Genomic DNA, 40,561 nt, shown 5'->3' on the forward strand with positions numbered 1-40,561 from the left:
ATTGAAACTTAGAATACTTTCCTCAATTAGTTTTGAGAAGTCGCTTGTTTTTAGCCTACCTATAAGGGATTGAAACATATAATATTCTCGGGTTTCAGCGTAAGTTGCGTAATTTCAAGTTTTTAGCCTACCTATAAGGGATTGAAACCCTCTCTCAGCCCGAATAACTAACTCATTAGAAATCCAGTTTTTAGCCTACCTATAAGGGATTGAAAAGGGTTTTTCAATTGGTTTATAAAAATTAAAATATAAAAGATGGAAAAAAACCAAATTTTAAAAGAGGGAATCTAATATAATAAATGGTTAATCTATTAATGTGGAATTTGGTAGTTAAACTTTTGAGGGATTTTTTGAAAATGCCAAATTATGTTTGCCTAACCTTGAAAATTAATAAGAAAATTAGGAAATAATAAGAAGAGGATTTCTTCAAGGAGGGGTAGGATACGGGGTAGGTCCTCAATGCCAGAACATTGGAATGATTATTAACAGTAATAATAATGTTTTTATTAGCGGTAATAACAAGGTTTTTATTAATGTTAATGTCTATGCTTTTATTAATATCTTTAATAATAAATTTATTTTTTATAACCTCGCAGGACTTAAATCACAATAGATGGTATTGCTCCCCTACTTATATCCCCACCAAAAATAAAAGTAATGATATTTTAAAATAACCTTTGGCAAGTTTCGCAAAAGTAGGTTCTTCTTTTGGTCTTTCCTAAATATTTGATGTTGATTCTTGTTTGACAATTTGGACAAAATTTCTTTCCGTAGATAACTAATTTCTCTTTCAATCTTAAATTTTTCTTTCTAACAAGGTAAAAATCATAGGAGAAGGATAAACTTTCTTGAATTAGTTTGTCAATATCTTCGCTGGGAATATTTTTCCCAATACTTAAAGGATGGATTTTCGCTCTAAAAAGGGCTTCGTTTTTTATGATATTACCAATGCCAGCAAAAATATTTTGGTTTAAAAGAAGGTCACAGATAAAGTCGTCAGAATTTTTAACCATCTCCTTGGTTTTCAACTTGTCAAACTCTTTGCTCATAATATCAATGGTTGGGTCATACCGAAAATTATCTTTTTCTATAATCTTTACTGAGGTGTTGTAAAAGTTTAATACCGTATCTTTAAATTTGAGTGATAGCCTTTCTTTTTTTCCTTTTCTCTTCTGGTTTATTCTAAAAGAACCGTACATTAGGAAATGGATTACGAGATAAAAGGAATCAAATTCTAAAATTAAATATTTTCCCATAGATTTCACATCTAACACCTTTTTGCCAATTAAGAGTTCCTTTTTCTCTTTGGTATTGCCACTAACCATAATCGGAATTTTCCCTTTAAGAAAAGATAATTTTTCTTTGATTAAATAGACACCGGGTCCTTCCATAACCCCTTTCTTTTAAGAAAATTAATAGCTCTGATTGCGCTAACCTCTTTGTCTTTTATTTCTAACATAATATCAAAATCAGAATCAATCTTAATAATTTCTTCTAAAAAGATGGCGAAGTTCTTTAAGTTTATCCTTTGGGTATGCCTGCCTAACTTGGTAAGCCCTTTTTGAGAACTATAATCAATAATCGGCGGACCATCCTCGGGTCGCCAGGTTTTTATCACATCCCGTAGAATTTCGCCAAACCTTTCCCCACAATTATTTAAACGATAATGGAAATAATCAGCAACAATCGGTATCCCTAATCTTTCACTCAGGTATAAACAATCCTTTAAGGTATATAACCGCTCATCATTCTCAATAACTAATCTCTCTTTTAAAGATGAAGGAAGTTTGTTATAATTTTTGATAAATCTCTCTATTGCCGATTTTTTGTCTCCATAAGCACCACCAATATGAATCTGAATTTTGGCATCCCTTTTTGTATCTAAACTTTCAAGTAGTTTTAAATGGTAAAGGAGTTCTTTTATGCTTCTTTTGACTATCTCATTATCAGGAGAGTTTAAAACCACAAATTGGTCAGGGTGCATACCAACTCGGATGTTATACTCTTTAATCTTTTTACCAATTTCGGTTAGAATATCTTTAAAAATCAACTCCCACTTTATCCTGTTCACTGGATGGGAAGCAAAAGGAATCGTATCCGAAGAGATTCTGAAAAAATAAATCTGATTTTTAAAGTTAAAATCAAGAATTTCTAATAGACATTTTAAATTGTTTTCCACTTTTTCTATAAATAGACTCTTGCTAAAAGAGGAAAGACGAAAAGTTTTATCCGGACGACACTTTAAAGTCCGATTGATACAAGGATAACCAATCCTAATCATCAATAAATTTAATTTTAATAAAAATTGAGAAAAAATCATCTTATTATTTAAACTCCTCAAAGGCTCCTAAGAAAGAGTTAAAGAGTCACATAAACCAGTGAGGAGATTATCTTATAATCCTTTGATATTTATTATTTTAGATTATTTTATTTCCACCCGATTATTGCCCTATATCGCTGATAACTATGTTTTAGCCATTTAAAATTTCCCTTGCCATTTGCCTTTTTTTGTGCTATATTTATATATAGTAATATATATAGTAATAGAATAGAAGAGAGAAGAATTAAAAAGTGTGAAATATAATAATTATGAAACTTTAAAAAAGTTAGTAAAATTTAATATCTATTTTTTTCATTCCGGGTTCTTCCCAAAGTTCAGGTCTTCCAGTTGTAATTACGAAACTTCGATTACCACTTTAAAATCTCTAATTCCTTGTGCTGGATTAATAAACAGTTTTTGGTTTGTGAAAGGGGCTTTTAAGACTCTCTTGGGATATCTTAACAACCTTCTGATTATTCCTGGAATAAATCTCTCCTAAGAGGTCTTTTTAAAAAATAGAAAAAAAGATATTTAATTAAGTGGTAAAAATTAATTTAGCAGAAACTTTTAAAGTTAAAATACCAACCAAGTTGATTTTATCAATTCCAAACATTTTTAGCAAATAAATTAGAAAGGAGGTTAAGAGGTATGGAGGTAAGAAAACCAGAGAAACAAGAGATAGGAAAATTTTTTGATCTTCTTAAAGAGAGAGGTTTATTGGGTGATGGAAGCAGACGTTGCTATCTTGGTTATGACTTTGGCATTCTTAGTCATGTTAGTTATGATTTTAGTTTAGCATTAATTCCGGATTTTGATAAATATCCAAAAGAAATTCTTATTGGTAGTGATGTATTGGTAGAAATGGGGGGCATTTATGTAAAGATGAATAAGGTAAGCTTTTTTGTTCCGAAGGAGTTTATTGTAAAGGTATACGAATTCTGGAATAAGTTTGGTCTTTATTACCTATACTTAATGGTCTATTTTTCAGCAGAAGCAAGCATAATAATGGGGAAGAAATTAAAGGATACGATAAAGGATACAATAATATATAAATCATTAGGTGTGGATTTGAAGGAATTAGCCCTTTCGGATGTAGAATACCAATTATTTAAAGTCTTTGGAGGTCTTTTAGTGAAGTTTCTAAATTATTTGGATAAAAAAGGAGAAATTGATTGGATAATGAGATTCCTTTATAAGCAGTTTGGTAACGGTTTATCTTTTGAGAATTTCAAATACATTTTTTTAGATGATAAGGATTATTATAAAATTGCTGATAGGAGAGAGGTGATCAAAGTCGTTTATCCTCTATTAAAAGTGAATGGTTATTGGTAAGTTAAAAATGGAAGAGATCAAAGATATGACAAGTTATTTTCTAAATTTTTTTCAGTTTAAGGTGAAGAGATATATTATTGAGGAGGTTGATGTTATTAAAGGTTATGTTGTTTATTGGTTGGATTATTTAGGTGTTAAAAGGAGGTATAAGTGTCGTTTGGATGATGTTAAGAAGGTTTGGTTTAGTGAGGATGGCAAGTTTTTAGAAGAGTTTTTAAGATAGAAGAGAGAAGGTTAGTAAAATGAAAACAAAGTTAGAAAAGAAAACAAAGATAGAAAAAAGAAAAAAGTTAAAGGAGAGAGAAATTAGGGATGAGAGGGCGTATTCTTTTGTGGAGAAGTTAGATACGGAGTGTTATAATAGTGTTTCTACTTGGCATAATCCTAAGTTTGGTGGTAAGCATTCGGTTGATAAGGTGTTGGTTTATGTAGTGAAGCTTCAGGATCGTTTTTTAGTTGCTGTTCGTTGTTTTTATTGTAGGGATTTAATGGCTTCTTGTGAGATTATTGGGGATAATCTTTCTGGTGTTGATTGGGAACGGGTTATTGATAAGGTGAGGGAGTGTTGGAGGTTTTTTAAGGTTAAGGATAAATTAGCATTCTTTAAACAGAATTTAGTTTAAGATGGAAAAATTTAAGGGAAAAGTGTGTAGAGAGGATGTAAAAAGGGTGTGGAGTACTTTGAAGACTAAGAAGGAGAAGGTGAGGTTTTTATTTAAAAATCCTTTGAAGTTAGAGGATATTCCGAAGGATATTTTAGATGAGATAATGGCGGATGTAGATTTAAGGTTAGCGTTATTGGATGGTTATGATTTTAAGGATAATGATGTAGAGTTTTTAGCTGAGTATATTGTTAAGGGTCAGATTGGTGATTATTTATCTTCTCAGATTTTATCTAGCAAGATAAGTGATGAGGCGAAGGTAGAGTTTAAGGTTTTGTTGTTGTTAAGGAGTAGAAATGCAAGTACAGATTAGGAAAAACAATGAGGTTAAGGTTATCTATCGCGTCATAGAATTTCTTCCGGTTCTTTCGATAACATCGGAGTGATTCATGAAAAGAGGAATTATTACTTCCGATAATAATTATCAAAGCAAATCTCCCAAAAGAAAAATTTTTAAAATAGAATAAAGGATTTTAAGAATTTTTATCAGATGTTTAAAAATAATTTAACAAAAACTTTTAAAGTTAAATTATCATCTTCGTTAAAGTGTTTTAATACAATATGTTTAAAAAAGATGAAAGAGAAGATAATAAAAAAAGATGCCTCAATTTCCATTTCCGAATTGGAAGTTATCGTTTCGCAAATATCGAATTCTTATGCCGAAATAAGTGTCAGGTGTCCTTATTGTCATAATTTAATCTGTTCTTTCGGTTTGAGAGGTTATTCCTTAGAGGTTGAGGAATCTGCTCCTAAAATAGATTGGCAAAAAGTAATTGAGGTTTGCCGAACCGAGTATATAAAACAAAGATTTAATAAGATGATTTTTGATTATCCATTTATTAAAACCCAGGTTTCAGTATCCGAAAAATCGAAAGTTTAAAAAAGGGAATTTAAAAATGAAAGACCTTTTGAGATTTCTGGTTCTTTTAATAAGGGTTATCTACAAAATTACCGCAGGTATAATTTTAGGAGTTTTCTTTATTCTTTTTATTCTTATCAAAACTGCTATTCGCTTAGCCGAAGAAAGGGAAAGGACAAGAGCACGAGAGTTGGATATTTTAGAAAGAGCCTTAGAAGACCCAAGATTTGACGACGAAGAGAGAAGAGCAATTTTTGAAAGATATCTTGATTTGAAATACGGAGAAAGATTTGGTAGAAGAAGAGAAAGATATTTCGGCTCTTCCGATGTTTTTAGAAGAAAGAAAATATAAAGAACCAAGATCTGAGTTAAAAAGATTATGAAATTACCAAACTTTACTACTCAACAAGTAATTAAAATTTTAAAAACAATGGTGAAAGCGCTTCTTGAGGACCCTAATCGTGTCCTTCCTGCGGTGATGATTTTAGGAAAACCAGGAATTGGGAAAACTTCTATTGTTAGGGAGATTGGAAAAGAATTTCGGATGGAAGTATTAACTTTCTTATTGTCTTTAAGAGACCCTTCGGATTTATTTGGCTCTAAAATTCCCGAGAAAATTGGCGACGATTGGGTGACAAAACTTTCTGTACCACAGGTAATTTCCGAGGCAACTCTTGCTTATAAGAGGACAGGAAATCCGGTGATAATTCTATTTGATGAGTTTAATCACGCTACCCCTATGGTGTTAAAAGGATTGTTTCAACTCTTATTAGAAAGAAGGATGGAAAGTTTTACTCTTCCGCCATCGTTAATTATCTTATGCGGTAATCGGGATTATGAGAATTTAGGTTGGTCAATGGAAGAGTTTCCAATGGCATTTTGGGACAGAGTTTTAAAATTAGAAATGGTGTTTTCTTTAGATGAGTGGATAGATTGGGCACTTAGAAATGGTATGGATGAGAGGATTATTGGTTTTGTAAAATGGAAACCGGAGATTATCTTTATGGAAACGGATGGATTTGTGATAACTCCAAGAACCTTGGAAAGGGCTTCTAATTTGTTGAAAGTAGTTCGGGAGGATATATGGATTTTAAGGACTGTGTTAGGAGATGCTGGATTCAGCGCATTCCAGACTTGGCTAGTTGTTGTTGCTAAAATTAACTTTTTTGATGTTCTTAATAACCCATTTAAGATACAGAGGTTATCTCCTCAAGAGGTATTGGCGTTTACTGTCTCGTTGGCTTCCTACCTGAGGAATACTGATGAGAAGGGATTTCAAAAATGTCTTGTAGCATTTGAAAATTTACCAGAAGAGTATAAAGTGTTTATTCTTCATAGTTGTCCAAAATTCATAGAATGGATAATGGAAAAACATCCTAAGGAATTTAGATTAATAATTGAGCAGTTTGGAAGATTATTAAGGATAGATATCTAAATAATCAAGAATGAGTTCCCAAAGGATAAATAAGGTCTTTAAGAGATTATGGACGAGGAGATAAAAAAGTTAGTCTTTGATTTAACTTGTTCGTTTCCGGAACTAATTTTTCCGTTAAGATTGATAGAAATCCATTGGGAAGAGAAATGGGATATTCCAACAGTTTTGGCTAAGACCGATGGAAAGAAAATATTTCTGAGTCCCGAACTTAAAAAATTTCCTACCTCTGTCCAAGAGGGAGTGATTCTTCATGAAATATTTCATATCTTATTGGCTCATATCCCTCGAATGAAGAAAAGAGATCCGATAATTTGGAATTTAGCGAGCGATGCGGTTGTTAATAAGATTGTGAGTGAGTTTATAAATTTTTATGTTAAAGGTATGGTGACTTTTAGAGATTTACAGGAGGTTAATCCAACAATCAGTGAAGAAGATTCTGTCGAAATAGTTTATTACAAATTAACTGAGAAACCTTTTTTCTTAGGTTGGGGTAGAAGAGAGCGAAATCAGCAAAGAAAAATCCTTAAATCTTTTGATAAATTGGTTCCTAATCCCTATCTTACAAAAGAGGATGAGTATAAAGCAGAGGTTGCATTAGAAAATGTAATTGAAGGAATGAAGAACCGAGGTAAAGATCCAGGAATTTTGGAAGAGATTCTTATTTTAAGAAGAAGGAAAAGAAGATTACCGAGGAAAGAATTAGGTGAAATTTTAAAGAGAGGGATGATAGTTGAAGATTATTCTCAGGAGTTAGATATAAGAAGGTGGCATGATTGGCAAACCTTTGGAATTTTTTATCCTCGACCGATTTGTAGTGTAAAAAGACCAGTCATCGTTGTGATAGATTCTTCCGGTTCCACTTCTCCTTGGTGGAAATCCTTCTTGGAAGAAGTGGTCGCAATTACGAGAGATAAGACGGATGTATATTTGATTCAAATCGATGCAAAGATTCAGGATATCAAAAAGATAACCACCGTTCCAAAAGAGTTGAAGTTGAAAGGAGGTGGTGGAACAGATTTCAAGGAGTTTTTCGAGTTTGAATGGCTTAAGAAGATAAGAATGACAAGAAGAGAATTAAGGAATTCTCTTATTTTCTTCTTTACTGATTTGGTTGCCTATGGAGTTCCTGAAATTTGTCCAAAAGAAATTGACAGAAAGAAATTTTATTGGGTTTTGATAAATAAGGTTAAGATTCCTTGGGGCAAAGAAATTCCTTGGTATGAATTAGGAAGAGAAGATTACGAGGATGATTAATTATTAAATGGAAAAAAGTAATGCTTAAGAAGAAAAGAGTATGGATAAAATCCGGTAAACTATCAAAAAGTTTAAGATGATTTAGGAATTTTGATAAAATGAAAAAGTGTCCAAAGGTAGAGGGTTTTTATGGCTTACTTTCTCAAGTCTTAAGTAACCGAGTCCGAATAACAAAATAAATGAATTCTTCGCAGATATTATTAAATAAATTTCTGATTATCTTGCTGAGAAAGATTTTGAGATTTTTGAAAGGAAAATTTTAGAGTCGATAAAAATGGTAATCCAATCGGATATCTTTTCTCTTTACTTTGATAATACTTGGACAGTTTTTCAGATAAAAATTAGAGATCCTTTAACTAAAAATATCATCTTTCAGTTGCGGTTATTTTAAATAATTTTATCTTTTTGATATTTATTGTGGTTTTTAAAAAAAGATTTTATGAATATGCCTAATAAACAGATAAAGAAAAAGAAAAAAGAGGTGGATTTACTTTCAAAGAAAAAGTTAATTCTTGAGGAGTTTGAGAAAGAGTTAAAGGAAAGGTTTGAGAAAGATTATCCTTCCATAGAGGTATTTTTTACCTTGGGAGAAGTTTATATTAATATTGCTTTAAGGAAGGAATATAAATATTTTGAATTCCCGTTACCAATATCTATTTTAGAGAAATATGCAAAAGAGGAAGAGAATTTTAAGGGATTTAAGGAGAGGGTTTATCAGTTAATAAAAGGTTTTTGGGAAATACGATTCGACAAGAAATTTGTAAGAGATTTTTATGTTCTTTTAAAAGTTCTTGGAAAGATTTAGGAGCGAATATGAGATATGAAAAAACTTTTAGAATGGTTAAAGGGGGTTTAAAAATTAGAGAAGAAAATGTTTGAAAAAAAGAAATTTGCGAAGTCTTTTATAAAGAAGGAGCATCTTCCAGAGATTATTTATTTTAGAAGAATGATAATTAAGAATTGGAGAATATATTGTAGAGTGTCAAAAAATTTAAAGATGGGTTTCATAAAGAAGGAAAAGGTTTTAGCAATGATGGATTTTGTGAATTCCTTTGATTTAAGAGATATTTGTTTAACTTTAATAGAATTAAATATGCCAAAAAATTTAGAGGTAGTGTTCAGCAAAGTTATTAAAGGTTCTGTGATTAGTTGGACTGATTTTTTTACTTTGGATGATATAAATGAAATGAATAAAAAGGAATTTGAAACATTCTTGTTTTCTCACTTTGGGAAGTGGTTGTTAGAAAAATATGTTTTTTATAATGAAGAGGAGATTTTGTGGAATTTTATTTTAAAGTATAATAAAATTCTATAAAAGAATTAATACTTTTTAGTTATTGGGAGGAGATTTTTATCGATGTTAGATAATGTAAAAAGTATGAAGGTTCAACAAAAGGGGCGAAAATGGAGTTTGATATTGATTTTCAATATTTTTTGTTAAAATTAATAATTGTTAATGTAACAATTTTATGCTCTTTGAGAATTCGGAAAGATAAAAGAAATCAAGTCTGATATGGGTTTTAGTTTGTTATTAGGGATTGAAACTATATAATAATTTTGCGTTTCTCTTATGGAATTAAAAGGAAAAGTATTAAAAAATAAAATTAATATCCTTTCTCGGTTTAGGAGGGAAAAATATGGTTCCTTACAAGCAAAAAATTTTTGGTAACCATTTAAATAGAATGAAGAAAGGGTGTGTATTATGTTTAGTTTTAGAAACAGAAAGACATTTTCGGTAGGAGAGATTAGAAATTTATTAGAGAAAGATGGTAAAGTGGTCTTGAGAAAGGAGAATCCGGCAAAAGGGATAGTGGAGTTTTGGCATTGGAGGTACGATGGAAAGTATGTAAGGGGTGAGTATTCTTATACCAAAGGTTCAAGTGGTTACATTGTGCATCTATATAAAAGGCAGTTACCTTTAAGCAGCGCGGTGCAGGAGATAAAGAGTAAAGTCTCATCAGGTTGGGAGTTGATTTGGTGATTCATAATTATCGACAAAGGAAAATTTTAATTAAAGATAAGGAGTAAAAATAGAATAGAGAAGATATTTTAATTTTGAGACGCTTGTTGCCTTTTAATGAAGGATTTGGATGACGGTGAATGGAAGAGTAAAGGAAATTATTTAATTATTTATCATCTTATGAGAATCAAAATTTCGCTTGACATTTTGTCAAATTAACTTATATTATATATAAAAAACTTGGTGAAAGTTAAGGAATTAATATTTTTGGTTCTTCCGGTGGAAAGATTGCTGCAAGTAAATAAAAGAAAGTTCTTAGAGTGTAAAGCATCGATGCTGTTTTGGATATTAGTAATTTTCCCATTAGTATTTTTAGAATTTTTATTACAAAAGAATGGTATCTTCTTATCCCTTTTCCTTAGCATTATTTTAGCACAATTTCGAAATTTATGAATTTAAGGAGTTTAGTATTATGTTTAAAAGTTAAAGAAGAAAGTGGAATGTAATAATGTGCTGTGTATTTTTGGCAAAGAGAATGGAAGATTAATAAGTTAGGTGTTAGTATTGGAGGTATCCATCAGAAACACTGAGATTAAGTATTCGCTACTCTTATTGTCAAAATCTTATAGTTTCTTGTGGGGCGGTGGTAATTCAAAAAATTATTGGAAAATGGATTGGAACTATTTAATAAATATCGTGAGATACATTCTCGCTGTTCTTTCTCAGACCAAAAAGGTTGGTTTTTTAATCATCGAAAGATTAAAAAGTAGAGTAAATATAGAAAAGAGAAGGAAAATTTTTTGGTTATAAAAAAAGATAAGTTAATCAATTGGGAAGAATGGAAAAAATGGAGTAAAAAGAAGAAAGAGGGATTTCTTCACCGTTTAAAATTTAATTCTCTGAGTGAAATTCCCGAAAAAATTTTAGAAGAGATAATGGCCGATGTTGATTTAAGATTGGCACTGATAGAGTCTCATCACATTCCTAAAAGGGATTTTAAAATAGTAAAAAAATATTTTATTAGAGGCAATGTTGGTGCTATTACTTGTCGTAAGTTAATTGCTGCTTTTGATAAAAAAGAACGAGATGAGTTAAGAATTATTCTCTTTCTATCTCGACCCGATTTATACAAAATTGCTGAAAAAGAGTGTAAAAAGTTAGATAAAATAATGTTAAATTATAAAAATAAATTAAAATAGAATAAAAGAAGTTTAAATATCAATGGAAGTATTTACTCAAATTAATACAACTCAATATAAAAAATTATTAAAGTTTTGTTTACAATATCCCGATTGGTCTTTAATGGTGGTGGGCAAGGCGGGAATTGGTAAAACGCAAATCGCAAAAGAGATAGCCACGGAGGCTAATGCGGGTTTAGTAGAAATTTATCTCTCAATAAGAGAGCCCTTTGATTTAATCGGAGCAATTTTCCCCGTTAAAACCGAAAAAGGAATGGTTTCAGTAAGGGCTATTTCGGAAATTATGAAAAGGGCTTGGGATGAATATAATAAGAAACAGAGAGTGGTCCTATTATTTGATGAATTTACCCATGCAAATAAAAATGTCTTGAAGTCTCTGTACCAATTGCTTTTAGAAAGAAAAATAGAAGACCAAGAACTACCACCTAACACTTTAACAATTCTTATTGGAAATTTAGACTACGAAGGTTTAGGTTGGAGTATTGAGGAGTTTCCTAAAGCCTTTCTTGATAGGTGTATCCGCGTAGAACTAACCTTCTCTTTTGATGAATTTTTCGATTACGCAATAAAAAGAGATTTCCATCCTTCCATTTTAGGATTTATAAAATGGAAACCAGAGATGGTAGAAAAATTAACTCCCCGAACCTTAGAAAGATGCTCTAACACCTTAAAGATTATAGAGAATTTAAATCTCAACGAAAAAGAAAAGAGAGAGATGGAAAATCTGTTGTTAAAAGTGATAATGGGTGAGGCTGTTTACGGTACTTACAAAATTTGGAAGGAGACTTCTGCGGTGAATGTTTTTTATATCCTTGATAATTTTGATAAGGTTAAGTTGAGTGAAGAGCAATTTATTGCCTTTGTAATCCAACTTGCTTATCTTCTCAAAGATAAATCCTACTGGGATAAAGTAGCAAAGATAATTTACAAATTTCCTCAAGAATTGCTTCTCTTTCTTTTACAAAGCAATGAGGAATTTAAATGTTATGTGATGGATAAATTACCCGAACGAAAGAAAATTTTTAAAGTATTTAAAGAGATATTGGATAAATAAAAATGGATAAGAATATTGAAAAAAAATTAAGAAAACTTAAAGTTAATGCCATTTCCCTTTTTCCAGATGTAGGGTATACTTTTCTTTTCGTAAAGTTTAAAATTGATCCCAATATTCCCTATCCGGCTTTAACTAACGGAAAAGAGGTAAAGATTCACCCTGATCTTTTTTTCTCTCTCTTTAATGATAAAGAGCAATTATTTATATTTTTCCACGAACTTCTGCATATTCTCTTACTTCATTGTTATCGAATAGAACGCCGCCAATTAGAAATATGGAATTTAGCCGCTGATGCGGTAGTAAATAATATTTTAAAAAGAGATTTTGGTATGGAAGTTCCTAAATCAGCAATTACTATTGAATGGTTAAATACGCTTTTCCGAGCAGGAATAAAAGAAGAAGATGGAACGGAGGTGATTTATCACAAATTAGAGGAAAAAATCAAAGATAAGAAAGAAAAGGAAGGTTGGGTCTATGATATGGTTAAGGGAAAACTATTTATTGATATTGAAAAGAGTGAGAAAAATGAACAAGATATGGTCGAAATAATACCGGCCATCTTAGAAAAACTCGTGGAAGTCTTGAGAAGAAGAGGTAAGGAGCCTGGTTCTTTAGCATTAGAGTTAGAAAGAATTAAAGTTAAGAGAAAACTCCCCCGGCGAGAAGTAGCAGAGGTAGTAAAACGGACCTTCGGTGATGCTGCCCTCTCTCTTTTAAATCCAAAGAGATATTATCTTTATGAAGAATACGGTGTATTTATACCTCTTTATGAGGCAGAAGAAGAAAGAAAGTTGATCCTCGTAATTGATTCCAGCGGCAGCACCTCTCCTTGGTGGCGAGATTTTTTTAAAGAAGTTTTCGCAATAGTGGCTGAAAAAGTAAAAGTGCTATTAATTCAAATAGATGCAAAAATCCAAAGCATTGAATGGTTGGAAGAGGTTCCTCCATCTTTGGTATTGAAGGGTGGCGGAGGGACAGATTTTAAGAAATTTTTTGAATTCCAATGGATAAAGAAAGCCAAGATTTCATATAGGGAATTAAAGAAGGCATTGATTTTCTTTTTTACTGATTTGGATGCTGACGGTGTTCCTGAGAAGCCTCCTGTCCAGATTAATCCCCAAAATTTTTATTGGGTGCTAATAAAACCAAAAAAGATTCCTTGGGGTAAAAAGATAGATTGGTGGTTATTAAAGGAAGAAAGAAATTCCTAAAAAGAAATGAGATACGAAAAGATAGTTATTATTGATACTGGGGGAGATTTGTATTTTAGATTAAAAGATAGCGCTGGCTGGACCGCCGGCGAATTAAAATTTTGTCACGGTGATAATTACCGATTCTATTCGTTAGAAGAAACATTAAACTTCCTTAATGACTGTTCAGGAATATTGGTTTATGACGGGGAAAAATGTTATTTAAAGGTTAACAAATTAAAACAAAAATTTCCTCTTATCAACATAAAATTAACCAATTTTCCTTTAGAAATATACTATAAAGGGAAAAAGGGAGATTTATTTGCTCTTTTTGATGAGGCGGATGATAATTGCGAAGTTTATAGCGAGATCGATGAATCGGGAATTGAATATTTTAAGATTAAAGTTAATGCCTCAAGAAAAAAGATAGACTTTCTCAAAATGAAGAGGTTTTGCTATATCAAAAGAAATAAAAATTATTCTGACTATTGGTGTTTTGAATGGCGTTCTACCAGCAATAACTTTATAAGTATTGAAAAATTTAAAATATTTTGGGACTGGCTAAAAGAAAAGAGCGAAAGGAATGAATTAATATTAAGTGTTTCCGATGATAATTCGACAGTTAACATTAAGTCTTTTCATTCCTTTAAAATACCGATAGAGGTTTTCTTTTTGATAAAAGAAAAAGGTGATTTGAATGTTCTGAGATTATTAGATTATTTTTCTGAGGAGGATATATAAAAGAAAGGAGAATTATGGTAAGATGGCGATACGAAATAAAAAAAGATAAGTATAAAAATAAAATTAGTGAGGTAGCCTTTATTGCCGTCGCCGAACGGAAGTATCAATACGTTTCCTTTTCTTTTCCATCTAACTTAAACTTTCAGGTAACCGAAGAACTTGCCCAAATAAAAAAAAGGATTGGTTTCTATTGCCATAATTTTAAGTTTGGAGTATTTTATAATCAAAGGGCAAAAGATGTTAAACTTATAAATATCAAAAATTTGAAACTTTCTATATCAGTTCCTTTGATTTCCTTTCTCTCTTTTTCTGATTTTAAAAAATTGGTTGAAGAAGAGAATGTCTGGACTTTGAAATTTGTAGCGGAGAAGAAAAAAGGAAAAATTCATTTTCTTTTAGATGATTTAAAGGTTAATATAATGATTGGTAATTTAGATAAATATCAAAATTTAAAGGCATCTTTTGTAAAAAGAGCGGAAGATAATTTTTTAATGATTCTTTTTGGTCATAATTATTTTTCTCTAAAGGATTATAAACCACTGATAAAAAAATTTAATTATATCAGGATTGGTAAGCTAGGAAAGGAGATTATTCTGAGAATTCCGTTCGAAATTCCTTTTATGACCGAAGAAACTAACCTATTAGAATTTATCCGATCAGCAAAAAAAAACAAAAAGTTTTAAAATTTTAAGTTGATTGGTATTGGTTAGCGATGTTAAATAATTTGAAACATTATAAAGATAAGATGTGGAAAATTAAGAGAAGGGAGAATACCTTTATATTAAAAAGAAATAACAAATTGATAACAATATCTTTCGGAAAAGAAAGTCCAATCTATTTTTGTGAAGATAGAGCAATTTTGTCAAGATTGCCAGGTGTTTATTTTCCTCATCTTAAAAGAAGTGTAGTGATTGTTCCTTCTTATAATTATACCTCTGAAATAACCCACTTAATTGATGGAATTTGGTTTTCTAAAATCAAAATAGAAGAAAGAGAATTAAAGAAAATAAGAAAATTATTGAGGAGTCCTATGGCGATAAAAATTAACATATCCTTTGACCTGATTAAAAGAGGTGAAGTTGCTAGTTACTATGATAATGAAAAGGAAAGTATTGATAAATCGCTAACAAAAGCAAACGCTTCTTTTGATTTATTTATAAAACTGAATAAAGATGAAGTAAAGGAACATTGGAATCTTTTAGAAAATATGGATGCCTCAGAGGTAATCTTTAACCGAAATAGGCGGATAATAAGATATTCTAATGATGATAAGTATGCCTTTGAACTTAAGGAATTAGCATTAGAAGAACTATCTCTTTTCAAACCTAAAACGGAGGTAAAAGTAAAGTTTATCAATTTGGTACCTGAGACTATCTATACAGTAAATATTAAGAAAGAAGCAATTTGGTTAGAAGTAAAAGGAGATATTTATTTGGCTGATAAAGAGAAATGGAGATGGATTGCATCAAAAATTCGGAACGAAAAAGATGTAGAGATATTTAATCTGTTAGGCTACCTAGAAAAAGTTTATAGAATTTTCGATTATTAAATAAACTAAAAGAAGTTATTATCTTCCAAAGGATTTCATAAAAGAAAAATTGGTGTTTAAAGGAGGAATAATCAATCTTGCTTTAAGTTTATTCATAGAATGGAGAAGTTTTTTAGCCTACCTATTATGAGGGATTGAAACTCAATGCCATTTTCATAGTTAAGAAAAGAAAAAATGATTTGGAATTATTAACCTACCTATATTTAGAAAAAAGATATAAAAATTGTAAATAATAATGAACGAATTGCCAACTTTAATACTTTTTATTATTATCCTCTTAAACCCTTTTTAATTAATATCTGTAAGAAAATAAAGGATTAATTAAAGGATGGTATAGTAGATAGTCATAGGGATATCCCTATGACTATATAAGTCTTTGATTCATAAGAACTTATAAGTATATACCCCCTCCCCCTATACCTTTGCCTTCTAAATCATTTATTTGTTAATTTCCTCTTCGGTGATTTAAGAAAGTTATTATAAATTGGGCAACTAAAAAATAGATGATGATTTCAAATAAGAGCCGATATCTTGCTTCAGCAACAACACCAGTGGAAAATATTAAAGGTAATATAATTAATAACTCTAATAAAGGTTTATCTTTTATAACTATTTTCACAAAGTAAATTAGAAGAAAAATTAAGAAGATAGATGAATATATTAGAAGAAAAATACCAAAAAAGCCAATTTTTATCAACCGTTCGAAAAGAAAAGTTTTTATCCCTTCTATTATCTTCCCTTTTAAAATAGAAGAGAAAACTTCTTGTTGGATAGGTTTTTCTATCTCTTTATTTAAATAGATTAATAAGGGTTTAAAAGAAATTGGTGATATTAATGTGTTAAAAGAAAAAAGGATATGAGAAGAGAGCAAATGTAAGGGTGCTTTTTTCAGTTCTTTTAAAGATATATCCCTAATTGCCTGCCAATACTCCTTTTTGGTATACTTATCTTTTAACCTCTCTTTTAAATCTCTATTCATTAACTCCCTTGCCTTTTGATAACTTATTTCTTCTTTTAAAGATTTAGCAACCGGTAGATAATAAGAAAAGAAATTGATATAAGGTAAAGTAGAAAAAGTAAAGTAGTTTATCTTTTTATAAATAAGAAAGGACCAAGGAAGAGTAAAAAGATAAGGAATAATAAAAAAGATAAACGCCTTTTTTAAGTTCCTTTTTATAAAGAAATAGATTGCTAAAAAGGGTGGCAAAAGAAGACCAACTGGTTTAATATAAGACAGAAGGGAAAATAATATTAGTGAGATGGTATTTTTATTATTCTTTAAAAATAGGTATGCCAAAAAAAGAGTTATCCCAAAGAATAAATCGGTAATTGGAAAAAGGGAATAAAAATTTACTTGTGGTGATAAGATAAAGAAAAGGGCAAAGAGATAAAAACTTTCTTTATCGCAATATTTTTTTATGATTAATAAGAAAATTATTGATAAGATAAGATAGAAGATAAAACCAATATAAGGTTTTGGAATAATAAGATAAAAGAAGGATAATAAAAATGGAAAAAAGGGTGGTCTTTTTGTATCAAAATTTCCTTCCCTTTCGTAATTAAAAGATAAAGCAAGGTTTTGGGCAAGTTCGTAATACTCCTTCGCATCGCTTATCGCCTCTAAAATTGCCTTTTCATTAGATAATAAAGGAATAAGAAAAAGAAAGCGGATTAAAAGAAGTAGGAAAAATAAAAGAAAATCCCTTTTGAGCATTTTAAATCGCTAATTTCTCTTTTAAAACTTTCAAATTATATATATCTTCTTTATTATATTCTAATAAAATTTCTAAGGCTTTTTTATCACCCAACTTATATTTTTGCCAGAGTTTCACCGCAGTAAACCCATTTATATCTTTTATTTTCCTCTCAATACCTAATTTCTTTTCTACCTGTTTTAAACCACCATAAAGGTTTCTCTTATGGCATTCCTTCATTAGGTCTTTGTGGATACAATATTTTTCTATATCAATATTAAATTTCTTTTTGATAAATTTTAAATCAAAATCAGTGCCATTATAAGTATAAAGGATTTTTATTCTTTTTATTATCCTAATTAATCTCTTAGGATTTATCTCGTTTTCAACCAATTGGATAAATTCAAAATTCCTACCTTTATCTATCCCAAAACCAATTACTGTCAATTCTCCTTTTTCTGGCTCTAAATGGGTTGTTTCAATATCTAAATAGCCTTCATATTTTTTAAAAAATAGGATATTAAATAATTTATAGATTTTATCTAAAATCCTCTTCACCAATTAATTTTGCCAATTTTTATCTTTTTCGCAATAATTTAAAAGATATTATTGATTTTATTGTAAATAAGAATTATAATTTATCCAATGAGTGTGATTAAAGATATTTGCGACGAAGAAAAAATTTTTGAAATTTTAGAAAAGACCAAAAACCCTGATAAGAAAACTATTGAATTAATCTTTGATAGGGCAAAAGAGAAGAAAGGGCTCTCCTTAGAAGAGGTTGGTTATTTAACCAATTTGAAAGATAAAGAACTTATTGATGAACTTTTTAAGATTGCCGGAAAGATAAAAGAAGAGATTTATGGTGAAAGATTGGTTTTCTTTGCTCCTTTATATATTTCTGATTTCTGTGTTAATGATTGTGAGTATTGTAATTTCCATATTAGAAATCCAATGAAAAGAAGAAAGTTAAGTTTAGATGAGATAAAAGAAGAGACAGAAAGAATAATTGAGATGGGTCATAAAAGAATATTATTGGAATGTGGTGAGGACCCAGTGAATAATCCAATAGATTATATCGTTTCCGCAATTGAAACAATTTATTCGGTAAAAACTGAAAAGGGAAATATCAGAAGAATAAATGTAAATATTTCAGCCACAACCAAAGAGAATTATAAGAAATTAAAGCAGGCAAAAATTGGTACTTATCAATTATTTCAAGAAACCTATCATTATGAAACTTATAAGAAATTACATAAAGGACCAAAAGGTGATTATGAGAGGCAGATTACCGCTCATATTAGAGCCTTTGAGGCAGGAATTGATGATTTAGGAATTGGAGTCCTTTTTGGACTTTATGACTGGCGGTTTGAAGTTTTATCTTTGGTTTCCCATGCCCAATTTATGGATAAATATTTAGGTGTTGGTCCCCATACAATTTCTGTTCCCCGATTTAGAAAGGCACCCACCGTAACTTATCAGCCAGAGTATCCGGTTTCTGATGAAGACTTTTTAAAGATTATTGCGATTTTAAGAGTTGCCGTACCTTATACGGGAATGATTTTGTCAACCAGGGAAAGACCCGAAATAAGAAGAGTTGCTTTTAAATTGGGTATTTCCCAAACTTCGGCAGGCTCAAAAACCTCTCCTGGTGGTTATAGAAATTTTTCTAAGGAAGAAGCCCAGTTTGAAATATATGATTTAAGAACCTTGGAAGAAGTCATTAATGATATTTTAAAAGATAAATTAATTCCCAGTTTCTGTACTGCTTGTTATCGGGTTGGTAGAACCGGTGAAGATTTTATGAATCTTGCCAAACCTGGTGAAATTAATAAATTTTGCCGACCTAATGGAATTTTAACTTTCGTAGAATATTTAGAAGATTTTGCTAAAATTAACGGTAAAAAAGAGATTTATAAAAAGGGATACGAAGTCGTGGAATATTATCTCAATCAGATTGATAACGAAAATATCAAAAAAGAGACAATAAAAAGAATAGAAAGAATAAAAAAGGGAGAAAGAGATTTGTATTTCTAAAATATGTGTTATGCGATTCCGGGAAAAGTTATTGAGATAGAAGATAATATTTGTAAGATTGAATATTTTGGTATTATTAAAAAAGTAAGAAATGATTTTTATGATTTAAAGATTGGCGATTATGTTTATGCCCAAGGTGGTTTTGTGATCCAAAAAATTCCTGAAGAGGAAGCAAGAGAGACATTGAAGATTTGGGAAGAATTTTTTTATAAATTAAAAGAAGTTGATTTAAGGGTTACCTATCCTTCAAAAGATTTATACAAGATTGCAAATAGAATTCGTCAAGAATATCACGATAATTCTTGTTGTATTCACGGAATAATTGAATTTTCAAATTATTGTCGCAATAACTGTCTTTATTGTGGTTTAAGAAAAGATAATAAAAAGTTAAAAAGATACCGAATGGAACCTGACGAGATAATAAATTTAGCCTTTTATGCTATTAACAAACTTAATTTTAAGGCATTGGTTTTTCAATCGGGTGAAGATTTATATTATGATATAGATAAATTATCTTATATTGTAAAAAGAATAATGGAAGGAAGCCCTTGTCTTTTAATATTAAGTATTGGCGAGAGGGAAATTGAGATTTATAAAAGACTTTACGAACTTGGTGCCCGTGCTATTCTTTTGAGGTTTGAAACAAGTAATAAGAAGGTTTATGAAAAAATGAGACCCGGTCATAAATTAGAAGATCGGGTTAATTTAATAAGAGAGTTAAAAGAGATTGGTTATTTAATAATGACTGGTTTTTTGATTGGTTTGCCCGGAGAGGAAGAAGGTGATATTTTAAATAACCTTGCTTTAACTAATGAACTTGGTGCTGAGATGTTTTCTTTTGGTCCTTTTATTCCCCATCCCGATACACCTTTAAAAGACTTTTTGCCACCACCAATGGAAAAGGTTTTAGATACAATTGCTCAAGCAAGGATTCTTTATCCAAATAGTAAAATTTTAGTTACTACTGCTATGCAGACATTAGATAAAAAAGATGGATTAAAAAAAGGTTTATTAGCCGGTGCCAACTCTTTGATGATTAATTTAACACCGAAGGAATATGCTTATTTATATGAAATTTATCCTAATCGGGATGGTGTTGGTGAAGATATTAATCAAAAAATAAAAGAGATAATTGCTCTTCTTCACGAACTTGGTCGGGCACCAGCCGATATCGGTTTGTAAGAACCCTAAATTAATATAAATTGACAAATAATTTTTATTAATTATTATTTTTCTTTATGTTAAAAGAACTTTTGAAACCGGAAATTGAAGAGGCAATAAGAAATAAAGACTGGCGGGCGCTAAAAGAATTGATTTCAATGTGGCCTGCTCCAGATATTGCTGATCTTTTGGAAAGTTTAGAAGAAGAAGAGAGATTGATTCTTTTTAGACTTCTGCCTACCGAATTAGCAGCAGAGGTTTTTGTTGAATTAGAAAGGAATGTCCAAACCCATCTGGTTAAGAATTTATCTAATGAAAAAATGAAGGAAATTCTTTTAGAAGTTCCGCCCGATGACCGAACCGAGATATTTGAAGAATTGCCTGGCGAAGTGGTTTCCCAATTAATCAGTCTTTTACCTCCGGAGGAAAGAAAAGAGGCTTTAGATTTGCTTGGCTATCCGAAGGATTCGGTAGGGCGTTTAATGACCCCCGACTATGTGAAAGTTAAAGAGCATTGGACAGTGAAATATAGTTTAGAACATATTAGAAAATTTGGCAAAGATGCTGAAACAATAAATATTCTATATGTAGTTGATGATGAAGGCAGATTGATCGGAGAGGTTCATTTAAGGCGGTTAGTATTGGCTGAACCTTTACAGAGGATTTCGGAAATTATGGAAAGGGACTACGTAGCAATAAATGTGTACGAAGACCAAGAAAAGGCAGCAAAAATGATGCGAAGATACGATTTGATTGCCTTACCAGTTGTTGACAAAAGAAATATTCTATTGGGAATTGTGACTGTTGACGATATCTTAGATGTATACGAAGAAGAAGCAACTGAAGATTTGCACAAAAGAGCAGGTGTTATTCCTTTAAAATTTAGTTATACGGCAACACCGACAGTTTCCCTTTTTAAAAAAAGGATTGTTTGGCTTTCTCTTTTAGCGGTTGCTGGATTTTTATCTAGTTCAATCATTGCTTCTTTTGAAAACCTTTTAAGCAAGATTATTGCTTTAAGTTTTTTTATTCCGGTTTTGATCGATACCGGTGGTAATACCAGTTCCCAATCAGCCACTTTGATAGTGAGGGCAATTGCCTTAGGCGAATTGGATTTAAAAAAATGGTGGCAGATTGTAAGAAAAGAACTTTTAGTAGGTCTCCTTTTAGGTTGTGGTTTATTTCTCTTATTATTTGGCTATAGTTTTTTATTGCGAAAAGATATAAGGATTAGTTTTGTTGTTGGCTTAACTGTCTTGATAATTTGTGTTTGGGCAAATTTGATTGGCACCATTTTGCCAATAATTTTAACTAAATTAAAACAAGACCCAGCAGTAATTAGTAGCCCGGTATTAACCACAATTTTAGATTTTACTGGTTTAGCAATCTATTTTGCTATTGCTTATTTTATTCTCCGATAAAGCCAATTGTGCGTATGGTTAGTTTTCTTTTGTTAGTAGGTTTAACTCTATCCACTCAGATAGATGGATTAATAAAAGGTTATGGTTTAAATAGAAATAATATAAGTATTGTTATCTATTCTATCGATAATCAAAAAGTTCTTTACTCTTGTAATGAAGATAAACCTCTTATACCAGCCTCCAATTTAAAACTTTTAATCAGTAGTTACCTTTTAGAAAACTGGAATAAAAAATTTTTGGGTTATTTAAAAAGATATAAAAAAGGTAAGATATATTATAAAAAACGAATTTTATTAGAATTAAATAGTAAAAGTAATAACCAATTAGCCGATTTCCTTTTTTATTTAATTGGAAGATATCAACAAAAAAGCAGTGAAAAAATTATTAAAAAATTTCTCGAAGAGAAGAAAATACCTACTGGTAATTTAAAAATTTTTGATGGTAGCGGTTATTCAAAAAAAAATCGGTTAACCACTAACACTCTGATTAATCTTCTGATTTATCTTTATTTCTCTCCTTACCAAAAAGAGTTTTTAAACAGTTTGGCAGTGAGTGGCAAGAAAGGAACTTTAAAAAAGAGATTATTAAATTATAAAAATCAAATATTTGCCAAAACAGGCTATTTGAGAAATGTTTGTTCCTTAAGTGGTTATTATTTTAAAAAAGATAAAAAGTATATTTTTTCTATAATAATTAATGACAAAATTATACCGGAAAATTATTGGAAATTTCTCGATGAGTTTTTTGCCCTCCTATAATTCTTCCTACTAAATCGTACCCCTTTCTTTTAAAAATTTCACATTCGCTAAATTCACCGATTTTTATATTATTATTTTCTAAAATAATATTACCATCAATTTCAGGAGCTTGGAAATAAGCTCGACCGAAGTTATGATTTTCTACAAGGACTTTAAATTTTTTGTTTATTAAAGAGTCAAGAAAATCAAAAGTTATCCTTTGCTGAGTCTCCATAATTTTTTGGTATCGTTCCTTTTTAATCTTTTCATTTATCTGGGTTCCCAATTCATAAGCCGAGGTATTTGGTTCGGGAGAATAAATAAAACAACCAAGATATTCAAATTTGAAATCTTTAATAAAGGAAAGGAGCTCTAAAAAATCCTTTTCTTCTTCATGAGGAAAACCTACCATTACTGTCGTTCTCAATACCAAATTAGGAATTTTTCTTATTTTTTCCAAAAGTTTAATTAAATCTTTTTTGGTATAAGGACGGTTCATTAATCTTAAAATTTTATCAGAAATATGTTGAATAGGAATATCAAGATACTTTACAATTTTTTCTTCATTTCTTATAAGACTGATTAATTCATCATCATAATGGGCAGGATGGGTATAAAGAATTCTTAACCATTCTAAATTTCTAATCTTTACCAATTCCTTTAATAATTTTGCTAATGATGGTTTATTATAAATATCGGCACCGTAGAAAGTTGTATCTTGAGCAATTAAAATAATCTCTTTTATTCCCAAATCTACCAGTTCTTTTACTTCTTTTTTTATCTCTTCAATTTCTCTTGATTGATATCTACCACGAATTTTCGGAATGAGACAATAGGAACAGTAGTTATTACATCCCTCAGCGATTTTTACATAGGCGTAGGGAGTAACGATTATTCTGGGCAAGGTTTTAATTAAAATTTGTTTATTTGGTGATAGATAATATTTTTCTTTTTTCTTTATTAAAGAAAACATCTTGTTTAATCCGCCGAGACCGATAAAATAATCAACTTCGGGATATCTCTCTACCAATTTTTCTTTCTCCCGCTCTACTAAGCAACCAAAAACAATTATCTTTTTGATAATCTTTCTTTTCTTTAAGTTAATTAATTTTTTAATCCATTTTTCACATTCTTTAACACCCTTTTTTATAAAAGCACAGGTTGTTAAAATAACAATATCGCTCTTTTTTAAGTCGATGGTAATAAAATAGCCTCTTTTTAAAAAAGAATAGATAATTTTTTCACAATCAACTTGATTTTTGGGACAGCCCAAAAAGATTAAGGAAAATTTTTTCAAGAGATTAGATACATTTTTGCCTGGGCATAAGCAATAAGATTTTTCTCTTCATCAAAAACTTGGCTTTCCCCAATTATTAATTGGTGATGGATTTTTATAATTGTGCCATAGGCAAAATACTTTTTATTTAAAACCATTGGTTTTTTATAACGGACTTGTAATTCAGCAGTCACCGCATTATATCCTTTTTTGCGACAAGCCCAGGCAATCATTTCATCAAGTAAAGTTGCTACTATCCCACCGTGAGTTATGTTCTGATAGCCTTCGTATTCTTTTTTAGGAATAAATTCAGTCTTTACACCATTTTCGGTTTCAACAATTTTTAATTGGAAACCAATAGGATTTTTATCGCCACAGGCAAAACAATAATTACTTGATTTGATAAGCATTATTTTTTAATAAAAAGTGTGTCCGCTAATACTTTGTTTAATTTTTGAGAAAACAGATAAATTTCCAATTTTTTCTTTTTCCATTGGTAATCAATCTTATCAATCATAAGTTCCTTTTTTCTTATCCGTAAATTTAATCGATAGTCTTTAAAAGGAAACTCTAAAAGATAATATTTTTTATCTTTTTCTTTTATTATGGGAAAAAGGGTATCCTGAGTAAAGGTAAAGAAGATTAAGAAAGGATTAAATTCTTTGATTGATAATTTTTGGTAAAGAGAATCTTTTTGGTAATAGAAATAGATGCTTTCTTTATCACTGATAACCAGCCAATCTTCTGGTTCGGTTATTTCTAATCTTAAATAATAGGGTTTTTTGATATAAAATTTTCCTCGATACTCTACACAGACACCGCTTTCTTCATCACATTCTCTTTGTAAAAATTGACCGGAGAGAGTTTTTAAATTAAGGTAGAAATTTTTTATCTTTTCCCACAAGACTTTTTCGTTTTTTAAACCCGTTAATAAAAGAAAAACAAGGAAATATTTCATAGTTTATTATAATAAATTAATTAACAAAAGTCAAATTATTGACAAATTAAAAAAATTTAGTTATTAATATTTAATGAAAATTTTATTTTTCACTTCCCAAACTGGCGGAGGTCACATCACAGTAGCAAAAGCCTTAGCAGAAGAATTGAAAGAAAAATATAATATTGAATCCTATCTTCCTGATTTCTTTTTAGAGGCGACCAAAAAACCCTTTGCTAATTTTCCCAAGAACTACTCAAAAATAACAAAAAATTTCCCCTTTTTTTGGGGCTTTTTATGGTATTTTACTTATCCCAAATGGTGGTATAATTATCTTAATAAACTCGTTGAATTTTTTACTCCCACTTATTTAAAAGATTTTTTTGAGAAATATCCAGATATTGAAGCAATCATTTCCGTTCATCCTCTTTTAAATCATTTCCCCTTTCTCTGTGCTAAAAAATTTTATAAAAATATTAAATTTATTATTGTTGGTATTGAATTTTTAAAATATCATACCAGTTGGTTTCAAAAGGATGCCGATTTGATAATTTATCCTTTTACCTCGCCTTATTTTAAAAATTCTTCTCAAGTAGATAATCTACCTGATTATTTTGGTATTCCTTTAAGAAAAGAATTTGATATTAGTTATAATAAAGAGAAATTGAAAGAAAAATACCAAATTGAGAAGAATAAAAAAGTAATTCTAATTTTAGGAGGCAGTGAAGGGTGGGGAAAAATTAATAAGATTGTTAAGGAAATTTATTCTAAAAAAGACTATTATTTAATTTGTGTTTGTGGTCGAAATTTAGAACTTTTCAACTATTTAAAAGAAAATTTTGTGGATCCAAAAAGAATAAAAATTTTCTCTTATGTAGAGAAAATTGCGGAACTTTTTGCGGTTAGTGATGTAGCAATTTTGAAAGCGGGAGCTATCTCTCTGGCCGAGGCGATTGCTTCTCAAGTGCCAATAATAATTTACCATTATCTTTATGGTCAAGAATTAGGCAATCTTCAATTTGTAATTAAAAATAAATTAGGATTTTATTTGCCAAATATTAAAGAGTTGCTTTTTTGTTTGGATAAAATTCTTTCAACCGATTTAGGAGAAAAAATTAAAGAAAATTTAAGAAAATTTAAAAATATTAATGGTCGAGAAAGAATTGCTAAATTCATTGTTGATTTTTTGAAAAGTTAAAAGGAAGAGATGGTTTTTATTAGTTCTTCAGTTGTGTAAGGTTTTTTTAATAGAATTATGTTATGATTAATTGATTGAGGGAGTTCCGTTATAAAAGAAGAATAAAATATTTTTATACTTGGTGCAAGATTAAATATTTTTTGCAATTCTTTTATGTCTTCTTCTAAATTCTCTGGTTTAGAATCATAGAAAAAACCAACAAGAGATTCTTTCTTCTCTTTAAGTTGATGATAAATTTCTATTGCCTTTTCCCAGTTTTCAGCCCAATAAACCTCGTAATAAAAAAGATTGAGAATTTCTTTCACAATTTCTATTAATTTATTATTCGTGCCAACCAAAATAATTTTTTTCTTAAAGGAAGAAGATTTTTCTTTTAAAATTGGCAGATAAATCTGGAAACGAGTATATTTATTCTCTTCACTTTCGACTTCAATTTTTCCATTATGGTTCTTGATTATTTCGGAAACGATTTTTAAACCAATGCCCATTTGTCCTTTTGTCGAATGAAAGGATTGGAAAATTTTGTTTAATTCTTCTTTTTTGATTCCTTTACCATTATCGGTAAAAGAAATTTTTACATATTCTTGATCTTTTTCTTTCACCCGTTCACTAGTGATTTCAATTTTTATCTTTTCTTCTTTTTTCGCTTCCCATGAATTTTTTAACAAATTTGTAAAAAGAATTTCTAATTGCTTTTCGTAACCATAAATTGTTAAATCCTTTGGTATACTTATATCAACGATAAGTTCTTCTTTTTTCTCAAAAGAGTTTATTGCTTTTTCAATAAGTGATTTTAAGGAGATAGTTTTTTTAATAGGCTCATCCCTTATTTTTAATAAAGAAGTAATAAGTGCCTTACTTTTTATAACAAATTTTTCTCCCTCTTCCAAAAGTTCATAAATCTTTGGGAGGTTATTCTTTTCTAAATAATCTTTAATAAGATAATAGTTATTTAAAAGATTTCCTAAAATATTATTAAAATCATGAACAAAATTAGTTTGGTAAATAAAAAAGTTAGCGAATTTATCATCTTTCAATCTTTTTTCTTCAATTAATTTTTTTATTCTTTCATCTTTCCTTTTGATTGCTTTTTTAAGAAGTTCCCGGTACTCTTTTTCCAAAGTGATATTTTTGATTCCTCCTTGATAGCCAATAATTTCGCCTTGAAGATTTTTTCTCACAGTGGCGAATAATAAACAATTTAAAACCTTTCCCTCTTTGTTTTTCAGTTTCACTTCGTAATCTTCTACATATCCTTTTTTTTCAATATTCTTTTTGAACTCTTCCCGGTCTTTTGGATTATAATATAATTCCACAGCATTAATCTTTTTAAACTCTTCTTTTGTATAACCAAAGAGAATACTCATTGCCTTATTCACCCTTATAAACCTGCCGTCAGTAGTAGTTATATAAAGTGGTACTGGTACATTTTCGAAAATATCATAATATCTCTTGTAATATTCTTTTATTATTTTGTTTTTCTCAATTTCTTTCGTTATATCAATGGCAAACTCTATCCGGAGATATTTTCCGTTTTCCAATTTAAAAAATTGGTCAATACATTTATAATAGCGATTATTTCTCAAATTTCTATGTATCCAGATGTAAGGTTCATTAGGATTTTTATAAAGATACTTATTAGAACAGAAAGGACAAGGAGAAGAAAGACCTTGAAATAATTTATAACAAATATTTTCTTCTTTTTCTTTACCTAATAACTCCCTTAATTTTTTATTCATATAAAGAATTTGATAACTCTCCGGATCTACTATATATACTGCCTCGGAAAAATTATCCAAGACTTTGAAAAAATTTTGTAAAGATAAATTGAAGAAGATCTTTGTGTCCAAAAACTCCTCCTCTTTCTCTTTTTAAAGATTTGCAAAAAGCTTGCCAAAATTAATTTTAAAAATATTTCTTAAATAATATAATTTCAATGACTTATCATTTGTTTTTATATTTAATAATAAGATTTAATGATAATCTATTAATGTGACAAGAAAAATTTGTCGCATTTAATTTTGACTTTAAAAGAAAATTGTTTATAATTAATAATAATGACAATTTTTCTTTCTTTGCTTATTTTTTCTCAATCCTTGTGGGATGTGAGTTACGATTATTACTATTTTTATAATAATGATACCTTTTATTTAAATTTTGGGTATAAAATTCCTTATAGTAATCTAATTTTCTTTTATGAAAAAGGAAGAACCTATTTTTCCCGATTTCTAATTCAATTAATATTTGGCGATATAATTTTCGAAAAAATTGATACTGTTATTTTAAATAATTATGAAGAAACAGTTAGTAATAAAATAAAAACCGGTGAGATAAATTTAGTAATTTTTACCAAAGATTTAAGTAAAGAATTAAAAATTTTAATAAAAGATTTGAATTCTGAAAGAGAGTATCGAGATAAATTGGTGATTGATTTTACTAAACCTAATCTTTTTATTCATTGTAACCACATAAAGAATGTTCGTTTATCCGTAAGCGATTCTTTAATTTTCAAAATTTTTCCTTACCGAATAACAGAAGAGATTTATTATGAAATTGTTAATCCTGAAGGTCGAATTATTAAAAAAGATAAAATATCCGATAATTTCTTAAAAATTTTTTTCTCTGACTTAACGCTTTTTTCTCAAAGTGGTAATTACCAAATTGAATTTTTTAATAAAAAGGTGGAAAAAAATTTCTCCTTTTATTTAGATTTACCCTTTTATCTTTCCGATAAAGATTATTTTAAAAAGGTTTCTTATTTAATTTATGTTGCCACTCCCAAAGAAATGGAGGAATTAAAAAAGGTAAAAAGAGAAGAACGGGAAATAAAATGGCGAGAGTTTTGGAAAAATAAAAATATTTCCGAAGAGGAATATTTTTTAAAAATTGAATATTGTGAAAAAAATTTCGGACGTGGCGACAAAGGAGCTTTCTCTGATCGAGCACGAATCTATTTTCAATATGGCGAGCCAGATTATGTAGAGAACTTTCCTTATGAAATTGATAAAAAACCATATATCAAATGGTATTATTATCGTTATAATAAAGAATTTATCTTTGTTGATTTAAGGGGATTTGGTGAGTATATTCTAGTGAGTGAAAAATGATTGCCTTATTATTCTTCTTTAATTTTTTTGCTTTAGATTACAGTATTTTTTGGGCTGAAGATACTTTTTCTTTTGTTGAATTCTATTACTCTTTGCCTCTTTTTTCTCTTTCACCGGAAAAAATTGTCAATGATACCGCCTTTTTTTCTTACTCAATAAATTTTTCAATAAGAGGAAAAATAACAAAAAAAGAGAAACTGGAGAAAAAGATTTTTTTACCCAATTATTCCTATTTCCAAAATTTAAACAAGATATATATTGACGGATTTGGTCTTTATTTGCCATTCGGAAATTATTTTTATCAGATTGAATTTTTAGGAAACAAGTATCAAGATTCTTTAAAAATAAAAGATTTTCAAAACAAAACAGGTATCTCTTCACTTCTTTATCTTATCAGTTGTGGAAAAGAAGAAAAAAATGGTAATTTTTATCGGAATGGTTATTATTACACCCCTAATCCGGAAAGAATTTATAACTTAGATAAAGATTCAATTGCCTATCTCTATTTTGAACTTTATAACTTGGTGAAAGATACGATTTTCATTGGTTACCAAATTTTTGATGAAGAAGGCAGATTGGAAAAGGATTTTTCCTTAATGAAAATCGTAAAGGATAACAAAAATTTAGCAAAGGCGATTGGTATCCCTTTAAAAAGTTTAAGTAGCGGAAGAAAAACCTTGTCTCTCTTTTTAACCGATGGGAAAGAAAAGATTGAAGAAGAAAAAAAAGATTTTTATCTTATCAGCGAAAAAGAAACAGCCCTTCTTTTAAGAGATTCTCTTTTTATTATCAAAGAATCACTTTTTTACCTTTTAGAAAGAAATAAAAAAGAGAAAGAGAAATACAGAAAGATGAGTCTATTGGGAAAAAAGAAATATTTAGATAATTATTTTCGAGTTTTTAATTTAGATACTCTAAGAGCAAGAATTGATTACGTAAACCTTCATTATTCTTATATGAAAAAAAAGGGAGTAGAAACTGACCGAGGAAGAGTGTATTTAAAATATGGGGAGCCAGAAAAGAAGGAGATAGAGATTTTCGGAATAGATATTCGTCCTTACGAATATTGGTATTATTCCCAAACCAACTATTTCTATCTTTTTATGGATATTCACGGTGATGGTAATTATCTTTTACTTTATACTAACGATCCCAAAGAGAGTATTTATCCCAATTATGAAAAATATTTAAACTATGAAATAATGGAGAAACTGGGAATAAAGAGGTGAGCAAAATTTTAGTAGAAGTTCATCGATTTTATGATGTTTTGTGTAATCCTGTTAGCGAAATGGAGATTAAGGAAGGGGATTTCGTTTTGATAAAATTAAAATTTGGAGAAGAACTTGGAAAAGTGAAAAATTTTTCGGAAGATGAAGAGGAGGTTAAGGGAGTAATTTTAAAGAAGGCTGACCATAAAGATATTTTAAAATACTTTCAAGTAAAAGAGAAAGAAAAGGAATATTATAAAAGATTTGTTAATTTTATTTTTGAAAAAGGAATTATTAATCTCACTCCCCTTGCTGTTCATTATTCTTTTGATGAAAAAAGATTAATTTGTTATGCTATTAGTAATAAAAAGATGGACCTTACCAGTTTTCAGAAAGAGTTTGGGAAAATAATTGGTAAAAAAACTTTTTTTATTTTGCTTCCACCGCGGGAAGCAATGGCGAAAATAGGTGGTTACGGTCCCTGCGGCCGGAAATTATGTTGTGCTACCTTTTTAAAAGAACCGTTACATGTGGAGTTAAGAACTGTAAGAATTCAAGGTTTGGAAGAAAAGAGAGAAAAGATTACAGGTTTTTGTGGCCGACTTTTATGTTGTTTAGAATATGAAAGGGAAAGATACGAAAAACAATAATTTAAAAATAATTGCCCAACGAGAAGGAGTAAGTTTTAAAAAATTAATAGAAAAGATAAAAAAGGGCGAAGTAGTAATCTTAAAAAACAAGAAACACGAAATTATTGGCTGTGCAGTGGGAAAAGGATTAACGACAAAAGTTAATGCTAATATTGGTACTTCTCCAGAAATTTGTGATATTCAAATGGAATTAAAAAAATTAAAGGTTGCTGAAGAAGCCGGAGCGGATACTATTATGGATCTTTCTACCGGAGGTGATTTAGATGAAATTAGGAAAACGCTTATTGCTAATACCCGAATCCCAATAGGTAGTGTGCCTATTTATCAACTGCCTTACGAAGCCAAAAAAATGAATAAATCTTTTGTTGAACTAAAAGAAAAGGATTTTTTAAAGGTTATTGAAAAACATTTTGTTGACGGTATTGATTTTGCTACTATCCATTGTGGAATAAACAAAAAAATCTTAAAGGTTTTACATAAAAAAAAGAGAATTTGTGGCGTTGTTTCGCGAGGTGGTTCATTAGTAATTGAATGGATGAAATATAATAATAAAGAGAATCCTTTATATGAATATTTTGATGAGATTTTGGCGATGGCAAAGGAGTACGATGTATGTTTATCTTTGGGTGATGGTTTAAGACCGGGTTCAATTTTGGATGCTACCGATGAACCACAGATCTTTGAGTTGTTAGTTTTGGGCGAATTACAGGAACGGGCGAGAGAAAAGGGGGTAAAGGTAATGATTGAAGGTCCTGGTCATATCCCCCTCAACCATATTTACCTAAATATCCTTTTAGAAAAAATTATTTGTAACAATGCTCCTTTTTATGTTCTCGGTCCTTTGGTGAGCGATATTGGACTTCCTTACGACCATTTTGTTGCTGGTATTGGCGGTGCCTTAGCTGCCTATTATGGTGCCGATTTTCTTTGTTATGTAACTCCTTCGGAACATTTAGGTTTGCCCACGATCGAAGATGTGAGAGAAGGAGTTATTGTTACGAAATTGGCTGCCCATATTGCTGATGTTGCCAAAGGAATAAAAAAGGCAATAGAATGGGATAAAGAACTTTCACTTGCTCGAGCAAGATTAGATTTTGAAAAGATGGTTAATTTAGCCATCAATCCTGAAAAAGCAAAAGAGATTTATGAACGTTATGGTGTAAAAAAAGATTTTTGTACCATGTGTGGAGAATTTTGTGCTTTAAAGAAATCAAGAGAAATATTTAAAAAGGAGTGAAAATGAAGAAATATCTCCTTTTAACGGTTGGTCCTGTTTATGTTCCTCAGAATTTATTAAAAAAAGCAAGCGAAGATTTAATTTATCACCGAGAAGAGAAATTTCATAATTTACTTTCTTCAATAATTTCCCAATTACAAAAAATATTATTCACCAAAGAAAAGATATTCATTTTTACTGCTTCCGGAACAGGAGCAATGGAGGCTGCCGTTAGTAATCTCACACCAAAAATGGGGAAAGCCTTGGTGGTTTCTTGTGGTCGGTTTGGTGAGAGGTGGCGTGAGATTCTTCGTTCCTTTGGTTATTATGTTGAAATGTTACGAAGCGAACCGGGAAAACCGGTGCCCCCTGAAGAGGTCGAAAGAAAAGTAAAATTGGATGATACGATAAAATATATCTTCACTACTTTAACGGATACCTCTACCGGTGTAAAGCAAGATATAAAAAATTTTGGTCGTATTGCTCGGGAGAATAATCGGATTTTGATTGTGGATGGGATTTGTGGTATTGGTGCCGATGAGTTTTATTTTGATGAATTTTATTGCGATATTCTTTGTGGTGCCAGTCAAAAGGCTTTAGGCGGAATTCCAGGAATTTCTTTTCTTTCTGTTAACGAAAGAGCCTGGGAGATTATTAAAAAGTCAAATACCTCCCGTTATTACTTTGATTTGATAAGTTATGAAAAATTTTTAAATAAAAAAGAAACCCCTTTCACACCTGCTATTAATACCCTTTATGTTTTTGATAGTTGTTTAAGGAAGATAAATAAATTGGGAATAAAAAAATATTGGCAAAGGCACGAGTTTAATGCTAATCTCGTGAGGAAGATTTTATTAAAAAATAATTTGGAACTTTTCTCTCAATCACCCAGCAATGCTTTAACTATCATCAAAATGAAAGAAGGTATAGATAGTACCCAAATAATTAGAGAAATCAAAGAGAAAAAAGGGATTCTTTTTTCTAATGGTCAAGGAGAATGGAAAGGTAAAATTATCCGTTTTTCCCATATGGGATTTATTGATAGCAAAATTTTGAGAAAAGCCGCCCAAGTGCTTATTAGAGAAATAAAGAAATATGAAAAGAAAATTTTCAAGGTTGAAGGCACTATTAAAAAGTTATAGAAAAGCAATTGTTGCTTTTTCTGGAGGTGTAGATTCTTCGCTTTTATTATTTTTAGCAATAAAGATATTAAAAAAAAATAATGTTTTTCCGGTAATTTTTGTTTCGCCGACATATCCTTTAATCCATCTAAAAAGAGCAATCATTTTTTTAAATAATTTAGGTGTTGAGGGAATTTTTGTTTTTACTGAAGAGTTAGAAGAAAAAAGATTTGTCCAAAATTCACCCGAAAGATGCTATTATTGTAAAAAGGAGGCTTATAAAAAACTTCTCTTATTAAAAAAATTTTTTGAAGTTAGTAAAATCATTGAGGGGACTAACTATTCCGATTTAAAAGATTTTCGTCCTGGTCTTAAAGCCTTAAAGGAGTTAAATATTGAAAGTCCCTTTTGGAAATTAAAGATAAAAAAAGAGGAGATAAGAAAAATGGCAAAGAGGTTAAAGATTCCTAATTATGATACTCCCAGTTCGCCTTGTCTTGCATCACGCATTACCTATTATCAAATAATTAATGAAGAGAAACTATCACAAATAGAGAGGGGAGAGGATGTTTTAAGGAAGATAGGATTAAAAGATTTTCGTTTAAGAATGATTGATGATAAGGCAAAGATTGAATTAAAAGATGAAAAAGATTATTTTAAAATAATCAGAAATCGTAAAAAGATTGTTGATGATTTAAAAAGAATCGGTTTCAGAGAAATTTTTTTAGATTTGAGCGGTTATCGACCAATGGGACTCCAATGGATTATGAGAAACTTTTAAAAGAAGTTAGGGATAAAAAAATTTCGGTTAAAAAAGCCCTTGAAATATTAAAAAATTTGCCTTTTATTGATAGAAAAACTTTTAAGATTGACACCCATCGGAATTTAAGAAAGGGTGTTGGTGAAATAGTTTTTGGCGAGAATAAACCAATAGAAGAATTGAAAAAGATTATTCAAGAATATCAAAGAATTAAAGAAGATTGCATAATTACCCGTTTAGAAAAAGGGAAGGCAGAGGTTTTAAAGAAAGAATTTAAAGAAGGTATTTATTATGAAAACGCAAGGATATTTGCCTTATTATCTAAAAAAAGAAAGAAAAAAAAGGGTGAAATTTTGATTATTACCGCTGGCACTTCTGATATTCCCGTTGCCGAAGAGGCAAAGGTAACTTGTGAAATTTTAGGAAATAAAGTCGTGACAATTTATGATGTTGGTGTGGCGGGTATCCATCGTCTCCTTAATTACTATAACCGTTTAAGGAAAGCAAGAGTAATAATTGTTGTTGCTGGTATGGAAGGTGCTTTGGCAAGCATTGTTGGTGGGCTTACCGATAAACCGGTGATTGCGGTCCCCACTTCGGTTGGTTATGGTGCCAATTTTTTTGGTTTAGCACCTTTATTAACAATGTTAAATACCTGTGCGCCAGGGGTATGTGTAGTAAATATCAATAATGGTTTTGGTGCCGGTTATTTAGCCCATTTAATTAATAATTTATGAAAATTCTCTATTTTGATATTCTTACCGGAATAAGTGGCGATATGGTTCTTTCTTCTCTTCTAAATCTTTTAAAAGAAGAAGAAATAAATTATTTCAAGAAAGAATTTAGCCTTTTAGGATTACCAATAAAATTTGAAATTAAAAAAATAAAAAAAAGAGAGGTTTCTGCTTATCAAATAAGATTACTTAAACAAAATAAAGAGAGATTTCAACCAAGAGATTTTATAAAGGTAATTGAAAATTCAAAATTGAAAGAAGAAGTAAAAGAACTCTCTTTAAAAATTCTGGATTCCTTAATTAAAGCCGAGAGCAAAATCCATGGTGAAGAAAAAAGATATGCCCATTTTCACGAACTTGGGGATTATGATACTTTATTGGATATCTGTGGCACAAGTATATTAATCAATATATTAAAACCAAAAAAGATTTATGCCGGTTCCGTAGTATTAGGAAAGAAAAAGGCATTTGCTACCTTAGAGATTTTAAAAGGAATACCGGTTTACGAACTTAATTATGATTACGAACTGACCACACCCACAGGTGCCGCAATTATCAAAAATCTGTGCGATGATTTTATTCCTTTACCTTTGATGAAAATTTATAAAATTGGTTATGGTGCTGGTTATTTTGATTTAGAGATACCTAATATTTTAAGGGTTATTTATGGTGAGTTAATAGAAAAACAAGATAGGATTATCTTATTAGAGACAAATTTAGACCATTTACCACCCTTTATCTTTGAAAACTTATTTGATTTATTATTTAAAAATGGTGCCTTAGATGTTTTTATTACACCAATCTTTATGAAAAAGATGCGACCTGCTTATAAACTTTCTTGTTTAATAGAAGAGAAAGACAAAGATAAGATTATGAAAATAATCTTTTCCGAAACCGAAACCTTAGGAATTAGATATTATCCAGTTTTTCGGGATATCTTAAAAAGGGAGATTAAAGAGATAAAAACAAAATATGGAAAGATAAGAATAAAGGAAGCAGAAATTGAAGGTAAAATAATTAAAAATTGGGAATACGAAGATATAAAAAGGATTGCCCAGAAAAGAAAGATACCATTAATTCAAATCTATAAAGAACTTTCATCCTATCTTAAATAATGGATTTAGTCAACCAGTTAGCAGTGAATTCAAGAAAGACAATCTTCAGTTTAGTTTATCCGGTAATCTTAGAAAATATCTTTCAAACAATAGTCCTTTTCTTTAATATGGTGATGTTAAGCCATTTAGGAACAACTGATTTGGCAGCAGCCGGTCTTGCCAATACAATTATCTTTGCCATTATTAATATCTTTTTGGGTTTTCAAATTGGTGCCACTTCTTTAATTGCCCAAGCAGTCGGTGCCAAAGATTTCCAGAAGGCAAAGGAACTTCTAAATTTTGTAATCTTCTTTGCCTTTCTTTTTGGTCTTTTAATTACCTTTATTTTATATCCTTTAAGAAGAAATTTAATGATTTTAATGGGAGCCGAAAAAGAAGTGGCAATAAAGGGAAGTGAATACCTTAATTTTATTATCCTTTTCCTTCTCTTTAGAATGATATTCTTAATCAATAATGGAATTTTAAGAGGATATGGTGATACAAAAACACCAATGTTAATCTCTTTAACCTTCCAAATATTAACAATCATCCTTAACTATTTTTTAATATTTGGTATTCTCTTTTTCCCCTCTTTAGGAATTAAAGGTGCTGGTTTAGGAACGGGAATTGGTGGTTTAGTATCAGCAATTTTATCATTAATTGTAATAAGAATTAAAATCAAAGAAAAAGCAAAGAAAATATTAAATCTATCTTATTTTAAAGAGTTTATCAAAATAAGTTTGCCGGCGGCAAATGAGCAACTTTTATTAAATCTTGGTTTTCTCATCTTTATAAGAATTGTTGCCAGTTTAGGAACAATCTCTTTGGCATCCCATCAGATTGCCGTAAGAATAGAATCCCTTTCCTTTATGCCTGGCAGTGCCTTTGGTGTTGTGGCAACTACTTTGGCTGGCCAAGCCTTTGGTGCCAAAAGAAAGGATTTGGTTGATTTTGCTATCAAAAAAACCTCTTTTTATTCTTTATTAATTATGTCCGCAATCGGTCTTTTATTTTTCTTTTTTCCGCAAAATTTAGTAGCAATTTTTAATCCCGAAGAGTCAGTAAGAAGATTTGCTATTAATTTAGTAAGAATTGGTGCCTTTGAGCAACCCCAATTGGCATTATACTTTGTTTATGCTGGTGGTTTAAGAGGAATAGGTGATACTTTCAGTCCGATGATTGTCGCCTTACTCTCTACTTTCTTGATTAGGATTGGTTTAATCTATTTTTTAGCAATCTCTTTAAAATTGGGCATTTTAGGTGTCTGGTATGGTACAGTGATTGATTGGACAATTCGGGCATATTTACTTTTTCTATTTTATAAGAGAAAAAAATTAAATAAACAATTTAACTAAAAAGATTGTCTAATTAAATGAAGAAAAGAGAAGAAGAGTTTAATGAGATAGTAAAGATGTATTACCAAAGGATTTATAATCTATCAAAAAAAATCTTAAAAGATAACGAGAAAGCCTTTGATGCTACCCAAGAGATTTTTATCAAAGCCTATAAAAATCTTAATAAGTTTCAAGGCCGTTCAACAATTTTTACTTGGTTATATCGAATTGCTGTTAATCATTGTTTATATCTTTTAAGAAAAGAGAAAAGCAAAGAGAAAGAAGAAGAGATAGAATGGGAAAAAATTCCTTCACCAATTGATATTGAAAAAGAATATGAGAATAAAAGATTAAAAGAACTGATTGAAAAATATTTGGATAAGCTGGCACCTTTAGAAAAGACCGTTTTCTTACTTTACCATAATGACGGCTTAAAAATCAAAGAGATTTGCGAAGTGTTGAAATTAAAAGAAGGGACAATCAAATCATCCCTTTTTAATGCCCATAAAAAATTAGCAAGATTTTTAGAAGGGAAAATATGAAATGCGACCGTGAAAAAATTTTCAATTACCTATCAGACTTGTTGCCAGAGGAAGAGAAGAGAATAATTAAAGAACATTTAATAAGTTGTCCGATTTGTCAGCAATATCAAAAAGAGTTTCTCTTAATAAAAGAGGAACTTACCCAAAAAGAATCTCCTCCTGATTTTTCTTTCTTTTATGAAAAATTACAGGAAAGAATAAAAAAGAGAAGAAAAAGACTTATTATTTTGGTACCTACTTTTGCCACCTTCTTTATCTTAATATTTTTCCTTTTCCTTCTTATTTTAAAAGAAAAAAGAACCGAAATAGAAGAATACGTATTAGAAGAAAATTATGAAACAATAATTTACAATCTTTCTTCTGAGGAAAAAGAAGCGATTCTAAAAGATTTAAGCAAAGAGATAAAAGAAGAAGATTTAATTTTATTAGAAGAGAGATTAGTAGAAGAGAAAGAATATTACGATTTAATATTTAATTTAGAAAATGAAGAACTGGAATATTTAATAAAAAATCTAAATAAAAAGGGAGGTTAAAATGAAAGAAAAAAGTATCAAGAAAATTTTTTTAATTCTTCCTTTATTAGTTTTTGCTCTCTCTTATTCTCAACCCTGTCCTTGTGAAAAGCATAACCCACCACCCGAAGACCCCAAGCCACTTGAAACATTAGAAAATTTAAGGATGTGGCGATTAACCGAAGAACTTAATCTTACCGAAGAACAAGCAAGCAAAATCTTTCCCAAGTTAAAGAGAATAAGAGAATTGAAAGAGAAGAGAAAAGAAGAAAGAGATAAAGAGATTGAAAAACTTTCCGAACTTCTGGCAAAGAAGGCAAAAGGAGACGAGATAAAAAAACAGGTTGAACTAATAAGAAATAACGATAAAAAACACCAAAACGAATGCGAAAAAATCCAAGACGAAATATTTGCGATTTTAACACCCGAACAACAAGCAAAATATCTACTTTTTCACATTGGTTTTGAAGGCAAGATAAAGAAAATGCTTCGTAAACTGAAAGGCTGGAAAAGAGGCTTTTAAAAATATGTCAATATTAAAACAATAAAAGCACCAAATTTATAAGCCTTTGATTTTCAATTACTTAAATTAATTTTCCAGTTTCCTGTATGGAAACTTTTTATTTTATAAAAATTTCTTATAAGTTATTGATATTAAATTACTTAAATAATTTTGGTAATGTGGATAGGGGGCTATCTACTATATAGCCTTGGAGACTGCCTTAGGATCAATCTTTTTAGGTATTTTTTACAAATATTCAAACATTAATTAAGAAAGATTTTTACCTTTAAACTTATTGATTTTTATTTAAATATCTTATAAAATAGATAAATGAAAATAATCAAGGAGGTTTTATGAAAAAGATAACTTTATTTTCTATTATATTTATTTCTTTTTCTTTTGCTTATTATGATATTCTTTATCCCAATAGTTATCCGGGTTTAGATACTTTAAAATGGTGTAATATTGAACCTTATGGTGGTGGTTATACTGGCAGTGGTAAATATTTTGGTTATGGTGTCAAATTAACTCCCAATTATTATCCGGCGATTATTAATGGTGTTTATCATCGAGTATTTAGACTTTATCATCCGGCGATGCATATTAGGATTGTGGATGATGATGGTAGTGGTGGCGCACCGCAGACTACCTTATTTTTCTTTGATACCTTAGCAACAAGTTATACCTTATCTTTTGTCTATCATCCAGTGCCGCCAAATTGCACTATTTGGGATGGTAGTTTCTATCTTTTTATCTTAAATGGTTATGATACAACTTATGGTCTTAATTGGTTAAGGGATTCAAGTTTAAATGCTCCTTCGGGTATTCATTGGCGTCATCAACAAGGGGTTGGTTATTCTTTATTCTCACCAGCAAGTGATATGCAGATGTGCGCGATTGTTGAATATCACGATGTTTCATTAGATTCAATCGCTGGATTACCTGATACCTGCTATCTTGATTCTATCTATCCGATTGATATCTGGACAAAAGAATGGGGTGGGTTTTTTGAAAGAGAGGTTCCGATAGTTTTTAAACTAAATGAGATACCAGTGGAAACTACTTATTTGACTCTGCCACCAAATAGCCGAATAAGAACAAGAATATTCTGGCGAGTAAACCTGCCAACTGGAAACTATCTCGCAAAAATATATACTGTTTTGAGAAGTGATACAAGAAAGATAAATGATACAATAAGATTAAATATTACAATAACTCGCGCGGTTGGTATTAAAGAAAAGGAGAAAGAGGTTAGTTTAAAGATTTATAATATTTTGGGAAAAAGAATAAATAACTCTATCTCTTTAAGAAAGGGAATTTACTTTATTAAAGAAGAGAAGAAGATAAGAAAGAAGGTGATAATAAAATAATTAAGTATCTTCTTTCTCATTATCTTTGCTTTTCCATTTTTCCATTATTCTTTTTGCGTCCTCATCTAATTTTTTGATTAAACGGTTGGTGCTTCTTTCAAGATAAATAAATAAATAGATACCCGATAATATCAATATTACTATCAATATTATAAAAATAATTTATTATAAAAATAATTTCTATTGGAGATAATCTCTTCATTTTATTTGTGGGCGACCAGTTCTGCCAGATACTTTAATATTTCGGTATGCCTTTTATCCATTTATTCAATTATCCTTTCCAATCTTAAATTTTCTTCATTCATTATCTCTTGCGTTCTTTTTCATTATTTCTTCCAATCTTCTATTTCCCTCTTCAATTATTAATTTTGCTCGCATATCTTCGGTGTGGATTA

General features: G+C 29.9%; 44 protein-coding genes. 35 read left to right on the forward strand and 9 right to left on the reverse strand.

Going from position 1 to position 40,561, the window contains the following annotated elements:
• Positions 1 to 665: 665 nt before the first annotated feature.
• Positions 666 to 1,391 carry a DNA-formamidopyrimidine glycosylase family protein gene (locus ABIK75_03930; protein ID MEO0090234.1) on the reverse strand — a complete coding sequence of 242 codons (726 nt, stop codon included), beginning with the start codon at positions 1,389 to 1,391 and terminating at the stop codon, positions 666 to 668.
• On the reverse strand, positions 1,367 to 2,320 hold the full coding sequence (uvsE, locus tag ABIK75_03935) for a UV DNA damage repair endonuclease UvsE (protein MEO0090235.1): 954 nt from the start codon (positions 2,318 to 2,320) through the stop codon (positions 1,367 to 1,369). The genes ABIK75_03930 and uvsE overlap by 25 nt, the downstream gene beginning before the upstream one ends.
• A gap of 648 nt (positions 2,321 to 2,968) precedes the next feature.
• Between uvsE and ABIK75_03940 the strand changes: the two genes are divergently transcribed.
• The 17 genes from ABIK75_03940 to ABIK75_04020 all read left to right on the forward strand — a co-directional run bounded on the left by ABIK75_03940 (position 2,969) and on the right by ABIK75_04020 (position 15,555).
• Complete coding sequence (locus ABIK75_03940; GenBank protein ID MEO0090236.1) at positions 2,969 to 3,652, forward strand: hypothetical protein; 684 nt, start codon at positions 2,969 to 2,971, stop codon at positions 3,650 to 3,652.
• A gap of 7 nt (positions 3,653 to 3,659) precedes the next feature.
• The gene (locus ABIK75_03945; protein ID MEO0090237.1) at positions 3,660 to 3,875 is read left to right on the forward strand and encodes a hypothetical protein; all 216 of its coding nucleotides are present in this window, start codon (positions 3,660 to 3,662) and stop codon (positions 3,873 to 3,875) included.
• A gap of 19 nt (positions 3,876 to 3,894) precedes the next feature.
• Positions 3,895 to 4,275: a hypothetical protein gene (locus tag ABIK75_03950; GenBank protein MEO0090238.1), complete on the forward strand. Its 381-nt coding sequence runs from the start codon at positions 3,895 to 3,897 to the stop codon at positions 4,273 to 4,275.
• A 79-nt stretch (positions 4,276 to 4,354) separates the two neighbouring features.
• Positions 4,355 to 4,627 (forward strand): hypothetical protein, encoded by a 273-nt coding sequence (locus ABIK75_03955; GenBank protein MEO0090239.1) that lies wholly within the window; start codon positions 4,355 to 4,357, stop codon positions 4,625 to 4,627.
• Between the two features lie 261 nt (positions 4,628 to 4,888).
• Positions 4,889 to 5,194 carry a hypothetical protein gene (locus ABIK75_03960; GenBank protein ID MEO0090240.1) on the forward strand — a complete coding sequence of 102 codons (306 nt, stop codon included), beginning with the start codon at positions 4,889 to 4,891 and terminating at the stop codon, positions 5,192 to 5,194.
• 16 nt (positions 5,195 to 5,210) lie between these two features.
• Positions 5,211 to 5,525 carry a hypothetical protein gene (locus ABIK75_03965; GenBank protein MEO0090241.1) on the forward strand — a complete coding sequence of 105 codons (315 nt, stop codon included), beginning with the start codon at positions 5,211 to 5,213 and terminating at the stop codon, positions 5,523 to 5,525.
• 27 nt (positions 5,526 to 5,552) lie between these two features.
• Positions 5,553 to 6,608: an AAA family ATPase gene (locus ABIK75_03970; GenBank protein MEO0090242.1), complete on the forward strand. Its 1,056-nt coding sequence runs from the start codon at positions 5,553 to 5,555 to the stop codon at positions 6,606 to 6,608.
• A 48-nt stretch (positions 6,609 to 6,656) separates the two neighbouring features.
• Positions 6,657 to 7,862, forward strand: a complete 1,206-nt coding sequence (locus tag ABIK75_03975) for a VWA-like domain-containing protein (GenBank protein ID MEO0090243.1) — start codon at positions 6,657 to 6,659, stop codon at positions 7,860 to 7,862.
• 439 nt (positions 7,863 to 8,301) lie between these two features.
• Positions 8,302 to 8,667: a hypothetical protein gene (locus tag ABIK75_03980; GenBank protein MEO0090244.1), complete on the forward strand. Its 366-nt coding sequence runs from the start codon at positions 8,302 to 8,304 to the stop codon at positions 8,665 to 8,667.
• Between the two features lie 174 nt (positions 8,668 to 8,841).
• Positions 8,842 to 9,177: a hypothetical protein gene (locus ABIK75_03985; protein MEO0090245.1), complete on the forward strand. Its 336-nt coding sequence runs from the start codon at positions 8,842 to 8,844 to the stop codon at positions 9,175 to 9,177.
• Between the two features lie 387 nt (positions 9,178 to 9,564).
• The gene (locus tag ABIK75_03990; protein ID MEO0090246.1) at positions 9,565 to 9,843 is read left to right on the forward strand and encodes a hypothetical protein; all 279 of its coding nucleotides are present in this window, start codon (positions 9,565 to 9,567) and stop codon (positions 9,841 to 9,843) included.
• 779 nt (positions 9,844 to 10,622) lie between these two features.
• Positions 10,623 to 11,021: a hypothetical protein gene (locus ABIK75_03995; protein MEO0090247.1), complete on the forward strand. Its 399-nt coding sequence runs from the start codon at positions 10,623 to 10,625 to the stop codon at positions 11,019 to 11,021.
• 22 nt (positions 11,022 to 11,043) lie between these two features.
• Positions 11,044 to 12,075 carry an ATP-binding protein gene (locus tag ABIK75_04000; GenBank protein ID MEO0090248.1) on the forward strand — a complete coding sequence of 344 codons (1,032 nt, stop codon included), beginning with the start codon at positions 11,044 to 11,046 and terminating at the stop codon, positions 12,073 to 12,075.
• A 2-nt stretch (positions 12,076 to 12,077) separates the two neighbouring features.
• Positions 12,078 to 13,286 carry a VWA-like domain-containing protein gene (locus ABIK75_04005; GenBank protein MEO0090249.1) on the forward strand — a complete coding sequence of 403 codons (1,209 nt, stop codon included), beginning with the start codon at positions 12,078 to 12,080 and terminating at the stop codon, positions 13,284 to 13,286.
• 6 nt (positions 13,287 to 13,292) lie between these two features.
• Positions 13,293 to 14,006, forward strand: coding sequence for a hypothetical protein (locus ABIK75_04010; protein ID MEO0090250.1), 714 nt, complete (start codon positions 13,293 to 13,295; stop codon positions 14,004 to 14,006).
• 14 nt (positions 14,007 to 14,020) lie between these two features.
• A complete protein-coding gene (locus ABIK75_04015; GenBank protein MEO0090251.1) occupies positions 14,021 to 14,689 on the forward strand; it encodes a hypothetical protein in 669 nt (222 codons plus the stop codon).
• Positions 14,690 to 14,751: 62 nt separating this feature from the next.
• Positions 14,752 to 15,555 carry a hypothetical protein gene (locus ABIK75_04020; protein ID MEO0090252.1) on the forward strand — a complete coding sequence of 268 codons (804 nt, stop codon included), beginning with the start codon at positions 14,752 to 14,754 and terminating at the stop codon, positions 15,553 to 15,555.
• Between the two features lie 445 nt (positions 15,556 to 16,000).
• Here ABIK75_04020 and ABIK75_04025 read toward each other — a convergent pair whose 3' ends face one another.
• Positions 16,001 to 17,269 carry a hypothetical protein gene (locus ABIK75_04025; GenBank protein MEO0090253.1) on the reverse strand — a complete coding sequence of 423 codons (1,269 nt, stop codon included), beginning with the start codon at positions 17,267 to 17,269 and terminating at the stop codon, positions 16,001 to 16,003.
• A gap of 1 nt (position 17,270) precedes the next feature.
• The gene (locus ABIK75_04030) at positions 17,271 to 17,807 is read right to left on the reverse strand and encodes a ribonuclease H-like domain-containing protein (protein ID MEO0090254.1); all 537 of its coding nucleotides are present in this window, start codon (positions 17,805 to 17,807) and stop codon (positions 17,271 to 17,273) included.
• 93 nt (positions 17,808 to 17,900) lie between these two features.
• Here ABIK75_04030 and hydG point away from each other — a divergent pair, with 93 nt between their 5' ends.
• Genes hydG through ABIK75_04050 form a run of 4 tightly spaced genes read left to right on the forward strand, consistent with a single transcriptional unit; the run spans position 17,901 to position 22,626 of the window.
• Positions 17,901 to 19,286, forward strand: a complete 1,386-nt coding sequence (hydG, locus tag ABIK75_04035) for a [FeFe] hydrogenase H-cluster radical SAM maturase HydG (protein MEO0090255.1) — start codon at positions 17,901 to 17,903, stop codon at positions 19,284 to 19,286.
• A 3-nt stretch (positions 19,287 to 19,289) separates the two neighbouring features.
• On the forward strand, positions 19,290 to 20,468 hold the full coding sequence (hypC, locus tag ABIK75_04040) for a HypC/HybG/HupF family hydrogenase formation chaperone (protein MEO0090256.1): 1,179 nt from the start codon (positions 19,290 to 19,292) through the stop codon (positions 20,466 to 20,468).
• Between the two features lie 56 nt (positions 20,469 to 20,524).
• Positions 20,525 to 21,868: a magnesium transporter gene (mgtE, locus tag ABIK75_04045; GenBank protein MEO0090257.1), complete on the forward strand. Its 1,344-nt coding sequence runs from the start codon at positions 20,525 to 20,527 to the stop codon at positions 21,866 to 21,868.
• Between the two features lie 14 nt (positions 21,869 to 21,882).
• Positions 21,883 to 22,626, forward strand: coding sequence for a D-alanyl-D-alanine carboxypeptidase (locus ABIK75_04050; protein ID MEO0090258.1), 744 nt, complete (start codon positions 21,883 to 21,885; stop codon positions 22,624 to 22,626).
• On the opposite strand, the gene rimO is transcribed toward ABIK75_04050, so the two are convergent.
• The 3 genes from rimO to ABIK75_04065 are packed head-to-tail and all read right to left on the reverse strand — an operon-like array spanning position 22,574 to position 24,839.
• A complete protein-coding gene (gene rimO, locus ABIK75_04055) occupies positions 22,574 to 23,902 on the reverse strand; it encodes a 30S ribosomal protein S12 methylthiotransferase RimO (GenBank protein MEO0090259.1) in 1,329 nt (442 codons plus the stop codon). The two genes, ABIK75_04050 and rimO, sit on opposite strands and share 53 nt — an antisense overlap.
• A complete protein-coding gene (locus tag ABIK75_04060; protein MEO0090260.1) occupies positions 23,899 to 24,291 on the reverse strand; it encodes a PaaI family thioesterase in 393 nt (130 codons plus the stop codon). The genes rimO and ABIK75_04060 overlap by 4 nt, the downstream gene beginning before the upstream one ends.
• Entirely contained in the window at positions 24,291 to 24,839 is a 549-nt protein-coding gene (locus ABIK75_04065) for an outer membrane lipoprotein carrier protein LolA (protein MEO0090261.1), read from the reverse strand. The genes ABIK75_04060 and ABIK75_04065 overlap by 1 nt, the downstream gene beginning before the upstream one ends.
• A gap of 73 nt (positions 24,840 to 24,912) precedes the next feature.
• On the opposite strand from ABIK75_04065, the gene ABIK75_04070 reads away from it, so the two are divergent.
• Positions 24,913 to 26,016, forward strand: a complete 1,104-nt coding sequence (locus ABIK75_04070; GenBank protein MEO0090262.1) for a glycosyltransferase — start codon at positions 24,913 to 24,915, stop codon at positions 26,014 to 26,016.
• Here the strand turns inward: ABIK75_04070 and ABIK75_04075 are convergent.
• Positions 26,013 to 27,866: an ATP-binding protein gene (locus ABIK75_04075; protein MEO0090263.1), complete on the reverse strand. Its 1,854-nt coding sequence runs from the start codon at positions 27,864 to 27,866 to the stop codon at positions 26,013 to 26,015. The two genes, ABIK75_04070 and ABIK75_04075, sit on opposite strands and share 4 nt — an antisense overlap.
• 207 nt (positions 27,867 to 28,073) lie before the next feature.
• Between ABIK75_04075 and ABIK75_04080 the strand changes: the two genes are divergently transcribed.
• The 13 genes from ABIK75_04080 to ABIK75_04140 all read left to right on the forward strand — a co-directional run bounded on the left by ABIK75_04080 (position 28,074) and on the right by ABIK75_04140 (position 40,166).
• Entirely contained in the window at positions 28,074 to 29,123 is a 1,050-nt protein-coding gene (locus ABIK75_04080) for a GWxTD domain-containing protein (GenBank protein MEO0090264.1), read from the forward strand.
• Entirely contained in the window at positions 29,120 to 30,352 is a 1,233-nt protein-coding gene (locus ABIK75_04085; protein MEO0090265.1) for a GWxTD domain-containing protein, read from the forward strand. The genes ABIK75_04080 and ABIK75_04085 overlap by 4 nt, the downstream gene beginning before the upstream one ends.
• Positions 30,349 to 30,981: a regulatory iron-sulfur-containing complex subunit RicT gene (gene ricT / locus ABIK75_04090; protein MEO0090266.1), complete on the forward strand. Its 633-nt coding sequence runs from the start codon at positions 30,349 to 30,351 to the stop codon at positions 30,979 to 30,981. The genes ABIK75_04085 and ricT overlap by 4 nt, the downstream gene beginning before the upstream one ends.
• Complete coding sequence (thiC, locus tag ABIK75_04095) at positions 30,953 to 32,218, forward strand: phosphomethylpyrimidine synthase ThiC (GenBank protein MEO0090267.1); 1,266 nt, start codon at positions 30,953 to 30,955, stop codon at positions 32,216 to 32,218. Before ricT ends, thiC begins: the two co-directional genes overlap by 29 nt.
• Before the next feature lie 2 nt (positions 32,219 to 32,220).
• Positions 32,221 to 33,339: an alanine--glyoxylate aminotransferase family protein gene (locus ABIK75_04100; GenBank protein MEO0090268.1), complete on the forward strand. Its 1,119-nt coding sequence runs from the start codon at positions 32,221 to 32,223 to the stop codon at positions 33,337 to 33,339.
• Positions 33,293 to 34,099, forward strand: a complete 807-nt coding sequence (gene larE, locus ABIK75_04105) for an ATP-dependent sacrificial sulfur transferase LarE (GenBank protein ID MEO0090269.1) — start codon at positions 33,293 to 33,295, stop codon at positions 34,097 to 34,099. Before ABIK75_04100 ends, larE begins: the two co-directional genes overlap by 47 nt.
• Positions 34,078 to 34,815 carry a nickel pincer cofactor biosynthesis protein LarB gene (gene larB, locus ABIK75_04110; GenBank protein ID MEO0090270.1) on the forward strand — a complete coding sequence of 246 codons (738 nt, stop codon included), beginning with the start codon at positions 34,078 to 34,080 and terminating at the stop codon, positions 34,813 to 34,815. The genes larE and larB overlap by 22 nt, the downstream gene beginning before the upstream one ends.
• The gene (gene larC / locus ABIK75_04115) at positions 34,812 to 35,927 is read left to right on the forward strand and encodes a nickel pincer cofactor biosynthesis protein LarC (GenBank protein ID MEO0090271.1); all 1,116 of its coding nucleotides are present in this window, start codon (positions 34,812 to 34,814) and stop codon (positions 35,925 to 35,927) included. The genes larB and larC overlap by 4 nt, the downstream gene beginning before the upstream one ends.
• Positions 35,928 to 35,950: 23 nt before the next feature.
• Positions 35,951 to 37,261 (forward strand): MATE family efflux transporter, encoded by a 1,311-nt coding sequence (locus ABIK75_04120; protein MEO0090272.1) that lies wholly within the window; start codon positions 35,951 to 35,953, stop codon positions 37,259 to 37,261.
• Between the two features lie 17 nt (positions 37,262 to 37,278).
• Positions 37,279 to 37,782 carry a sigma-70 family RNA polymerase sigma factor gene (locus ABIK75_04125; GenBank protein ID MEO0090273.1) on the forward strand — a complete coding sequence of 168 codons (504 nt, stop codon included), beginning with the start codon at positions 37,279 to 37,281 and terminating at the stop codon, positions 37,780 to 37,782.
• Positions 37,779 to 38,315: a zf-HC2 domain-containing protein gene (locus ABIK75_04130; GenBank protein MEO0090274.1), complete on the forward strand. Its 537-nt coding sequence runs from the start codon at positions 37,779 to 37,781 to the stop codon at positions 38,313 to 38,315. Before ABIK75_04125 ends, ABIK75_04130 begins: the two co-directional genes overlap by 4 nt.
• A 1-nt stretch (position 38,316) precedes the next feature.
• A complete protein-coding gene (locus ABIK75_04135) occupies positions 38,317 to 38,817 on the forward strand; it encodes a Spy/CpxP family protein refolding chaperone (GenBank protein ID MEO0090275.1) in 501 nt (166 codons plus the stop codon).
• Between the two features lie 332 nt (positions 38,818 to 39,149).
• Positions 39,150 to 40,166, forward strand: a complete 1,017-nt coding sequence (locus tag ABIK75_04140; GenBank protein ID MEO0090276.1) for a hypothetical protein — start codon at positions 39,150 to 39,152, stop codon at positions 40,164 to 40,166.
• Here the strand turns inward: ABIK75_04140 and ABIK75_04145 are convergent, their stop codons facing one another.
• Positions 40,167 to 40,313, reverse strand: a complete 147-nt coding sequence (locus ABIK75_04145; GenBank protein ID MEO0090277.1) for a hypothetical protein — start codon at positions 40,311 to 40,313, stop codon at positions 40,167 to 40,169.
• Between the last annotated feature and the right edge of the window lie 248 nt (positions 40,314 to 40,561).

This window comes from candidate division WOR-3 bacterium (assembly GCA_039801725.1).
GTDB lineage: Bacteria > Hydrothermota > Tepidihabitantia > Tepidihabitantales > DTDR01 > DTDR01.

Excerpts from the sequence above, each read along its gene's own strand:
- ABIK75_04015 (MEO0090251.1), top strand. The coding sequence starts at position 14,021 with ATGGTAAGATGGCGATACGAAATAAAAAAAGATAAGTATAAAAATAAA.
- ABIK75_04050 (MEO0090258.1), top strand. The coding sequence starts at position 21,883 with ATGGTTAGTTTTCTTTTGTTAGTAGGTTTAACTCTATCCACTCAGATA.
- ABIK75_04070 (MEO0090262.1), top strand. The coding sequence starts at position 24,913 with ATGAAAATTTTATTTTTCACTTCCCAAACTGGCGGAGGTCACATCACA.
- ABIK75_03960 (MEO0090240.1), top strand. The coding sequence starts at position 4,889 with ATGAAAGAGAAGATAATAAAAAAAGATGCCTCAATTTCCATTTCCGAA.
- larE (MEO0090269.1), top strand. The coding sequence starts at position 33,293 with ATGAAAAGAAAATTTTCAAGGTTGAAGGCACTATTAAAAAGTTATAGA.
- ABIK75_04060 (MEO0090260.1), bottom strand. The coding sequence starts at position 24,291 with ATGCTTATCAAATCAAGTAATTATTGTTTTGCCTGTGGCGATAAAAAT.
- ABIK75_04020 (MEO0090252.1), top strand. The coding sequence starts at position 14,752 with ATGTGGAAAATTAAGAGAAGGGAGAATACCTTTATATTAAAAAGAAAT.
- ABIK75_03970 (MEO0090242.1), top strand. The coding sequence starts at position 5,553 with ATGAAATTACCAAACTTTACTACTCAACAAGTAATTAAAATTTTAAAA.
- ABIK75_04065 (MEO0090261.1), bottom strand. The coding sequence starts at position 24,839 with ATGAAATATTTCCTTGTTTTTCTTTTATTAACGGGTTTAAAAAACGAA.
- uvsE (MEO0090235.1), bottom strand. The coding sequence starts at position 2,320 with ATGATTTTTTCTCAATTTTTATTAAAATTAAATTTATTGATGATTAGG.
- ABIK75_04025 (MEO0090253.1), bottom strand. The coding sequence starts at position 17,269 with ATGCTCAAAAGGGATTTTCTTTTATTTTTCCTACTTCTTTTAATCCGC.
- ABIK75_04125 (MEO0090273.1), top strand. The coding sequence starts at position 37,279 with ATGAAGAAAAGAGAAGAAGAGTTTAATGAGATAGTAAAGATGTATTAC.
- ABIK75_03990 (MEO0090246.1), top strand. The coding sequence starts at position 9,565 with ATGTTTAGTTTTAGAAACAGAAAGACATTTTCGGTAGGAGAGATTAGA.
- ABIK75_03980 (MEO0090244.1), top strand. The coding sequence starts at position 8,302 with ATGAATATGCCTAATAAACAGATAAAGAAAAAGAAAAAAGAGGTGGAT.
- ABIK75_04010 (MEO0090250.1), top strand. The coding sequence starts at position 13,293 with ATGAGATACGAAAAGATAGTTATTATTGATACTGGGGGAGATTTGTAT.
- ABIK75_03930 (MEO0090234.1), bottom strand. The coding sequence starts at position 1,391 with ATGGAAGGACCCGGTGTCTATTTAATCAAAGAAAAATTATCTTTTCTT.
- ABIK75_03945 (MEO0090237.1), top strand. The coding sequence starts at position 3,660 with ATGGAAGAGATCAAAGATATGACAAGTTATTTTCTAAATTTTTTTCAG.
- ABIK75_03965 (MEO0090241.1), top strand. The coding sequence starts at position 5,211 with ATGAAAGACCTTTTGAGATTTCTGGTTCTTTTAATAAGGGTTATCTAC.
- hypC (MEO0090256.1), top strand. The coding sequence starts at position 19,290 with ATGTGTTATGCGATTCCGGGAAAAGTTATTGAGATAGAAGATAATATT.
- ABIK75_04005 (MEO0090249.1), top strand. The coding sequence starts at position 12,078 with ATGGATAAGAATATTGAAAAAAAATTAAGAAAACTTAAAGTTAATGCC.
- larC (MEO0090271.1), top strand. The coding sequence starts at position 34,812 with ATGAAAATTCTCTATTTTGATATTCTTACCGGAATAAGTGGCGATATG.
- ABIK75_04080 (MEO0090264.1), top strand. The coding sequence starts at position 28,074 with ATGACAATTTTTCTTTCTTTGCTTATTTTTTCTCAATCCTTGTGGGAT.
- ABIK75_04140 (MEO0090276.1), top strand. The coding sequence starts at position 39,150 with ATGAAAAAGATAACTTTATTTTCTATTATATTTATTTCTTTTTCTTTT.
- larB (MEO0090270.1), top strand. The coding sequence starts at position 34,078 with ATGGATTATGAGAAACTTTTAAAAGAAGTTAGGGATAAAAAAATTTCG.
- ABIK75_04130 (MEO0090274.1), top strand. The coding sequence starts at position 37,779 with ATGAAATGCGACCGTGAAAAAATTTTCAATTACCTATCAGACTTGTTG.
- ABIK75_04100 (MEO0090268.1), top strand. The coding sequence starts at position 32,221 with ATGAAGAAATATCTCCTTTTAACGGTTGGTCCTGTTTATGTTCCTCAG.
- mgtE (MEO0090257.1), top strand. The coding sequence starts at position 20,525 with ATGTTAAAAGAACTTTTGAAACCGGAAATTGAAGAGGCAATAAGAAAT.
- thiC (MEO0090267.1), top strand. The coding sequence starts at position 30,953 with ATGAAAGGGAAAGATACGAAAAACAATAATTTAAAAATAATTGCCCAA.
- ABIK75_04085 (MEO0090265.1), top strand. The coding sequence starts at position 29,120 with ATGATTGCCTTATTATTCTTCTTTAATTTTTTTGCTTTAGATTACAGT.
- ABIK75_04000 (MEO0090248.1), top strand. The coding sequence starts at position 11,044 with ATGGAAGTATTTACTCAAATTAATACAACTCAATATAAAAAATTATTA.
- ABIK75_03950 (MEO0090238.1), top strand. The coding sequence starts at position 3,895 with ATGAAAACAAAGTTAGAAAAGAAAACAAAGATAGAAAAAAGAAAAAAG.
- ABIK75_03975 (MEO0090243.1), top strand. The coding sequence starts at position 6,657 with ATGGACGAGGAGATAAAAAAGTTAGTCTTTGATTTAACTTGTTCGTTT.
- ABIK75_04135 (MEO0090275.1), top strand. The coding sequence starts at position 38,317 with ATGAAAGAAAAAAGTATCAAGAAAATTTTTTTAATTCTTCCTTTATTA.
- ABIK75_03940 (MEO0090236.1), top strand. The coding sequence starts at position 2,969 with ATGGAGGTAAGAAAACCAGAGAAACAAGAGATAGGAAAATTTTTTGAT.